Source organism: Streptomyces sp. NPDC047880, from assembly GCF_040706515.1.
Lineage (GTDB): Bacteria > Actinomycetota > Actinomycetes > Streptomycetales > Streptomycetaceae > Streptomyces.
In genome coordinates, this window is the sequence record NZ_JBEZOK010000004.1 from 278566 (window position 1) to 334427 (window position 55862).

Below are 55862 nucleotides of genomic sequence, written 5' to 3' on the forward strand. Positions count from 1 at the left end.
ACCGTGTACGACGTTGCCATCGGGAACGTCACGGCGCCTCCCCATTGCCCCGCCGTCGTACCGAACGGATATCGTCCCTGTACCACTGTGACCCGCGTGACTGAAGAGCACCGCGATCAGCGCAGCAATCAGCACAGCGGCAACCAGCGACAGACACCACAGCGGCCGTACCGGCCCAGTGGCACGGGGAGGACAAGTCGTGCGCCTGACTCTGACCGTCGTCGACCCGTACGGCGGTGGCACCGCCGACGTCGTGCTCGATGCCGATCCTGAGTCCACCGTGGGGGACATCGCGCAGGAGCTGGCCAAGCAGGTGGGGCACAGCGGGGCGCAGGTCATCCCGCTCGGGCAGCACCGGCACGCGCCGGCCAACAACGCGCCCCTCGTGTACGTGGACGGGTACGCCGTCGATCCCTCGGCCACCGTCGTGGGCTCGCCCCTGCGCGAGGGTGCCGTCGTCAGCCTTCAGGATCCGTCGGGGTGTCTGCCGGGCGAGCCCACCGGGCTCGTCGAACTGCGCGTGGTCGGCGGGCCCGCGGCCGGGTTCGTGCACCGGCTCGGCGTCGGGCGGTACGACATCGGCAGCGGCGCGGCGTCGTACGTCCGTGTCGACGATCCCGAGGTCGACGCCCGGGCCCTCACCCTCTCCGTCGCCACCGACGGCACCTGCCAGGTCGTCGTGCACATGGACAAGGAGCACGTCACCCTCGACGGCAAGTCGCTCGCCGAGGGCCCCGAGGAGGAGCCCGGCGACAAGGGCAGAAAAAGGAAGAAGAGCGACAACAAAGAGGAAGAGAAGAAGGGCGGGCCCACCGAGTGGCCCCTCGGCGCTCAGATCGCCGTCGGCAACACCCTTCTCGAACTCACCCGGTACACGCCCCCGAACGCCGCCCTCAAGTGGTCCGACGACGGTGTCGGTCTCGACTACAACCGGCCCCCGCGGCTGCGTCCACCCGAGCGGCAGACCAGCTTCCGGCTGCCCTCGCCGCCCCGTGAGTACGAGGCCAGACCGCTGCCCTGGCTGATGGCCCTGACGCCGCTGGTCGGTGCCGTCGTATCGGTGATGATCTTCCAGCGCTGGTACTACCTGATCATGGCGGGCCTCAGCCCGATCCTGCTGTTCGCCAACTACTACAACGACAAGAAGCACGGGCGTAAGTCGCACGCCAAGCAGGTCAAGGAGTACGAGGAGCAGAAGGAGCGGATCGAGAAGGACGCCCAGGACGCGCTCGTCGCCGAGCGGAACGACCGGCGGCAGGCCATACCCGACCCGGCGACCGTGCTCGCGCTCGGGACGGGGCCGCGTACCCGTCTGTGGGAGCGGCGGCGGACCGACCGTGATCACCTTCTGATCCGCTTCGGGACCGGGCAGCTGCCCTCCGAGGTGGTGCTCGACGACCCCGAGCAGGACGACCACCGCCGCCAGGTGACCTGGAAGATCGAGGACGCCCCGGTCGCGCTGCACCTGCGCACGCTCGGTGTCGTCGGCATGGCCGGTCCCGGCGACTCCGCCCGGGCACTCGGGCGCTGGGCCGTCGCGCAGACCGCGGCGCTGCACAGCCCGATGGACGTGCAGTTCTACGTGCTGAGCGACAACGCCGCGCGGGAGTCCTGGGACTGGGTGCGCTGGCTGCCGCACGCCCGGCCGTCCGGCGGGCAGGACGTCAACGCGCTCATCGGAACCGATGCCGAGACCGTCGGCGCCCGTATCGGCGAGCTGACGCAGATCCTCGACGCGCGCAAGAAGGCCGCCGAGGAGAACAAGTCGCAGGGCAATTCGAGCTTCGGCGACCCCGACATCGTCGTGGTGTGGGACGGGTCGCGGCGGCTGCGGTCGCTTCCCGGTGTGGTGCGGCTGCTGCGCGAGGGGCCGTCGGTGTCCATGTTCGCCATCTGCCTGGACGCCGAGGAGCGGTTCCTGCCCGGCGAGTGCCAGGCGTACGTCGTGGCCGAGCCGAAGGCCGAGGAGCACCAGCCCGCCGCCCAGCAGGTGCAGCAGCAGTCCCAGCAGGTCGCCGGCGGGTTCCCCTCCTTCCAGGCCTGGCACGGCAGCACGCAGCAGCCCGAACAGGCGGAGCGTACCGAGCAGTTGCGGCTGCGCGTCGAGGAGGCCGGTGCGGAACGCCTGAAGGACGTACGGCCCGACTTCGTCTCCGCCGCCTGGTGTCTGCGGCTGGCGCGGTCGCTGTCGCCGCTGCGGGACATCAGCGGTGAGACCGAGGACTCGGCGCTCCCGGGGTCGAGCCGGCTGCTGGACGTGCTGCAGCTGGAGCCGCCGACCAGTGACGCGATCGTCGCCCGCTGGCGGATGGGCGGGCAGTCGACGCTGGCCGTCATCGGTGAGTCGTACGACGGGCCGTTCGGCATCGACATCCGCAAGGACGGACCGCACGGTCTGATCGCCGGTACGACCGGTTCGGGCAAGTCGGAGCTGCTGCAGACCATCGTGGCGGCGCTGGCGGTGGCGAACACGCCCGAGAACATGACGTTCGTGCTGGTCGACTACAAGGGTGGCGCGGCGTTCAAGGACTGTGTGCATCTGCCGCACACCGTCGGCATGGTGACCGACCTCGACGCCCACCTGGTGGAGCGCGCCCTGGAGTCGCTGGGCGCGGAGCTGCACCGGCGCGAGCACATCCTGGCCGCCGCCGACGCCAAGGACATCGAGGACTACCAGGACCTGGTGCGCCGGGACCCGTCGCACCGGCCGGTGCCCCGACTGCTCATCGTCATCGACGAGTTCGCCTCGATGGTGCGCGACCTGCCCGACTTCGTGACGGGGCTGGTGAACATCGCCCAGCGTGGCCGTTCCCTCGGTATCCACCTGCTGCTGGCGACGCAGCGGCCGAGTGGTGTCGTGTCTCCCGAGATCCGCGCCAACACCAACCTCCGTATCGCGCTGCGGGTGACGGACGGGGGCGAGTCGTCGGACGTCATCGACTCGCCCGAGGCCGGGCACATCTCCAAGAACACCCCGGGGCGTGCGTATGCCCGGCTGGGGCACGCCTCGCTGGTGCCGTTCCAGTCCGGCCGGGTCGGTGGCCGCCGGCCCGGGGCGGCTGACCCCGCCGTGCTGATGCCCTGGGTGGGTGCGCTGACCTGGGAGGACCTGGGCCGGGCTGCGCTGGTCAAGCCGAAGGCGGAGTCGCGGGAGGACGAGGAGATCACCGACCTGAAGGTCCTCGTCGACACCATCCGCGACGCCAACAGCTCGCTCGGCATCCCGCCGCAGCACAGCCCGTGGCTGCCCGCCCTGGACGAGACGCTGCTGCTGGACGACGTGGAGCTGCCCGCGTTCGCCGGCGGCCCCGGCAAGCTGCCGCCGGCGCCGTACGGCATCGAGGACCTGCCCGCGAGCCAGGCCCGCCGACCGGTCGTCGTGGACTTCTCCTCCTTCGGCCACCTGATGATCGGCGGCGCCCCGCGCAGCGGCCGCTCCCAGGTGCTGCGCACCCTCGCGGGCTCCATCGCCCGGACGCATTCCGTCGCCGACGTGCACCTCTACGGCATCGACTGCGGCAACGGCGCGCTCAACGCCTTGACGCGGCTGCCGCACTGCGGTGCGGTCGTGAGCCGTAACCAGACCGAGCGGGTGGTGCGGCTGGTCAACCGGCTCAAGGGCGAGATGGGCCGGCGCCAGGACGCGCTGGCGGAGAAGGGCTTCGCGGACATCGGTGAGCAGCGGGCCTCGGTCGCCGAGGACGAGCGGCTGCCGCACATCATGGTGCTGCTGGACCGCTGGGAGGGCTGGGTGCCCACGCTCGGCGAGGTCGACCACGGGTCGCTGACCGACGAGCTGCAGACGATCATGCGCGAGGGTGCGAGTGTCGGCATCCACCTGGTCCTGACGGGTGACCGCACCCTCCTGGTGGGCCGGATCGCGACCCTCACCGAGGACAAGTACGGTCTGCGGCTCGCCGACCGCAGCGACTTCTCCGCGCTCGGCATCCCGGCCCGCAAGGTGCCGGAGGAGATTCCGCCGGGCCGGGCGTTCCGCAACGAGTTCGGTACCGAGACGCAGTTCGCGCTGCTCGCGGCGGACACCACCGGTCAGGGGCAGGCGGCGGCGCTGGCGGCGATCGGCGAGGCGGCCGCGGCCCGCGATGCCGACGTCCCCCGCTCGCGGCGGCCTTTCCGCGTCGACAGTCTGCCCAGCCGCATCTCCTTCCCGGAGGCGTGGGAGATGCGCGACCCGGAGGCGTCCCGTTCACGGCTGTGGGGTCTGGTCGGTATCGGCGGCGACGAGATCGTCGGTTTCGGCCCCGATCTGGCGGAGGGTGTACCGGCGTTCGTCGTCGCGGGCCCGGCCAAGTCGGGCCGCTCGACGGTCCTGCTGAACTTCGCCCACTCGTTCCTGTCCCAGGGCACCCGCCTGGTCATCGCGGCCCCGCGGCAGTCCCCGCTCCGCCAACTCGACGGCGCGGACGGCGTGCTGAAGGTCTTCACCGGTGACGACATCGACGAGGACGAGTTCGAGGAGCTGATCGACCAGGCGTCGCTGGAGGAGCCGATCGCGGTCCTCGTCGACGACGGCGAGATCCTGGAGGACTGCGACGCGGAGAGGCAGATGAAGAAGCTGGTCTCGCGCGGCGCCGAACGCGGGCTCGCGCTCGTCATCGCCGGTGACGAGGAGGACGTGTGCAGCGGCTTCTCGGGCTGGCAGGTCGACGCGAAGAAGGCCCGCCGCGGCATCCTCCTCTCCCCCCAGGAGTCCTCCAGCGGCGATCTCGTGGGGGTCCGCCTCAATCGCAGCATGGTCGGCGGCCAGGTCGTGCCAGGCAAGGGCATGCTGCACCTCGGCGACGGGGAGTTGCGGACGGTCGTCATCCCCGGGTGAGGCGTTGAGCGGGGGCAGCCGGTCCGGGACGAAGGACGGCTGCCCCGCTTACCCCACCTTCGACATCCGAGCGCGAGGCCGCCCCGACTCCTCGCTCTCCGACTGGTACTGCAGGTCGTCGCCCACCGGCTTGAGGTGGACCGTCGTCCTCGCGGGGTTGCAGCCGCTGTGGTTGGCCTGCGCGCCGACCGACGTCGCGACGAGCTCCTTCTTCGTCACCTGCTTCAGGGTGAGTACGTCGACGCAGACGCCGCCGATCGGGTCGGTCTGCCGGAGCTTGCCCAGCTCCTGTCCGACGGCGGCCCGTTCGACCGTGATGCGGAACGTGCCGAGGGGGAGCCTGCCGTCGAGGGCGATGCCCTGGCCCTCCCAGGTGCCGAGGTACGCGGCGGGTACCGCACCCGCGGCGGGGGCGGAGCTCGCGGTCGCCGCCGGGGGCGCGTCGGAGCCGCTGCTCGAGTCCGCGTCGTCCTGGCCGCCGCCCCGGCCCGGCAGCAGGTCGAACACGAAGACCGACCCGATCGTCACGGCCGCCATCGCCCCCGCGACCGCCAGTGCCACGGAGCAGCTCAGCCTGCGCACCCGCCCCCCGCCCTCGCCGTCCGGGGTGGACGCCGCCGCGACGGAGACGGTGACCCTGCCGGGCCGCCGGCCGGAGGCCGGGGCGGTGTCCTGCGGGTGGTCGCCGCCGTCCCGGGGTTCGGGTACGGCGGCATCGTGGGGTGCCGGTGCCCGCAGGACGCCCTGCGCCTCTGCCGTCGCGGAGGCGGTGGGCGGCGCAGGGGATACAGGCGGCACCCCCGAGGGCATCACCGGCGCCGGTCCGAACACCCCCAGCCCTTCGCCCCCGGCCGTTTCCGGCGCCGCTCCCACCGAGGGACTGCTGAACCCGACCGGCCCGGAAGGCCCCCCGATCCCTGCCCCCGGCCCGGGGCCCGTCGCCTCCAGGTTCAGCAGCTGCACCGCGCTGCGGCTCACCTGCTCCACCAGTGCCCCCGGCAGCCACCCGCCCGTCACCAGCCGGGCCGCGCCCTCGGGGGCCAGGCGGCGGGCCAGTTCAGCGGGGGCGGGGCGCGCGGCCGGGTCCTTCGCGAGGCAGGCCGCGGTCAGGTCCCGCAACTCACCGTCGAGCAAACCGAGTTCCGGTTCCTCGTGGACGACCTTGTAGAGCAGGGCGGCGGAGGAGTCACCGGGGAAGGGCGGTTCTCCGGTCGCCGCGTACGCGAGGACCGCGCCCAGCGAGAAGACGTCCGCCGCGCCCGTGACGCCCTTGCCCAGGATCTGCTCGGGCGACATGTAGCCGGGCGAGCCGATGGACACGCCGGTGGAGGTGAGGGATGCCGTGCCGTCGGTGGCCCGGGCGATCCCGAAGTCGATCAGCAGGGGGCCGTCGAGGGTCAGCAGGACGTTCGACGGCTTCACGTCCCGGTGCACCAGCCCCAGCTCGTGCACCGCCGCCAGCGCCTCGGCGAGTCCCGCCCCGAGGGCCCGCACCGTGTGGGCCGGCAGGGGGCCGCCGTCGGTGACGGCCGCGGACAGGGACGGGCCGGCCGCGTACGCCGTCGCCACCCACGGCACCCGCGCCCCCGGGTCGGCGTCGAGGACGGGCGCCGTCCAGGCACCGCCCACTCGGCGCGCGGCCTCGACCTCACGCCGGAAACGCGCCCGGAACTCCTCGTCCAGCGCGAAGTGCGGATGCACGATCTTCACGGCGACCGTGCGGCCGCCGGCGCTGCGGCCCAGGTAGACCCGGCCCATGCCGCCGGAGCCCAGCCGGCCGAGCAGCCGGTAGGGCCCCACGACGGTGGGTTCGTCGACGTCGAGCGGCCGCATGGGCGTCACCCCTCCCCCGTGGCCAGGCGGGGACGGCTCCGGTCCCGGTACGCCTGCACTCTCAGCAGAGTAGTGCGGGGGCACCGCGCGGCTCACGGCTGGAGCAGGTTCACCTTCACGTCCGCCGGGAAGCCGGTCGTCGGGCCGACCCGACGCGCGAACTCGGCGACCGCCTCGAGCTGCGGGCCGCCGAAGCGGAAGTCGAGGGTCGTGAAGTAACGGGCCAGGGTCTCCTCGTCGAAGGCCTCCCAGCGGGCGGCCTGCTCGGCGACCTTGGCCACTTCCTCCAGGGAGAGGTTGCGGGAGTCGAGGAAGGCCTCGTGCACCCGGCGGGTGATGACCGGCTCGCGCTCCAGGTAGTCGCGGCGGGCCGCCCAGACCGCGAAGACGAACGGCAGGCCCGTCCACTCCTTCCAGAGCGTGCCGAGGTCGTGCACGTCCAGGCCGAAGCGCGGCCCGTCGAGCATGTTGGCGCGCAGCGCCGCGTCCCCGATGAGGACTGCGGCGTCGGCCTCCTGCATCATCAGGCTCAGGTCGGGCGGGCAGGTGTAGTAGTCCGGCTGGACGCCGTAGCGCTCGGCGAGGAGCAGCTGGGCGAGGCGGACGGAGGTGCGGGAGGTCGAGCCGAGGGCGACGCGGGCGCCGTCCAGCTGGTCGAGGGGGACCTGCGAGACGATCACGCACGACATCACCGGACCGTCGCAGCCGACGGCGATGTCGGGGAAGGCGACCAGGTCGTCCGCGTGCTTGAGGAACTCGACGAGGGTGATCGGACCGATGTCGAGTTCGCCCTGCACCAGCTTCTCGCTGAGCTTCTCGGGGGTGTCCTTGGAGAGCTCGAAGTCGAGGAGCGTGCCCGTTCTCGCGAGCCCCCAGTACAGGGGCAGGCAGTTCAGGAACTGGATGTGGCCGACGCGCGGCCGGGTGCGAGGATTGTCCACATCGTGAGGCTAGCCCTCTTGGCGTAGGAACCGGCGCGCGCCCCCGGGATCGGCCTGCGCGCACTCTCAGGATCGGGCCGTGGCCGCCGGTGGGGGCCCACACCGCCAGTCGGCCGAGAGATGTTCAAACATTCGGGTGACGTGATCTTGACCCCTATTGCATTCCACGGCCTGCGTGCTAGGCTCGTCGCAAGTTGCAGTTTGGTTTCCCTTGCAGTACAGAGCCTGCGGAGCATGTGACCGCGGGCTCTCGTCATTCTCAGACATATGCACTTGTGCAGAATTCATCTTCACACTTGCTGGTTCTGGAGCAGGGCAACCCTTTTTGAGCCCAAGGAGGGCTTATGGCTACCGGAACCGTTAAGTGGTTCAACGCCGAAAAGGGCTTTGGTTTCATCGCCCAGGAGGGCGGCGGCCCCGACGTCTTCGTCCACTACTCCGCGATCAACGCGACCGGCTTCCGGTCCCTCGAGGAGAACCAGCAGGTGTCTTTCGACGTCACGCAGGGTCCGAAGGGCCCGCAGGCTGAGAACGTCACGCCGGTCTGATTTGCAGTACCCAAGGAGCCCCGCGCCGCAAGGCGACGGGGCTCCTGCCCTTTCGGGGCCCTTCCGCTGGATGAATTCTCGGCGAATTCCAGCCGCAGGACGCCCGTACTCGGCCTGACCGTCTTCCACAGCCTCGGCCGGCGCCGGGTGGAGCCACCCCGGAGGAAGGCGCCGCGCTAGGGTCTCCGGCCATGACCGAGACCCCCGGCTTCGTGACGGCGACCCCTGACTTCGTGACCGAGACCCGCACCTTCTACGACACCGTGGCCGAGGAGTACGCCGTCCAGTTCGGTGATCTGCGCCCGGGGACGCCCCTGGACCGGGGCGTGCTGCACGGCTTCACGGAGCTCGTGGGCGAGGGCGGCGAGGTCGCCGACCTGGGCTGCGGGCCGGGGCGGGTCACGGCGTACCTGGCGTCCCGGGGGCTGTCGGTGTTCGGCCTCGACCTGTCGGAGTCGATGCTGGCGATCGCCCGGCGCGAGCATCCGGGGCTGCGGTTCGTGCGGGGCTCGATGCTGGAGCTGGACCTGCCGGACGGCTCGCTCGACGGTGTCGTGTCCTGGTACTCGATCATCCACACGCCCGAGGAGCATCTGCCCGCGCTCTTCGCCGGTTTCCACCGCGTGCTGCGGCCCGGCGGCCATCTGCTCCTCGGTTTCCAGTGCGGTGACGAGCCCCGGCGCTACGAGGAGGCCTTCGGCCACGCCGTGCCCCTGACCTTCCTGCGGCGCCGGCCGGAGCACGTGGCCGGTCTGCTGCGCGCCGCCGGGTTCACCCTGCGCGCCACGACGGTGCGGGAGCCGGACGAGGAGCGGGGCGAGCCGGTCGCCCAGGCGAGCCTCGTTGCCCGCAAACCGGCGGAGTAAGAGGGGCGGGGTGAGCCTGCGGAGTAAAGCGGACAGGGCAGGACAAGCGGGGTACGCCTGCGGAGTCAAGCGGCGAGGTGCGCCTGCCGAGTAGGCCCGCAAGGTGAGCCTGCGCAGTAAAGCGGCGGGAACGGGTACGCCTGCGCAGAAACACGGCGAGTGCGCCTGCCGAGTAGGCCCGCAAGGTGAGCCTGCGCAGTAAAGGGGCGGGAACGGGTACGCCTGCGCAGAAACACGGCGAGTGCGCCTGCCGAGTAGGCCCGCAAGGTGAGCCTGCGCAGTAAAGCGGCGGGGTACGCCTGCGGAGTAGAGCGACCGGGGCAAGCCGCCCGGCGCCTCGCCGCAGCCCCACGCGCGATGCCCCGGGCGGCTCCGTGACCGGCCCCGGATGCCCCCAGGCGCACCGCGACCGGCTCACACCCAGCCTCAGACCACCCAGCCCCCTCCACTCCGCTCCACGACCGGCTCACACCCAGCCCTCGGACCGCCCTCCCCCTCCCTCCCCTCCCCCACCCGGCACACGAGAAGCACTGAGCACCCGGCGCCTACAGCACCCCCGCCGCATCCCTCGCCGCGATGTACCCGAACGTCATCGCCGGGCCGATCGTCGACCCCGCGCCCGCGTAGCTGTGGCCCATCACGGCCGCGCTGGCGTTCCCCGCCGCGTACAGGCCCGGGATCACCGAGCCGTCCTCGCGCAGCACCCGTGCCCGGGCGTCCGTGCGCAGGCCGCCCTTGGTGCCGAGGTCGCCGGGGACGATGCGGAAGGCGTGGTACGGGGGGAGCCAGAGGGGCGCCAGGCAGGAGTTGGGGAGGACGGACGGGTCCGTGTAGTAGTGGTCGTAGGCGCTGTCGCCCCGGTGGAAGTCGGGGTCCGCGCCTTGGCGCGCCTGGGCGTTGAAGCGGTTCACGCTGGTGCGCAGGGCCGCCCCGGGCACGCCGATCGAGGCCGCGAGCGCGTCCAGGGTCCACTCCTTGTGCGCGGCCCCGGAGTCGTACCAGGCGTCGGGGAAGGGCAGGGTCGGCAGGACGTCCTTGAAGAGGTACCGGTTGCGGTAGTTCTGGTCGACGATGAGCCAGCACGGGATGGCCGGGTCTGTGTCGTGGACGTCGTACATGGTGTGCACGACGTCGCTGTAGGGGGCGGCCTCGTTGACGAAGCGCCTGCCGGAGCCGTTCACCAGTAGCCCACCGGGCAGGGTGCGTTCGGCGAGGCAGAAGTACGGCTGTCCGGGGATGGGGATCGCCGGGCCCCACCAGGCGTCGTCCATCAGGTCGAGCGCCGCCCCCAGCCGCTCACCCGCCCGGATGCCGTCGCCGGTGTTCTCCTTCGCGCCGACGGTCCACTCCGTGCCGATGGGCTGCCGCTGGAAGCGCTGCCGCATCGCCGCGTTGTGCTCGAAGCCGCCCGAGCCGACGATCACGCCCCGGCGGGCGCGGACCAGGCCCGGGGCGCCGTCGCGGGTGACGACCGCGCCGGTCACCGTGCCGTTCTCGACGTGCAGGTCCGTCAGGGGCGTGCTCAGCCAGACCGGTACCCCCGCCGAGCGCAGGCCGGCGCGCAGGCCCGCCGCCAGCGCCTGACCCATCGTCAGGGGCTTCTGGCCGAGCGTCGCCGCCTTCACGCCGCGGGCGAGGCACTGGGCGGCGACGGCCGCGCCCCGGGCGTTCACGGCGGCCAGGGCGACCCACTTGTAGTCGGCGCTGAAGACGACCATGCCGGCGGGTACGTCCATGTACGGCGGGTTGAGGTGCGCCAGCTCGGCGCCCAGGAGGTTGCCGTCGAGCTGGTCCGGTTCGATGGAGCGGCCGCCCGGCAGGCCGCCGGGCAGCTCGGGGTAGTAGTCGCTGTAGCCCTCCATCCAGCGGAACCGCAGCGGGCTGTTGGCCATGACGAAGGAGATCATCGGCGGGCCATGGGTCAGGAAGGCCCGCTGCCGGTCGGCGGGGACGTCCGGGCCGACGACCTCGGCGAGGTAGGCGGCGGCCTTCCCGGGGGTGTCCGGGACCCCGGCGGCGAGGAGCACGGAGTTGTTGGGGATCCAGATCCCGGCGCCCGAGCGGGCGGCCGAGCCGCCGAAGGTCGGGGCCTTCTCCACGACGACGCAGCTCAGTCCCTGGCGGGCGGCCGTCAGCGCCGCGGTCATGCCGGCGGCGCCGGAGCCGATGACGACGACGTCGTACGTGCCGAGCGGGGGTAAGTCGGCCGCCCGGGCAGTCTGCCGGACTCCTGTGGCGACCGCGAGACCGGCGCCGGCGGCACCGGCCAGCAGTCGTCTTCGGGACGGGGATCCGGCGGTGCCCGGGGTGTCCGTGCGTATGGTCATGGCCGCTCCAGCCCGGCGAGAACGCGAAAGGGGTGGGGAATGTCGCGCGCGGCCCTCGCGAAGTCAAGACCCGTGCGGTCCCCACCGCGCGACGAGAACCTTCCGGCCTGTCGCGGCACCCCGTGATCCGCGACCGCGTCGGGAAGCTCGCGCAACCCGCCCCCGCCGCGCCCGCTACTCCAGGCCGATGGCCGCGCAGTCCGCCTTGTACGCGGAGGTGCAGATGTCCTTGACGGTGTACACGCCGTCGGTGATGACCGTCTCCTTGATGTTGTCCTTGGTGAGGGCGACCACCGGCACCAGCATCGCCGGGATGTTCTTCTGCGTCGGGCTGTCGACCGTCTCCCGGGTCAGCGCGGCGAACTCGATCGCCCGGCCCTGGACCTTGGCGACGGCGATCTTCGCGGCGTTGGTCGCCTCCAGCAGGAAGGACTTGTACACGGTCATGTACTGCTCGCCGGCCACGACCCGCTGCACCGCGTCGAGGTTGGCGTCCTGCCCGGTGACCGGCGGCATCTTGGAGGCCCCTGCCTCCTGCAGCGCCTCGATGACGGCGCCCGCCATACCGTCGTTGGCCGAGTAGACGGCGGCGATGTCGTTCAGTCCGACCTTCTGGATCGCCTTCTTCATGTTGGCCTTGGCGATCGCGGGCTTCCACTCCTTGGTGTCGTACTGCGCGGCGATGTCGACCTGGCCCTGGAGTTCGCTGAGCGCGCCGTCCTTGAAGCGTGCGGTGTTGGGGTCCCCGGGGTCGCCGTTCATCATGACGACCTTGCTCTTCTGGGCCTTGCCGCCGAGTTCCCCCATGATGGCGCGGCCCTGGACCTGGCCGACGAGTTCGTTGTCGTGGGAGACGTAGGCGTCGATGGGGCCCTCGGCGAGCCGGTCGTAGGCGATGACCGGGATGCCCGCGTCCTTGGCCTTCTGCACGTCCTTGGCGATGGCCTTGGAGTTCAGGGCGTCGACGAGGATGACGTCCACCTTGTCGGCGATCATCTTCTGGAACTGCTCGCTCTGTCTGGTCACGCTGGACTCGGCGTTGGCGTAGCGGACCGTGCCCTTGTTCGCCGTGAGGTCGGCGACCTCCTTCTTGATCAGCGGGTAGTCGAACTTCTCGAAGCGTGCCGTTTCCCGGTCGGGCAGCAGCAGGCCCACCGTCATGTCGTTGCCCTTCTTGGCGGCGGAGTCGTCACTCCCGCCGTCGCCGCAGGCGGCGAGGGACAGGGCCGACACGGAGACCGCCAGGGCGATGGAGATGCGCCGCACTGCGGCCTGGCGGGTGTTACGCGGTATCACTGGTGAGCCTTCCGATGGGGGAGCATCGTGACGAGATGGTCGAAAGCCAACGGGCAGACGCCGTGCGTCGTCAAGAACAACATGTGAAGACATCGCAAAGGTGAATCACCGGGCGTACAGAGCCTCTACTTCCGTGGCGAACGCGCGCAGCACGGCCTCCCGGCGGAGCTTCATCGACGGGGTCAGATGGCCGGCCTCCTCCGTGAAGTCCTCGGGAAGGACGGCGAAGCGGCGGATGGACTCCGGGCGGGAGACCATCTTGTTGGCCTCGTCGACCGCGCGTTGCAGGACGGCGCGCAGTTCCTCGTCGTCGACGAGGAGCGTGGCCGGCACGGGGTGCTTGCCGTTCATCTGGCGCCAGTGGGTGATGCCGTCCGGGTCGAGGGTGATCAGCGCCGAGACGAAGGGGCGGCCGTCACCCAGGACGAGGCACTGCGAGATCAGCGGGTGCGAGCGCAGCCAGTTCTCCAGCGGGGCCGGGGCGACGGACTTGCCGCCGGCGGTGATGAGCAGTTCCTTCTTGCGGCCGGTGATCGTCAGGTAGCCCTCGTCGTCCAGTGCGCCGAGGTCGCCGGTGGCGAGCCAGCCGTCGGGGGCTGCGGGGACGACACCGCCGGCCTGCGGGTCCCAGTAGCCGCGCAGCACGTGGTCGCCGCCGACCAGGATCTCCCCGTCGGCGGCGATGCGGACGCGGGTGCCGGGCAGCGGCCAGCCGACGGTGCCCAGCCGGGGTTTCAGGGGCGGGGTGACGGTGGTCGCGCCGGTGGTCTCCGTCAGGCCGTAGCCCTCGAAGATCTCGATGCCGGCGCCGGCGTAGAACGCGGCGAGGCGGCGGCCGAGCGGGGAGCCGCCGCAGATGGCGTAGCGGACCCGGCCGCCCATGGCGTTGCGGATGCGGCGGTAGACCAGGGGGTCGTAGAAGGCCCGGGCGGTCTTCACAGCGCGGGTGGGGCCGGGGCCGGTGCCGGTCTGCTGCGCCTCCAGGGCCTCCCCGTAGCGCTGCGCGACCGCCACCGCCCGGTCGAAGGACGAGGCCCGGCCGGCCGCCTCGGCTTTGGCGCGGGCCGAGTTGAAGATCTTCTCCAGCATGTACGGGATGGCCAGCAGGCAGGTCGGCCGGAAGCTGGCGAGGTCCGGGAGCAGGTGGTCGGCCTTGATGCTCGGGGCGTGGCCGAGCCGTACGCGGGCCCGGATGCAGGCGATGGCCACCATGCGGCCGAAGACGTGGGACATCGGCAGGAACAGCAGGACCGAGGCCTCTTCGCTGGTCCTGGCCCGGAAGACGGGGTAGAGCAGCTCGATGGCGTTGTCGACCTCGGCGAAGAAGTTGCCGTGGGTGAGGGCGCAGCCCTTGGGGCGGCCGGTGGTGCCCGAGGTGTAGACGAGGGTGGCGAGGGTGTCGGGGCCGAGCATGCCGCGCCGTACCTCGACCTCCTGGTCGGGCAGGTGCGCCCCGGCTTCCGCGAGCCGGTCCACGTGGCCCTTCTCGACGACCCACATGTGCTCGAGGTCGGGCAGGCGTTCCCGCTCGGGGCCGAGGGCGGCGGCCTGCGTGACGGTCTCGGTGACCAGGGCGACCGCGCCGGAGTCCTGGAGGATCCAGCGGGCCTGGAAGACGGAGGAGGTGGGGTAGACGGGGACGGTGACCAGTCCCGCCGCCCAGGCGGCGAAGTCCAGGACGGTCCACTCGTAGATGGTGCGGGCCATCACGGCGATCCGGTCGCCCGGCACGAGGCCCTCGGCGATCAGGCCCTTCGCCACGGCCCGCACCTGGTCGGCGAAGTGCGCCGCCGTGATGTCGCTCCAGTTGCCGTCGGCGTCCTTGCGGCTGAGTGCCACGGAATCCGGGTGCGCGCTCGCGTTGTCGAACGGCAGGTCGGCGAGCGACCCGTGGGCCCACGGCGGTGCCAGCGGCGGTACGGAGGCCTCCCGTACCGCCCCGTCCATCCGCCGTACCTCGGGTTCGACGAGCCTCGGGCCCCCGTACACGTCGCCGTAGGCGGAGGAGGGATACGCAGTGGACACGGGCGGCTCCTGGGGCGTGCAGCGAAGGACTGCTTGCTGCATGACGTACGTGCCTCGCACGCCGAGGCGCTCAACCGGCTCAATCCCCCCTGAGAGGTCCCTTAAGGGGTTACTGGCGGTAGGAACGGGATCGTACGGCGCTGACGTGGCGGGTTTGTGCGGGTTCGGGGATGGTCCGGAGCCAGGCCTGTGCAATCTCGGGGATTACGTGAGGGGCTTTCAGGTTCCCGTGCCGGTGGCCTCAGGCGCGTTCCAGGACGGCCGTCACCCCCTGTCCGCCCGCCGCGCAGACGGAGAGGCCGGTGCCGCAGGCCTGCTGGATGTCGTGGGCGGGGGTGCCCGGGTGGAGATGCGAGCCGAGGACGGTCTCGCGGGCGAGGTTGAAGTCGCGGGCGTGCTTGAGCACGGCCCCGGCGACGAACTCACCGACGGCGCCCGGCCCCTGGAGTCCGTAGCGCTCGACCAGGCCGTCGAGGGCGGCGGTGAGCATCTGCTGGTTGGAGGCGGTGGCATAGGGGCCGTCGGAACGGGCGAAGGGGATGCGCACTCCTCCGATGACCGCCACACGCCGCACCGCCGGGGACAGCTGCTGGGGACTCATCTCGACCAGCTCATCTCGACCAGCTCCTCGTCCGTGACGTAGCCTTACCACCGGTAACCTTACTCCAGAGTAAGCAGGAGTGGGGCGTCAGCGAACCGTCCTCGGGAACTGGGAGCCGTCCATGGCCGACCGCTATCTGCGCTTCACCGGCACCGCGCCGGGCCGCTTCCTCACCCGCCGGCTGGGACTGCCGCAGCCCGCGGCGCTGACCCGCTGGTCCCCCGAGCGGCCCGGCCTGGACGGCGGTCTGCTGCATCTCAGCGCCGGCCGGTCCGCCCTCGACCTCGCACCCGTCCTGGCCCGGACCGGGCTCGGCCCGGCCGGCTCCGGCCGCACGGCCGCCGTCGTCCTGGACGCGACCGGGGTACGGAACGTCGAGGCCCTGGCGGAGGTGCACGCCGCCCTGCACCCCGTCCTGCGGTCGGTCGCGGCGAGCGGACGCGTGGTCGTGCTCGGCGCGCCGCTCGACCCCGCCGACCACCACCAGGCCGCGGCCCAGCAGGCCCTGGAGGGCTTCACGCGTTCCCTCGGCAAGGAGATCGGCCGGGGCAGGACGGTGAACCTGGTCCGGCTCACGGACGCCGCCGCCGCGGAGTCCACGCTGCGCTTCCTGCTGTCGCCCAGGTCGGCCTATGTGAGCGGGCAGGTCGTCGAGGTGACAGCCGCCCCGGGCGAGACGACCGCTGCCGACCCGGAGCGCCCCCTGGCCGGCCGCACCGCCCTGGTCACCGGCGCCGCCCGGGGCATCGGCGAAGCGGTCGCCGAGACCCTGGCGCGGGACGGGGCGCACGTCGTGGTGCTCGACGTGCCGCAGGCCGGGCAGGACGCCCGGCGCGTCGCCGACCGGCTCGGCGGCACCGCGCTGCTGCTCGACATGACGGCCGCAGACGCGGGCGCCCGGATCGCCGAGGCCCTGCCCGACGGGCTGGACGTGCTGATCCACAACGCGGGCATCACGCGTGACCGGCGTTTGGTGAACATGCCCGCCGAACGCTGGGCCTGCGTCCTCGACGTGAACCTGGCGAGCGTGCTGCGCATCACCGACGCCCTGCTGAAGGACGGGACGCTGAAGCGCGGCGGCCGGATCGTCGCCACCGCGTCGATCGCGGGGATCGCCGGGAACGCCGGCCAGACCAACTACGGCGCGAGCAAGGCCGGCGTCGTCGGCCTGGTCCGCTCGCTGGCACCGCGCGCGCTCGACGAGCACGGCGTGACGGTCAACGCGGTCGCGCCCGGCTTCATCGAGACCAGGATGACGGCGGCCGTCCCGCTGTTCATCCGCGAGGCGGGCCGCCGGATGAACTCCCTCGCCCAGGGCGGTCTCCCGGCCGACGTCGCCGAGACCACCGCCTGGCTGGCCCACCCCGCCTCGGGCGCCGTCAACGGCCAGGTCGTCCGCGTCTGCGGCCAGAGCCTGCTGGGGGCGTGATGACCGGCCCCACCGCCCGCACCCTCACCCGGCCGCCCTCCCTCGCGCCGCTCCTCGCCCGCGGTGCCCTGCTGTCCCCCTTCAAACGCCCCGGGCCCGACGCGGAGTTCCCCCGCACCCGGCTCGTCCTGCCCGGCGTGCGCGTCGACCTCGCGCGGCTGGCGGCGTACGAGCGGGTCTGCGGGTTCCCCGTCGGGGAGGACGCGCTGCCGGTGACGTATCCGCACGTGCTCGGATTCCCCCTGGCCATGCGGCTGATGAGCGGCCGGGACTTCCCGCTGCCGCTGCTCGGCCTCGTCCACACGTCGTTCACCGTCACCCGGCACGAGCGGATGCCGCCCGGCGGCAGGTACGAACTCGCCGTGCATGTCGACGGGTTGGTCCCGCACCGGCGCGGCACGCAGGCCACGGTCGTCACCGAGGTGCGCCGCGGCGGTGCCGTCGTCTGGGAGTCGACGAGCACGTACCTGGCCCGGCACCGCACGGACCGGCCGGCCGCGGCGCCCCGGGGGGAGCCGGAGGCGCCCAAGCCGCTGCCCCCGGTCGACGAGTGGCGGCTCGCCGGGGACGTCGGGCGCCGCTACGGGGCCGCGTCCGGGGACCGCAACCCGATCCATCTGCACCCGCTCACGGCCCGGCTGTTCGGCTTCCCCAGGACCATCGCGCACGGCATGTGGACCGTGGCCCGCTGCCTCGCCGCGCACGGCGTCCCCCAGCACTGCCATCTGCGCGCGGAGTTCCGGGCACCGGTCCTGCTGCCGGGGACGGTGACGTACGCGGCGCAGGACGGCCGGTTCGAGCTGCGCGGCCCGCAGGACCGGATCCACGTGACGGGGGACGTCTACCCGACGTGAGGGCCCGGCTCCTCCTCCGGGGGCGCCCAGGGCCGCCCGGCCATGAGGTCGCCGAGTCCCGCCCAGGCGAAGTTCATCAGCGTGGCGGCGGCCTGGCGGGCGGTGACGCCCGGGGTGGCGTTGGCCCACGCGGCGAGCGACTCGGCGGCGCCGACCAAGGCCTCGGCGAGCCCGGCGACCTCGCGTTCGGGCAGGTCGGGGTCATGGGGGTACCTCCCTGCTCGAGCGCAGCCGAGAGCATGGGGGAGGGCCTCGCGGGCACCGGCGAGGATCAGCTGGGTCACGAACGCGACGATCTCCTCGCGCATCGCGGTGACCTCGGCGGCGAACGGTTCGCCGTGCGTACGGGCCTGGAGGTGCAGGACCGACCACGCGTCCGGGTTCTCGCCGGTGTGCGCGAAGAAGGCGCAGAGCCCCTCCCAGAGCTGCCGGTCGGCGGGCAGGTCGCGGCGGACTCCGGCGCGCACCGCGTCGACGAGGGCCTTGGCCTCGCGGCGGATGCAGGCGGTGAAGAGGTCTTCCTTGGAGTTGAGGTACAGGTAGACCAACGGCTTCGACACGCCGGCGAGTTCGGCGATCTCGTCCATCGACGCGGCCATGTAGCCCCGTTGCCCGAAGGTCCGCACGGCGGCGTCCAGCATCTGCTGCTCACGGACCGCGCGCGGCATCCGCTTGGTCTTCACGGCACCCATGGCGCTTAGCGTACGGGCCCCCTGGACGGCCCTCTCCCGGGAATCCGGGGAAGGTCCGCTCAGGGGGCCCGTGGACGCGTGCGGCCGGTGCTGCCGTCGAGCAGCCGTGCGGCCCGTGCTGCCGTCAGGCAGTCGCGGTGACCGGCTCGGTCCGGTCGCGCGGCTCGTCGAACGGCTCGTCCAGGGCGGAGCCGTCGGCCGTGGCGTACGCGTCGCGGTCGAGCAGGTTCTCCCGGGCGGAGACCAGGACCGGGATCAGCGCCTGCCCGGCCACGTTGGTCGCGGTGCGGATCATGTCCAGGATCGGGTCGATCGCGAGGAGCAGACCGACGCCCTCCATCGGCAGGCCGAGGGTGGACAGGGTGAGGGTCAGCATGACCGTCGCACCGGTGAGACCGGCGGTGGCGGCGGAGCCGACCACCGAGACGAACGCGATCAGCAGGTAGTCGCCGACGCCCAGCTGGATGTCGAAGATCTGGGCGACGAAGATCGCGGCGATGGCCGGGTAGATCGCGGCGCAGCCGTCCATCTTGGTGGTCGCGCCGAACGGCACGGCGAAGGAGGCGTACTCCTTCGGCACGCCGAGCCGCTCGGTGACCTTCTGCGTCAGCGGCATGGTGCCGACGGAGGAGCGGGAGACGAAGGCCAGCTGGATCGCGGGCCAGGCGCCCTTGAAGAACTGGACCGGGTTGACCTTGGCGACGAGTGCGAGCAGCGTCGGGTAGACGCCGAACAGCACGATGAGGCAGCCGATGTAGATGTCGGCGGTGAACGTCGCGTACTTGCCGATCAGGTCCCAGCCGTAGGTGGCGATGGCGTTGCCGATGAGGCCGATCGTGCCGATCGGGGCGAGCCGGATGACCCACCACAGCGCCTTCTGGAGCAGGCTGAGGACGGACTCGCTCAGGGTGAGGATCGGCTGGGCCTTCTCGCCGAGCTGGAGCGCGGCGATACCGGCGACGGCTGCCATGAAGACGATCTGCAGCACGTTCAGCTCGGTGAACGGCGTGATGACGTCGGTCGGGACGATGCCCGTCAGGAAGTCGATCCAGGAGCCGGTGTCCTCGGGCTTCCCGCCGTCCTTGGGCGTGAGGCCGGTACCGGAGCCGGGGTTGGTCAGCAGGCCGATGACCAGGCCGATGCTGACCGCGATCAGCGAGGTGATCATGAACCAGAGGAGGGTGCGCGAGGCCAGCCGGGCCGCGTTGTTGACCTTCCGCAGGTTGGTGATCGAGACGAGGATCGCGAAGAAGACGAGCGGGGCGACCGCGAGCTTCAGCAGCCCGATGAAGGTGTCGCCGACCTTCTCCAGTGTCGTGGTCAGCCAGGACAGGTCCTGGCTGCGGGCGAGCCAGCCGAGCAGCACGCCCAGGACGAGACCGGCGAGTATCTGGGCCCAGAAGGGCACCTTGAAGGACTTCGTGTGTGAGGACACGGACTGACTCCGTTGGGGGGGACGCGTAGGGGGACTGACGTGGGAGACGACGGGGGGTTGCGTTACGTCAGGAACGACAGAAAGCGGACGCGCACCGACAGAGATCCACGTGCAGCCGCGCCACGAGCGGAACGCTCAGGGGCAAAGGGGACGCGACTGCTGACTTCATACCACGACCTTAACACCAGAGCTTTGAGGACCCCAAAGCCTGGCTTTGACAGGTGACGACGCACACACACCCATACAACGCAAAGCGCCCCGTTTCCGAGCATGTGCGGAAACGGGGCGCTGCAAGCGCGTGCGGGCCCTGCCGGGGGCCCCGCGAGGGAGCCCTACGAGGTCTGTCCCTGGGTGCGGGCCGTGTCGTCCGCGGCGTCCTCCTGGCTGCGGTTGGCCTCCATGTTCGCCTTCATCCGGTCGACGCGCTGCGCGACCTGGACGGACGCCCGGTCCCGCTCCTTGCGCAGCACGACCAGGCTGATCGGCGCGGAGATGAGCAGGGCGAGGGCCACGATCCACAGCCCGTTGCTGTTGCCGAGCCCGCGCGGGGCGATGCCGGAGTAGACGGCGCCCCAGACGACCACGAGGCAGCCCACGAAGATTCCGAGGCGCATCAGCGTGTAGCGGAGCATCTCAATCCACTCTTCCGTTTCGAACGGCCGGAACACACCCAAAGGGGCACCGTCCAGTGAAGCACGCGGAGCGGCCGATCTCGCAGGGGGGTCAGACCAGGGACAGCAGCATGACCACGTCGTCGCGGTCCTCCCCGGGCGCCACCCGGATCGCCCCGGGGATCCGCCCGACCTCCTTGTAGCCGCAGGAGGCGTAGAACCGCTCGAGACCGAGGCCGCCCCGGCAGGTCAGCCGGATCGCCTCGATCCCGTCCATCGCCCGGGCCGCGTCCGCGGCGGCGTGCAGCAGGTCCCGCCCCCACCCCTTGCCCTGGTGCCTCGGGTGCACCATCACCGTGTACAGCCACAGCCAGTGCGTCATGAGGTGGTGCGTGTTGAAGGTCAGGAACGCGGTCGCCGCGACCCGCCCCTCCTCGTCGTGCCCGACGAGGAGCTTGACCCGCCCGTCCGCCATCGCCGCGAAGTGCTGCACGAGCGCGGGACGGATCTCCTCCCTCGTCACCGGCGGAACGTATCCGACGGCTCCCCCGGCGTTGGAGACATCGGTCCACAGATCGAGCAGCCCGTCACGCAGCTCGGGGGTGACGGCGGGTTCGAGCGTGAGGGTAAGGGGCATGCACGAATCGTAGCTATTACTACAGGGCGTCGGCCGCCACCTTGAGATCCGACACCAGCCCCCGGTACGCCGCCTCCCGGTCGTCGGACCGCAGCACCGCTGGGGGCACCTCCCTGTTTCGAGCGGAGCCGAGAACTTGGGGGAGGGTGCACGGTCGGCACCAGCCGCTCCGGCCGCCCGTGGATCTGCTCCTCCAGCACCGTCCCCCGCACCTGCGTGACCCGGAAGGAGGACCCGAGCAGCGCCTTCCCGGCGGTCGCCCCCAGGACGACGATCAGCTCCGGCTCCACGACCGCGAGCTCGGCGGCCGGCCAGGGCCCGCACGCGGTCATCTCCCGCAGACTGGGAGCCTTGTGGATCCGCCGCTTCCGGGGCTCGGCCTGCGTGAACTTGAAGTGCTTCACGGCGTTGGTGACATAGGCCTCGGAGGGATCGATGCCGGCTTCCCCGAGGACCCGGTCCAGCAGCTGCCCGGCAGGCCCCACGAACGGCTTCCCCTGCCGGTCCTCCTGATCCCCGGGCTGCTCCCCCACGAGCATGACCCGGGCATCCGCGTCGGCCAGGAACAAAGGGTTCAGCGGTACAGGCATCCTCAGGTGCCGAGGTCCTGACCATGCCCTCCGGGTACCCACCCCAGGGGCGGGGGGAACTGCGCGACCAGCCCCCACCCACCGAAAGCCGCAATCACACCCGCATGGCCTGCGGCGTCTCGCGAAGCGAGGGGTCCGGCCCCTCATACTCCCGAATGATCTCGTACCGGGTGTTCCGCTCCACCGGCCGGAACCCCGCATCGCGAATCAGATCCAGCAGATCCTCACGCGTCAGCTTGTTCGGCGTCCCGTAGTTGTCCGCGTCATGAGTGATCTTGTACTCGACGACCGACCCGTCCATGTCGTCCGCGCCGTGCTGCAGTGCCAGCTGCGCCGTCTGCACCCCGTGCATGACCCAGAAGACCTTCACGTGCGGCACGTTGTCGAACAGCAGCCGGGACACGGCGAAGGTCTTCAGCGCCTCGGCCCCCGTCGCCATCTGCGTCCGCGCCTGGAGGCGGTTGCGCACCTTGCCGTCCTGCATGTCGACGAAGTCGTGCTGGTACCGCAGCGGGATGAAGACCTGGAAGCCGCCGGTCTCGTCCTGCAGCTCACGCAGCCGCAGCACGTGGTCCACCCGGTGACGCGGCTCCTCGATGTGCCCGTACAGCATCGTGCACGGGGTCTTCAGACCCTTCTCGTGCGCGAGCCGGTGGATCCGGGACCAGTCCTCCCAGTGGGTGCGGTGGTCCACGATGTGCTGCCGGACCTCCCAGTCGAAGATCTCGGCGCCACCGCCGGTGAGGGACTCCAGACCGGCGTCGATCAGCTCGTCGAGGATCTCCGAGGCGCTCATCCCCGAGATGGTCTCGAAGTGGTGGATCTCCGTCGCCGTGAAGGCCTTCAGGGAGACGTCCGGCAGCGCCGCCTTCAGCTCGCGCAGCGACCGCGGGTAGTACCGCCACGGCAGGTTCGGGTGCAGCCCGTTGACGATGTGCAGCTCGGTGAGGTTCTCCGACTCCATCGCCTTCGCGAGCTTCACGGCCTCCTCGATCCGCATCGTGTACGCGTCCTTCTCCCCCGGCTTGCGCTGGAAGGAGCAGTACGCGCAGGAGGCCGTGCACACGTTCGTCATGTTGAGGTGACGGTTGACGTTGAAGTGCACGACGTCGCCGTTCTTGCGGGTGCGCACCTCGTGCGCAAGGCCGCCGAGCCAGGCCAGGTCGTCCGACTCGTACAGCGCGATGCCGTCCTCACGGGTCAGGCGCTCACCCGCCCTGACCTTCTCCTCCAGCTCGCGCTTGAGCCCGAGATCCATGCCCACACCTTTCTACGACGACGTCCCAACCGTACGACTACGGGTCTACTCCTCTTCGGGCAGCTCCCCGACCCGGTTCTCCCACTTCGTGGAGAGCACGATCGTCGTACGCGTCCGGGAGACGCCCTCGATCCCGCTGAGCCGCCGGATCATCTTCTCCAGACCGTCGACGTCCGCCGCCCGCACCTTGAGCATGTACGAGTCGTCGCCCGCGATGAACCAGCAGTCCTCGATCTCCGAGAGGTCCTTCAGCCGCTGCGCCACGTCCTCGTGGTCGGTGGCGTCGGAGAGTGAGATGCCGATCAGGGCGGTCACGCCCAGGCCGAGCGAGGCGGCGTCGACGGTGGCCCGGTAGCCGGTGATGACGCCGGCGGCCTCCAGCCGGTTGATGCGGTCGGTGACACTGGGTCCCGACAGTCCGACGAGGCGTCCCAGCTCCGCGTAGGAGGCCCGGCCGTTCTCCCTCAGGGCCTGGATGAGCTGCCTGTCCACCGCGTCCATTGCGATCGAAGCCTTCCGCTGAAGTTGTCGTTGAGTCCGATGAGGTTCGGGTACTGCTCAGCTGTCGCGGTGCGCACCGCCGCCGAGTTCACCTTGCCAACGGCGGTAGAGCCGGTGCGGCACGCCCGCCGCGTCGAGGACGCGGCCCGCGACGAAGTCCACCAGGTCCTGGATGTGCGTCGCGCCCGCGTAGAAGGCGGGTGAGGCGGGCACGACCGTCGCGCCCGCGTCGTCGAGGGTGACCAGGTGGCGCAGGGTCTGGCCGTTCAGCGGGGTCTCCCGCACGGCCACGATCAGCTTGCGTCCCTCCTTGAGGGTCACGCTCGCCGCCCGTTGCAGCAGGTCCTTCGACAGCCCGAGCGCGACCCCGGCCACGCTCGCCGTCGAGGCGGGCACGATGAGCATGCCCTTGGTGGGATACGACCCCGAGGAGGGCCCGGCGGCCAGGTCGCCGGCGCTCCAGTGCCGTACGGCGTCGATGTCGACGGAGAAGGTGCCCGGCTTGCCGTCGGCGCCCCGGGAGAGCCATGCGCGCAGGTCGTCCTGCCAGTGGGCGTCCCGGAAGGAGATCCCGGTCTCGTCCAGCAGGGTGAGCCGGGAGGCCCGGGACACCACGAGATCGACGCTCTCACCGGCGTCCAGCAGCGCCCGCAGCACGGCAGCGGCATACGGGGTGCCGGAGGCCCCGGACACCCCTACGATCCAAGGCGTTCGTGGTGTCTCGCCTGGCTTGACTGGGTTCACGACTCCGAGCCTATCGGGCGTCACAGGGTGGGAACCGGTCCAGGGGTGCGGGCCGTTGCACGGAGGGGACGAGCGAGCACTGGGGGTCGCCATGCCGGATCCGCGAGCGGGGTGGTCACAGGGCGATCGCGCGCTGGCCGCGGGCAAGCTGATGCTGGCGTGGGTGGCGCTGCTGTGGCTGCTGGAAGTGGTCGACGTGGCCACGGGCCACGCGCTGGACGGCTTCGGCGTCACCCCGCGCGACCCGTCCGAGCTGGTCGACGTCGTCCCCTCGTCCTTCATCCACTTCGGCTTCGCCCATCTGGCCGCGAACACCGTGCCGCTGCTGGTCCTGGGCTTCCTGGCCGCGCTGTCGGGTCTGCGGCGCTTCCTGCTGGTGGCCGCGCTGATCATCGTCGTGGACGGCCTGGGTGTCTGGCTGATAGCGCCGTCCGGCACCAACACCGCGGGCGCCTCGGGCGTGATCTTCGGCCTCTTCGGTTTCCTGCTGGTCAGCGGCGTCGTCGAGCGCCGCGCCTTCGGCGTCCTGGCGGGCGTGCTGGTCGCCGCGGTCTGGGGCGGCTCGATCCTCACGGGCCTGGCCCCGACGCAGACGGGCGTCAGCTGGCAGGGCCACCTGATAGGCCTGCTGTCGGGAGTGGCGGCGGCGTTCCTGTTCCGCCGTGGCCCGGAGGCGAGCCGCGCGCTCACCGCCCCGTGATCAGACGGTCAGGCCCCGCACCAGCAGGTCGAGCAGCGCGCACACGAACAGGGCGATGCCGATGAAGCCGTTGACGCTGAAGAAGGCGCGGTTCACCCGGGACAGGTCGTGGGGGCGGACGATCGAGTGCTCGTAGAGGAACGCGGCGGCGACGATCAGCAGGCCCAGCCAGAAGAAGGCGCCGGCGCCGGTGGCGAGGGCGTACCAGACGAACAGGGCCGTCGTGAGGGTGTGGCAGACCCGCGCGCCCCAGATCGCCGCGGGGATGCCGAAGCGGGCCGGGACGGACATGACGCCGATCTCGCGGTCGGTCTCCACGTCCTGGCAGGCGTAGATCAGGTCGAAGCCGCCGATCCAGATGCCCACGGCGAGGCCGAGGATCACCGCGTCCCAGGACCACTCCCCCGAGATCGCCAGCCAGCCGCCGACCGGGCCCATCGCCTGGGCGAGGCCGAGGATGGCCTGCGGGAAGTTCGTGAACCGCTTGCCGTACGGGTAGACCACCATCGGGATCACCGCGATGGGGGCCAGCGCCAGGCAGAGGGGGTTCAGCAGGGCGGCGGCGCCGAGGAAGACGGCCAGCGCGATCAGCGCGCCCGTCCAGGCGTGCTTCACCGACATCGCACCGGTCACCAGCTCGCGCTGCGCCGTGCGGGGGTTCCGCGCGTCGATCTCCCGGTCGATGATCCGGTTGACGGCCATCGCGAAGGTGCGCAGCCCCACCATGCAGACGGTGACGAGCAGCAGCTTGCCCCAGTGGATGTTCTTGTCCCACTGGAACATGGCGGTGAGCGCGGCGATGTAGGCGAAGGGCAGCGCGAAGACCGAGTGCTCGATCATCACCAGCCGCAGGAACGCCTTGGTGCGTCCCGGCTGGGGGATCGCGGCGGAGGCGCTGGTCACAGGCCGTACTCCTTCCAGCGGCGGTCCACCTTCGCCGCCGTCTCCGGATCGGACTCCACCATGTCCGGCCAGCCGCCGTCGCGTGTGTAGCCCTCCTCGGGCCACTTCTTCGTCGCGTCGATACCGGCCTTGCCACCCCAGAACTGCTGGTAGGAGGCGTGGTCCAGATGGTCGACGGGGCCTTCGACGATGCTCAGGTCCCGGGCGTAGTCGGTGTTGCCCAGCGCCCGCCAGGCCACCTCGTGCAGGTCGTGCACGTCGCAGTCGGAGTCGACGACCACGATCAGCTTGGTCAGCGACATCATGTGCGCGCCCCAGATCGCGTGCATGACCTTCTGCGCGTGCTTGGGGTACTTCTTGTCGATCGAGACGATCGCGCAGTTGTGGAAGCCGCCCGCCTCCGGCAGGTGGTAGTCCACGATGTCCGGCACGATGATCTTCAGCAGCGGCAGGAAGAAGCGTTCCGTCGCCCGGCCCAGCGGCCCGTCCTCCGTCGGTGGCCTGCCCACGACGATCGACTGGAGCAGCGGGCGCTTGCGCATCGTGATGCAGTCGATGGTCAGCGCCGGGAAGGGCTCCTGCGGCGTGTAGAAGCCGGTGTGGTCGCCGAACGGGCCCTCGGGCAGCATCTCGCCCGGCTCCAGCCAGCCCTCGATCACGACCTCGGCCTGCGCGGGCACCTGGAGCGGCACGGTCTTGCAGTCGACCATCTCGATCCGCTTGCCCGCGAGGAACCCGGCGAACAGGTACTCGTCGATGTCCCCGGGCAGCGGGGCGGTGGAGGCGTACGTCACGGCCGGCGGGCACCCGAAGGCGATCGCGACGGGCAGCCGCTCGCCCCGGCGCGCGGCCACCTGGTAGTGGTTGCGGCTGTCCTTGTGGATCTGCCAGTGCATGCCGATGGTGCGCTTGTCGTGGCGCTGGAGCCGGTACAGCCCGAGGTTGCGGACGCCGCTCTCCGGGTCCTTGGTGTGGGTCAGCCCCAGGTTGAAGAACGACCCGCCGTCCTTCGGCCAGGTGAACAGCGCGGGGAGCCGGTCCAGGTCGACGTCGTCCCCGGTCAGGACGACCTCCTGGACGGGGCCGTCCTTCACCTTCTTCGGCGGTACGTGCGTCATCGCGCCGAGCTTGCCGAAGGCCTCCCGGACGCCGACGAAGCCATGCGGCAGCTCGGGCTTCAGCAGCCCGCCGATCCGCTCGGTGATCTCCGCGTACGACTTCAGGCCCAGGGCTTTCAGCAGCCGACGGTCCGTGCCGAACACGTTCATCGCGAGCGGCATGCTCGAACCGCGCACGTTCTCGAAGAGCAGGGCGGGGCCGCCGGACTTCTGCACCCGGTCGACGATCTCCCCGACCTCCAGATACGGGTCCACCTCGGCCTTGATGCGCTTGAGGTCGCCCTCGCGCTCCAGCGCCCTGAGCAGGGAGCGAAGATCGTCGTAAGCCATGGGGTCCAGTATCCCCGAGCCGCTACCCTGGCCTGGAACCACCCACCCGCTTTCGCTGAGAGGCCGCATGCTCCGGGTACTGATGTTCCTCGTGCCGCTGGCGCTCAGCGTGTACGCCTTCATCGACTGCATCAGCACGAAGGACGACGAGATCCGCCACATGCCCAAGCCGCTCTGGGCGCTGCTGGTGCTGGTGTTTCCGCTCGTCGGGTCGATCTCCTGGCTGATCGCCGGCAAGAAGCGGGTGCCGGCGGCGGAGCGTCCGCGGAAGTGGGTGGCGCCGGATGACAATCCCGACTTCCTGAAGTCGCTCGACCAGGACAAGGACGAGGACCCCAAGCGGGACGAGCCGTGATCGTCAGAGAGCGGCCGTGAACGCCGACCAGGCGGACCGGGTGACGACCAGGACCGGCCCGTCAGGGTTCTTGCTGTCGCGGACGGGGACGGTTTCGGGGAAACCGGGGGCTATTTCTATGCAGTTGCCAGCGTCGTTGCCGCTGTAGCTGCTCTTGATCCAGGAGATTGCGCCGAGGTCGCGACTGTTCATGGTCCCGCCCATACCCTTCCATCGCCTCCCTGATCAAGGCGGCAGATTGTGGAGCAGACGGAGCGTCAGCCCTGAGCACATCATAGGTCTGGCTTTGCTGAGCCCAGACTCCCGGATCGTTGCTGAAGTAGCCGTGACTCAGGGATTCCGAGTAGACCCACTGTTCGCCGTTCGGCAACGTGATCAACGACATGGAGCTGCTGGGGCGCACGAGATCTGATCGGTCAGCCGGGGCTACCTGGATACGGATATTGGGACGCCGCCCGAGGCGCAACAGGTGCGCGCACTGATCACGCATCACGGCGGAATCACCCACGGGGCGCAAGCAGCTCTCGTCCAACACAGCGACGTACATCGGCCCACTCCCCGAGAGGAAGCGTTGCTGTCGACTCAGACGTGCCCGAACCCGCTCTTCGAGCAGTTCGCCGCTAGCCCTCTGTGAAAGCAACGCCCGTGCGTAGCCCGAGGTCTGCAGCAAGCCCGGCATCACCATTTCCTGGTACTCGTACAACTTGACCGCCTGCGCGTCCATCTGTGCCCTGCGCTGGAACCAATCAGGGTGTTCCACCTGTTGGTACCAGTCGATCCGGCCCCATAACCGCAGCAACACCCCACCCGTGCCCAGCAGTTCGTCGCAGGTCTTGGCGAACGTGTCCTGCGGAACCCTCGTGCCGCCCTCGACCCGCGCCACGTGCGACCGGTCGCACGGGATCTGTCGGGCCAGACCCTCCTGCGTGAGCAGCGCGGCCTCGCGGAAGTGCCGCAGGACCTCCCCGAATACCGCCGCCGTACTCGCCCCGCCGTTGCGTCGGCTCACCACTCCCCCTCCGTGACAGTGCACCGGTGTCACACGCCAAGCATTGAACCGGACTGTTCCCGTGCGCAACGCTCTACACACCCAGAGTGACGGAGGTGTGCGGAATGGAACCGGGAACGCTCGTCTACGACCCGCAGACGCGCAAGGTCGGCGAGTACCAGGACAGGACCGGCCCGTATGTGATGCTGCGCCCGGTCGGCGGCGGCCGGGAGTGGCAGGCGGATCCGGCGAGGATCCGTGCGGCGACACCGGAGGAGCGGCTCAGCGCGGGCGTGCGTGCGCTCAACGACCGTTCCAGGGAAGGCTTTTCGGCGGATCCGACCCGGCCGCCCTCCCCGGTGCCCGGGTGCGCGACCTGCGAGGACCTGGCGCTGCGGCGGGACCGCGCACGCGCCGCGTTCGACGGCAGTGCGGTGACGGACGCGAACGTGCTGCTGCGCCAGCACCGACGCGCGGAGCACGGTGGGGAGTCGCCCGGCCGCAGGATCTTCCGGTACGTGCCGTACACGATCGTGCAGGACGCGTCGGCCCTGCCCGAGTACGAGGCGTACTGCGTGTCCGGCGAGGAGGAGGACTGCGGGGCGGGCTCGGGTCCGTGCGGGGCGCCCGGCGAAGTGGAGGAGTGGCAGCGCCGGCACACCCAGGAGATGCGGCACCTGCGCTACCGCCGCAGTTTCGCCGACTACGCCGTGCTCGAACAGGTCACGGCCCGGGCAGCTCCATGATCGGGAGCCGTCGGGACATTCCTCCGCATCGCGGCCGCCCCGGCGGCCTGGCAGGTTACACACCGGCTCGGGCAGGTCATGGATGAGGCCATGGACCAGGCACAGGCCCTCGCGTGGCTCGCCACCGCCCTCGAGGAGGCCCGCACCGGCCTCGCCGAGGGCGGTATCCCCGTCGGCGCCGCGCTGTACGGCCCCGACGGCACCCTCCTCGGCCGCGGCCACAACCGCCGTGTCCAGGACGACGACCCCACGATGCACGCGGAGACGGCGGCCTTCCGCGCAGCGGGACGGCAGCGGTCGTACCGGGGTACGACGATGGTGACCACCCTGTCGCCGTGCTGGTACTGCTGCGGACTGGTCCGGCAGTTCGGCATCTCCCGGGTGGTGATCGGCGAGGCGGCCACGTTCCGGGGAGGGCACGACTGGCTGGCGCGGCACGGCGTGGAGATCGTCCTGCTGGACGACCCCGAGAGCGTTGAACTGATGCGCCGCTTCGTCATCGAGCACCCGGAGCTGTGGCGTGAGGACATCGGCGACCGGGACGGATGACCCGAACGGCTTCCGGAGTACTCGCCGCCCGGGATGCCGTCCGTTCGACTGACCTTTCGGGAAATGCGGTGTGGGGTGTTCACCCCCACGGCACACCCTGATAGGGACACGCCATCCGCGAACGGAGACACCTCGTGCGCATGACGGACATCCGGAACTGTGAGGTACGGCCGGGACGACTCGTGGAGTGGACACTCGATCCCGCGGCCGCCGCGGCGGAGCAGGGCCTCCCGGAGGACTCCAGGCCCCCGGCCTACATCCAGGAGTCGCACATCAGGATCTCCCGGTCCGTGCGTGAGGACGGGTTGTTCGTACCGACGTGGATCGGCGTGTGCTTCGACCTTCCCGGCCGGGCGGACCTGGACGTTCTCCAGAGCGCGCTGCACGCGTGGACGCTGCGGCACGAGACGCTGCGCAGCGGCTTCGACTGGTCCGGGCCGCCCGGCGACGAGATCGCCCGGTTCACACTCGGCAGCGAGGACGTGCGCCTGCACCGGGAGCAGATCGGCGACTTCACGGACGAGACAGCGCTGGCCGAGCATCTTCTCAAGCGGTTCGACACCGTGGCGGACGCACTCCGGTGGCCCAACTTCATCTACGCGGCGGTCCTCCGGGACGACAGCACCAGCGTGTACATGGCCTTCGACCACAGCAACGTCGACGCCTACTCACTCGAGAACATCCCCGCCGCCCTGCATGAGCTCTACGCGTCGGTCGCGGCCGGCCGCTCCCCGGAGCAGGACGCCGTCGCCAGCTACGTCGACTTCTGCCAGGCCGAACGGGCGGACGCGGACAAGCTCGACGAGAGCCACGACATCGTGGTCCGCTGGCGGGAGTTCATCAAGAACTGCGGAGGGGAACTGCCGAACTTCCCCGTCGATCTCGGCCTGGACACCGACGGCGTGCTGCCCCGGCAGAAGGCGCTGTGCGAGCCGCTGGTGGACGCCGACGACGCCGAAGCGTTCGAGGCGCACTGCCGGCCCTACGGCGGCAGCCTGGTCGGCGTGCTGGCGGCCACCGCGCTCGTCCTCAACGAGATCGAAGGGGAGCCCGTCTTCCGCACCGTCGTGCCGTTCCACACCCGGGTGACGTCCCGGTGGTCGGACTCCGTGGGCTGGTACGTCGGCGGGGCACCGGTCGAGATCCCGCTGGCGGAGGTCCGTGACTTCCAGACAGCCCTGGAGAAGGCACACGCCGAACTGCGCGCCAACCGGCGGCTGGCCCGCACACCCCTCGAACGGGTGCTCCGGCTGATCGGAACGGACTTCCGCCCCACGTCCCCCGACCTGTACTCCCTGGTGTCCTACCTCGACGCCCGCGACGTCCCCGGCTCCGAGCAGTGGGCCGAGCAGAAGGTCTACGGGCTGGTCAGGGTCTCGTACGGCGACCGGGTCTGCGTCTGGGTCAACAGGCTCCATGAGGGCCTGTGGTTCGCCTGCCGCTATCCGGACACCGAGATCGCGCACGAGAACCTGTCCCGGTACGCGACCCGGCTGCGGGAAGTGATCACGAGCGTCGCCCGGCAGGGCTGACCCGTGCTGCCCCGGAGGCGCGTCACACGCCCGCGTAGGAGTGCTTGCCGGAGACGAAGATGTTCACGCCGTAGTAGTTGAACAGCCAGCAGCCGAAGGCGATGAGGGCCAGGTAGGCGGCCTTGCGGCCCTTCCAGCCGGCCGTCGCCCGGGCGTGCAGGTAGCCGGCGTAGGCGACCCAGGTGATGAACGACCAGGTCTCCTTGGGGTCCCAGCCCCAGTAGCGGCCCCAGGCGTCGCCGGCCCAGATGGCGCCCGCGATGATCGTGAACGTCCACAGCGGGAAGACGGCCGCGTTGACGCGGTAGGAGAACTTGTCCAGGGACGCGGAGGAGGGCAGCCGCTCCAGGACGGAGGTCGCGAAGGTGCCGGGCGTGCCACCGCTCGCGAGCTTGCTCTCGTAGGAGTCCTTGAACAGGTACAGGATCGTGGCCATCGCGCCCACGTAGAAGACCGCGCCGCAGAAGATCGCCGTCGAGACGTGGATGTACAGCCAGTACGAGTGCAGGGCCGGGACCAGCTGGTCGCTGGCGGTGTAGAGGACCGTGACCGCCAGGCCCAGGTCGAGCAGGACCGTGGTGATCAGGAACAGGCCGAGCCAGCGCACGTTCTTCTTCAGCGCCAGCAGCCCGAGGTACACGCCGACCGCGACCGTGGAGAAGGTGATGTTGAACTCGTACATGTTGCCCCACGGGGCGCGCTCCACCGACAGCGCGCGGGTGAGGACACCGCCGAACTCGACCAGGAAGGCGAGCACCGTGAGGGAGATGGCGATCCGGCCGTACAGGTCGCCCTGCTCGTCCCCGCCGTGCGCCCCGGGGCCGTCCGGCACGTCGCGCTGACCGGCCGCGGCCCGCACGGTGACCTTCGGCCGCTCCAGCACGGCGGTGCCGCCGGCCTGGTTCACGGTGACGGCCGGGGCCGCCTTCCCGGCGTCCGGCGCGACGGTGAGCGCGGCGGCGGTGCGGGCGACCTTGCTGCGGCTGCCGAAGAGCCATTCGGCGATGTACGCGAAGAAGGCCAGGGTGTAGACGGCCATCGCGGAGTAGATCAGCACATTGCTGATCTGCGCGAGGTTTTCGTTGGTGGCGGCGGCGAGAGTCACTTCTCAGCCCCTTCGGCAGGTACGGGGGGTTCGGTACCCGGCTCCTGGTCGGTGTCGGGGGAATCTGCGGGGTCGTCGGGGGCGCCGGGTGCCTGCTCGTAGAGGTCGCCGGCGAGGTGGCCCAGCTCCTCGGGGACCTTGGCGGACTCGCTGCGGCCGAGGCCGGCCATCTCCACGACGGTGACGCCGTCGGCGCCCTCGACCGCGCGCACCCAGACGCGGCGGCGCTGGATGAACAGGGAGGCGGCGAGGCCGCCGATCGCGGCGAGGGCACCGCCGAGGGCCCAGCCACTGCCGGGCTGCTGGACGACCTGGAAGCCGGCCCACTCCTTGACGTCCTTGCCGAAGGTGACCGAACCGGCGCCGTTCGGGAGCTTCATGGTCTCGCCGGGCTTCAGCAGCTTCTTGAACAGCTTGCCGTCGGAGTCCTTGAACTCCTTCATGTTGGTGCGGTCCATCTGGTACACGCTCTGCGGGATGCCGGAGTCGGCCCCGAGGTCGCCGTGGTAGGCGGACAGCGCGAGCAGCGGATTGTCCAGCGCGGGGAACTGCGACAGCATCGTGCCGCTGGCGTGGCCGCCGAAGGTCGGCACCAAGAACGCGTTGAAGCCGAGCTGCTCCTTCTTGCCCTCGGCGTTGCGGTAGCCGTCCAGGACCTTGACGACACCGGAGGAGGTGACGTTGGCGTCCAGCGGCAGCAGCGGTACGGCGTCGTCGAAGACGACCTTGCCCTTGGCGTCGCGGACGGTGATGACCGGGGCGTAGCCGTGGCTGACGAGGTAGACCTTGGAGTCGCCGATCTCCAGCGGGTGGTTCACCTCGACGGTGTCGTTCTCGTCCTTGCCGTAGGCGCCCGAGCTGTAGGTGATGTCGGCCTTGTAGACGCGCGGGGTGCCCTTGTTGGGGCCGGTGCGCTCGTAGGTGCCGGTGAACTTCTTCAGGTTGAAGCTGAACGGCACCAGGTCGTCGGAGGTGAAGAGGTTGCCGGACTTGAAGTCGTCGTACTGGGTGAGGGTATTGGAGAAGCCGTTGCCCTCGACGACCAGCTTGTTGCCCTCGGACTTGTACAGCTGGCCCCAGGCGAAGGCGACCAGCATCACGATGAGGGCGATGTGGAAGACGAGGTTGCCGACCTCGCGCAGGTAGCCCTTCTCGGCGGCGACGGCGTCCCCGGTGAGGTGGGCGCGGAAGCGGCGCTTCTTCAGCAGGGCGAGAGCGGCCTGGTGGACCTGCTCGGGTTCGGCCGTGGTGCGCCAGGTGGTGTGGGCGGGCAGCCGGGTCAGCCGCCGGGGCGCGCCGGGCGGCCGGCCGCGCAGCTGGCCCACGAACTGCCAGGTGCGGGGCACGATGCAGCCGATGAGCGAGACGAACAGCAGGATGTAGATCGCGGAGAACCACACCGAGCTGTAGACGTGGAACATGCCGATCTTGTCGTAGACGTCCGAGAGGGCCGGGTGCGCCTTGCGGAAGTCGGCGACCTTCGTCTCGTCGCTGCCGGACTGCGGGATGAGGGACCCGGGGATCGCGCCGAGGGAGAGCAGCAGGAGCAGCAGCAGGGCGACCCGCATGGAGGTGAGCTGCCGCCAGAACCAGCGGACCCAGCCGACGACGCCCAGGGACGGCAGGCTGGGCGCCTCCTCCCTGGGGGCGGTGGACAGCTGGGAGCCGGCTTCACCCAGCTCCTGGTCCTCGGCGGACGGGGCCGGGTCGGAGGCGGTGGTCTTGCTCATCGATCAGATCCCCACAGTGAAGCCGTCGGACCAGACCTGCATCTCCTGCACGATGCGGTCCCACGCGCCGGTCAGCAGCAGCAGGCCGGTCACGATCATCATGGTGCCGCCGATCCGCATCACCCAGACATAGTGGCGCTTGATCCAGCCGAAGGCTCCGAGGGCCTTGCGGAAGGCGACCGCGGCGAGCACGAAGGGCACGCCCAGGCCCAGACAGTACGCGAAGGTGAGTATCGCCCCGCGACCGGCGGTCCCCTGCTGCCAGGCGAGTGTCTGCACGGCGGACAGCGTCGGGCCGATGCAGGGCGTCCAGCCGATACCGAAGAGGGCGCCGAGCACCGGGGCTCCCACGAGGCCGGTCGCCGGCTTCTTGTGGAAACGGAACTCGCGCTGAGTGAGCCAGGGCATCAGGCCCATGAAGAAGACGCCCATGAGGATCATGAGGACGCCCAGCACCTTGGACAGCACGCCCCGCTGTTCCTGGAGCGTCTGGCCGAAGTACCCGAAGAGGGCCCCGCCGGAGACGAACACCGCCGTGAAGCCCAGGACGAACAGCGAGGCACCGGCCACCATCCGTCCCCGCCGGGCCTCGGCCAGGTCGGTGCCGCTGACTCCGGTGACATAAGACAGGTAGCCGGGCACCAGCGGCAGGACGCACGGCGAGAAGAAGGAGACGAGGCCGCCGAGCAGCGCGATCGGCAGGGCCACCAGCAGGGCGCCGTTGAGCACCGTGCCGTTGGGGTCCGCCACCGCGGCGAGCGTGGTGACTGCGCTCACGTCGCTGCTCCGCTCACTTCTCGGCGACGACGGGCTTGAGCATCTTCAGCAGCCGTTCCTCGCTGAGCGCGGACAGCGAACGGGCCGCGATCTTGCCGTCCCGGTCGAGGATCAGCGTGGAGGGGATCGCCTGCGGGTTGAGCGTGCCCTTCTTGAAGCGCAGCAGGAGCTTGCCCGTCGGGTCGTAGAGGCTGGGGTAGGTGATGCCCCAGTCCTTCTCGAAGGCGAGGGCCGCGCCGGTGGAGGTGTCGCGGGTGTTGATGCCGACGAACTGCACGCCCTTGTCCGCGTACGCCTTGGAGACCTTCGCGAAGTACTTGGCCTCGGCGCGGCAGGGGTTGCACCAGGAACCCCACACGTTGAGGACGACGACCTTGCCCTTGTAGTCGGCGACGTCGAGGGTCTTGCCGGCGATGGTCTTGCCGGACAGGTCGGGGGCCGGGGTGCGCTTGCCCTGCGCGACCGTGGCGACGCCGTCGGTGCCGGTGACGAAGTTGGTGTTGCCACCCCCGCCGGAGGTGCCGCCGGAGCCGCACGCGGAGACGAGCAGCGCGGTCACGGCGAGACCTGCGCTCAGGGTGGCGCTACGTCGGACACGGCGGGTGCGCTCGGCGGCACGGGTCGTGCGGTTCGAACGCTGGGGGGCGCTGTCGGCACTCATGTGAAAAGTTTCGCATGCCCGTTCTGGGGGTCTCGCCCACCCCCCTTGCGGGTGGAAAACCGCATTTCAGGCGGCGTTCCCCGAGGGGTCGGCACCCGGCGTGGCGGCCTTGCCGGTGAACTCCCGCCAGCCACCGGCCGGCTGCTGTCCGACGCCGAGGGTGCGGAGCTTGTCGAGCACCTCGGGCTTCTGCACGTCCAGCCAGTCGGTGAACTGCCGGAAGGAGACGAGGCGCACATCCGCGCCCTTCTCCTTCTCGCGCGCGATGTGCTTGAAGGCCTCCTCGACGGCGTCCATGTAGATGCCGCCGTTCCACTGCTCGAAGTGGTTACCGATGAAGAGGGGTGCCCGGTTTGTCTCGTATGCCCGCTTGAATCCCTGAATGTATGCCTGTGCCGACTGCCGCCTCCAGCCCGGATAGTTGTGGGCCGGGGCCTTCGTGGAGTTGAGGGACTGGTTGGCCAGCATGTTGTAGTCCATCGACAGGACCTCGAAGCCGCGGCCGGGGAAAGGTATCTGCTGCAGGGGCAGGTCCCATATGCCCTGGCGCTTGCGGGGCCAGACCTGGAGGCCGCCGGGCGAGGAGGCGTCGTAGCGCCAGCCCAGCTCGCGGGCGGTGGGCAGCAGGTTGTCCTGGCCGAGCAGACAGGGCGTGCGGCCGCCGACGAGTTCCTTGTCGTAGTCGAACGGCAGCGACGGCAGGTCGGTCCAGCCGGTGTTGGTGCGCCACTCCTTGACGAACGACTTCGCCTGGTCGATCTCGCTGCGCCACTGCGCCGGCGTCCAGTTCTTGACCGAGCCGTGGGACTCGCCGCAGAAGTGCCCGTTGAAGTGCGTGCCGATCTCGTGGCCCTCCAGCCACGCCCGGCGGACGTTCTTCAGGGTGGCCTTGACGTGGTCGTCGGTGAGGTAGCCGATGTCGGAGGCACCGCGCGGGTTGTTCGGGGGGTTGTACAGGCGCTTCTTCGACTCGGGCAGCAGGTACAGCCCGGACAGGAAGAAGGTCATGCTCGCGCCGTGCTCCTTGGCGAGGTCCAGGAAGCGCGGGAAGAGGCCGTTGCCGACCTCGCCGGCACCGTCCCAGGAGAACACCACGAACTGGGGCGGGGCCTGACCCGGCTCCAGCGGCTGGGGCCTGTCCGGCTGGTGGGGCTGCTTGCCGGTGTGGCTGGTCGATCCGTCGCCGATGGGGCGGGCGGTGGGCTTCGGCTTCGATCCGCCCTGGACGGAGTCGCCGCCGGAACCGCCGGCGTGACCGGAGTCGTCCGAACCCGTGAGTCCGCCGCATCCGGCGAGCGAGACGGCGGCGGCTCCTGCGCCGAGTCCGAGCATTCCCCTGCGGGAGAGAGCGCGCATGGCATCCCCGATTCGTCACGTCGTGCTGGTCACCCAGTCAGAGGCCGTGACGAGCGGGGAGGTTCCGCTGAAATGCGCAGATTCCGTAACGAAAGAGTCGTAAGTGATCATAAGAGGGCGATCCACAGCAGGCTCGGTGTGTGGGGAACGCCCCCGGGGGGATCGTGGGCCCACGCTCCCAAGGCCCACGATCCGGCGCGCGATCCGAGGTCTACGCCCCGGGCGTCTACGCCCCGAAGGCCTTCGCCTGACCCTTCGCCGGCTTCGCGCCGGCGAGGAGGTGGGCCGGGACGAGGTCGCGGGCCGGCTCGGTGTAGCCGACGGAGACGATGCGGTCGCCCCGGTACGTGAAGGTCGTCAGTGAGGCGAGCGTGCACTGGCGCTTGCGCGGGTCGTGCCACAGGCGGCGGCGCTCGACGTAGGACCGGACGATCCAGATGGGCAGCTGATGGCTGACCACGACCGCCTCGTGCCCCCGGGCCTGGTCCTTCGCCGCACCCAGCGCGCTCATCATGCGGACGACCTGGTCCACGTACGGCTCGCCCCAGGACGGCCGGAACGGGTTGACCAGGTGCTTCCAGTTGTTCGGCTTGCGCAGCGCACCGTCGCCGACGCCGAACGTCTTGCCCTGGAAGATGTTGTCGGCCTCGATCAGCCGCTCGTCGGTCGCCAGGTCCAGCCCGTGCGCCTTGGCGATCGGCTCGGCCGTCTCCTGGGCCCGCTCCAGCGGCGAGGCGACGACGTGCGTCACATCGCGGCCGGACAGGTGCTCGGCGACCCGGTCGGCCATGCGGCGCCCCAGGTCGGACAGGTGGTAGCCGGGGAGGCGGCCGTAGAGGATGCCGTCCGGGTTGGCGACCTCGCCGTGCCGCATGAGGTGCACGACGGTGATGTCCTCGGCGCTGTTGCTCCGCTGGTCGCTCATGCCGTGGCCTCCGCAGCCGCCCGGGCCGCCGCCGGAAGGGCGTCGGCGATCTTCTGCACGGCCCGCTCGTCGTGCGCGGTGGACACGAACCAGGACTCGAAGGAGGACGGCGGCAGGTAGACGCCGTTCGCGAGCAGCGAGTGGAAGAACGCGGTGAAGCGGAACGACTCCTGCGTCTTGGCGTCCTCGTAGTTGCGCACGGGCCGGTCGGTGAAGAACACGGAGAACATGTTCGAGGCGGTCTGCAGCCGGTGCGCGACCCCCTCCTTGGTGAGCGCCTCGGTGACCAGGCCCTGGATCTCCTTCGACACGGCGTCGACCTTGGCGTACGCGGCGTCGTCGAGCAGCCGCAGCTGGGCGAGCCCGGCCGCGGTGGCGACGGGGTTACCGGAGAGGGTGCCGGCCTGGTAGACGGGCCCGGCCGGGGCGAGGTGGGCCATCACGTCCGCGCGCCCGCCGAAGGCCGCCGCGGGGAAGCCGCCGCCCATGACCTTGCCGAAGGTCATCAGGTCGGGGACGACGCCGTCGACCCCGAACCACCCGGCGCGGCTGGTCCGGAAGCCGGTCATGACCTCGTCGGAGACGTAGAGGGCGCCGTTGTCGGAGCAGATGTCCTTCAGCCCCTGGTTGAAGCCCTCGGCGGGCGGTACGACGCCCATGTTGCCCGGGGAGGCCTCGGTGATCACGCAGGCGATCTCGCCGGGGTGCGCCCGGAAGGCCTCGCGCACGGCGTCCAGGTCGTTGTACGGCAGGACGATGGTGTCGCCGGCCTGGGCGCCGGTGACGCCCGGGGTGTCGGGCAGCGCGAAGGTGGCGACACCGCTGCCGGCCGCGGCGAGCAGCGAGTCGACGTGCCCGTGGTAGCACCCGGCGAACTTGATCACCTTGGTGCGCTGCGTGAAGCCCCGCGCGAGCCGGATCGCGGACATGGTCGCCTCGGTCCCGCTGGAGACGAGCCGCACCTGCTCCAGCGGCGCGACGCGGGCCACCATCTCCTCGGCGAGCGCGACCTCGCCCTCACCGGGCGTGCCGAAGGACGTACCGCGGGAGACGGCGTCCTGCACGGCGGCGATCACCTCGGGGTGGGAGTGCCCGAGGATCATGGGCCCCCAGGAGCACACGAGGTCGACGTACTCCCTGCCGTCCGCGTCGGTCAGATAGGGGCCGGTGCCGGACACCATGAACCGTGGTGTGCCGCCGACGGCTCGGAAGGCCCGCACCGGTGAGTTCACGCCGCCGGGCGTGACGGTCGCCGCGCGGTCGAACAGAGCCTGCGAGGCCGGTGCTTCATACGGATATGCCAGTTCACTCATGACCTGCGACTTCTCCGACCTTCTCCGACGCTGTCGGGCTCCGGGTGCCAGTGACCTGTTCAGGGTAGGCCAGGGGCGTGGGCGGGCGGGGCGCGGGACAACCGGCCCCGGAGTCGCCGTCGTCTGCGAGACTGGACCCTGATACACACAGCTCGCACGGCCGTGGTGGCCGGAGGCTGCGGACATCCCGCGGGCAGTTGTTTCAGCGCACGTTTCGGCGGGCGGCCGTGGGGGAGGTCACTGACACGATGATCGGGTTGCGCGGCGGGGGCGGCGCGTCCTAGAAAAAGCAGTCGGGTGGAGATATGCATCGCGGTGGCGGACTGGGCGAGGGGACTGATGACCTGGGTCCTCGGCGTGCCCGGCGGGGACGGCACCGGCGCGAGGCGGAGGACGCTCAGGAACCGCGTCGGACACAGGGTGCACCGAGTGAACCGGAGCGGGCCGCCGGACGTACTGAACGTCAGGTGGACGATCTTCGGGCCGGGAGCAGCGGGAATGGTGGTCGGGTGGGGGTGACGTACAAGTACTTCGGCGCGCCCGACGGTGCGACTGCGGCCCGCGTCCCGATCTCGATGCGTCCCGAGGAACTCGGCGGCGACGAGCTCGGCATGAACGGCATGTTCACGAAGATCAAGCCGGAGACGATGGCGGCGATGGTGCTCACGGGCATCGAGGGCGTCCCCCTGCACAAGGTCCCGCCCCTGGAGCTCGTCGTCCTGCACCCCGACTACGCGGTGGTCAAGCTCCCCATGACGGTCGTCGACCCCCTGCGCGGCATCGGCGAGGAGGCGGTGGGCGCGGCGGCCTTCATCTGGTCGACGGTCCCCGACCGCGGCGGCCCCCGGGACGCGTTCAACGTCTACCAACTGCTGCACGAGTGGCAGGACTTCTCGCACCGGCTGCATGAGGCGGGGCATCAGCCGTACTGCCTGGTGTGGCCCTGAGCCGGGGTTTCCATGGTGCCGGGCGGGGTTTTCGGACCCCGACCTTGTCGTGCGCCGTCGAATGGATCACATCGGACCGGGTTTGACCCGTGCCCGATCCAGGCTTGATCCACTCTGATCTCCGGCCGATCGCACAGACTCAGAGGGAGCACCGCATGCGAAAGCTCGTGTACTACATCGCCACCACGCTGGACGGTTTCATCGCGGGCCCGGACGGTGCCGACCCCACCGGCCCGGCCGGCTTCTGGCCGATCCCGGCGGACTACATCGAGTACCTGGTGGCGGAGTACCCGGAGACCCTGCCCGTCCAGGCCCGGGCGGCGCTGTCCGTCACGGCGGAGGGCACGCACTTCGACACCGTCCTGGAAGGACGGCGCAGCTACGAGATCGGCCTCAAGGCCGGCATCGACGACGCCTACCCCCATCTGCGTCACCTGGTCTTCTCCCGGACCCTCACCGAGGCCCCGGCCCCGGCCGTCGAACTGGTCGCCGGCGACCCCGTGGAGAAGGTGCGGCAGTTGAAGCAGGAGGACGGCAAGGACATCTGGCTGCTGGGCGGCGCGGAACTGGCCGGTGCCCTGTACGGCGAGATCGACCAGCTCGTCCTCAAGGTGGCCCCGTTGACCATCGGCGCCGGGATCCCGGTCTTCTCCGACAAGGCCGCCTTCGATCCGCGCGGCTGGGAGCTCACCGGCCACACCGTGCTCGACAGCGGCGCGGCCTTCGTCACCTATGCGTGCGCCACCGGTCACTGATTCCTCCGTCGGATCCGCCCGGTCCGGCCGCACCGGCACGCTCGCCCGGTGCGGCAGGACCGGCGTCGCCGTGGTCTGCGCGGGCAAGGGATGAGCCGGCTCCCGGGTGGGCAGGACCGGTGCGGCGGCAGTAGGTGACCTGAGGGGGACCCCGTGCGTGAACTCGCGGACGCGACCGAGTCGATGGAACAGCTCGCAACGGTCTGGCGGGCCATGGTGCTCGACCGGGACCCCCGCGCCGACGTGCGGGACCTGCCGGGCATCGCCGTGCGGTGGGCCGACTCCCGGTTCGCCTTCTGGAACTGCGTCACCCTGACAGAGGTCGGGGCGGACGCCGGGGTGCTGAAGCAGCGGCTGCACGAGGCCGCCGAGGTGATGCGTTCGAAGACCCGCCCCGGCTTCCTGTGGGTCTTCGAGGCCCTGCTCGACGACGGGGCGCGTGCCGCGCTCGGAGCGGCCGCCGAGCAGGCGGGCCTGCGGTACGCCTTCCCCGGCACCGGCATGGCGGGAGATCTCCTGCCCCTTCCCGAACCCGCCCATCCCGAGCTGACCTTCGTGCGCGTCGACAGCGACGAACTGCTGCGGGCGTACGCGGACATCAACGCGCGCGCCTACGGTTTCCCGCTGGAGGACGGGCGGGACGGGCTCGCCGGGTCCGCGTGGTGGAAGAGCGGGGTGTTCGCCTACCTGGGGCTGCGCGACGGGGTCCCCGTGACCTGCGCCGCCACCGTGGAGGCGGACGGGCGGCTCTTCGTCGTGCTCGTCGCCACCGATCCGGCGTGGGAGCGGCGGGGTTACGGGGAGGCCGTGACCCGCAAGGCCCTGTACGAGGGGGGCCGCGCGACCGGGCTGACCCGGGCGACACTGCACGCGACCGCCGCCGGCGCGCCGGTGTACCCCCGGATCGGGTTCGAGCCGAACTCCCCGATCGGGTTCTACTCGCTCGCCGAGCTCCCGGATTCCGCCGGTCCCGCCGATCCTTCCGGTCCCTCCGGCCTCGGGGACTGATCCGCCGGTCGGGTCGCGGGAGCGGGCGTCCTCGCCGCCACCGGGGCCGTCGTGCCCCGGGGGATCACGTGGGTCGGCAGGACGATGTGGCGTTCATGGTCGCCGTCCGAGTCGTCGATGAGCTTCAGGGCCAGCTCCCCGGCCAGCCGGCCCATCTCCGACGGGGACTGCGCCACCGTCGACAGGTCGAACCAGTCCGCCAGCGGCTGGTCGTCGAAGCCCAGGACCGAGACGCGCTCGGGTACCGCGATCCCTGTCTTGCGGAGGTTCCAGATGAGGGCGACCGCGACCTCGTCCTGCTCGGCGAAGACGGCGGTGGGCGGCTCGCGCAGGCTGAGCAGCGCGCCGAGGGACTCGGCGGCCGCCCGCTTGCTGCCGACCCGCGTGGACACCACCAGGTCGTCGTCGAGCGGCACCCCCGCCTCGGTGAGCGCCTGCTGGTAGCCCACCAGGCGCTCGTTGGAACTGAAGGCGAAACCGCTCGCCCCCTCGGTCGGGACGAAGGCGATGCGCCGGTGGCCGAGGTTGAGCAGGTGCCGGGTGCCGTGCAGCGCTCCGGCGACGTCGTCGACGTAGACGCTCGGGCGTCCCTCGACGTGCTGGCTGACGTAGATCACCGGCATGCCGAGGTCGTCCAGCCGGGCCGTCTCCTCGTCGGTGAGGTCGAAGGAGAAGACCAGGAGCGCGTCGGCGTTGCGGCGCGCCGGGAGGTGCTCGAAGAACGCCGTGCGCTCGGCCAGGTCCGGGATCTCGTAGACGTTCAGCTGCATGCCCGCCGCCCGCAGCAGCGGGGCGAGGCTGGACAGGGCGGATCCCATGAACCACGAGTTGAGCGTCGGGACCATCACCGCGACCGTGCCGGTCCTGCCCGTGACGAGGCTCGCCGCCTGCCGTGACACCGCGAAGTTGAGTTCGCGTGCCGCCTGCTCGACGCGGGCGCGCACCTCCGGCGAGACCGTGGACAGTCCGCGCAGCGTGCGGGAGACGGTGGACGTGGAGACCCCGGCCCGCTCGGCGACGTCGGCCATCGTGGGGTGCCGTTGCTGGGCTGGAGGCATGAGCCGGACGTTAGCACAGGGATCCACTCCGTCACCCGGCTTCGTGACAGCGCTTTCACGAGCAGGCAACCCGAGCGGTCAGCCCATTACCCACAGGTAACGCATTGACTTCACCTCGGCACGCCCCTAGCTTGCAAGCGTTGTCCCGGCAGCCTCCGGATCTCTCTCCGGAAATCCGTTCTCATCTTTCTGACCTGCGGATTTACTCGCCAAGTCTCGTGACAACGCAGTCTCACCAGCATCTGTACCGGTTCCGCACGACCAGGAGAGACAGTGACGACCAGAACCACCAGCAAGGCGGCCGTGATCGCCGCCGCCGGACTCCTCCTCACCGCCTGCGGCTCCTCCGACGACGGCTCCGGACAGGCCGGGCCCCCGTCGTTCGAGGGGCGCGGCCCCATCTCGTACGTGGCGGGCAAGGACACCACCGGTACCGTCCAGCCGATGCTCGACCGCTGGAACGCGGCGCACCCGAAGGAGAAGGTCACCTTCATCCAGCTGCCGACCGACGCGGACGCCCAGCGGCAGCAGATGATCCAGAACGCGGAGACGAAGTCCGACGCCTACACGGTGCTGTCCCTCGACGTCGTGTGGACCTCGGAGTTCGCCGCCCACCAATGGATCGACCGGCTGCCCGAGAAGCGGTTCCCGCTGGGGAAGATGCTGAAGCCGGTGGTGGAGACCGCCCGGTACCGGGGCGGGCTGTACGCGGTGCCGGCGAGTTCGGACGGCGGCATGCTCTACTACCGCACCGATCTGCTGAAGAAGGCCGGCGTCACCGCTCCCCCCAGGACCTGGGAGGAGATGACCGCCGCGTGCGCCGAGGTGAGGAAGCTCCCCGAGGCGAAGGGCATGTCCTGCTACGCCGGGCAGTTCCAGAAGTACGAGGGCCTGACGGTGAACTTCGCCGAGGCGGTGAACTCGGCGGGCGGCACCGTCACCGACGCGCGCGGCAAGCCGGACGTCGACACCCCCGAGGCCCGCAAGGGCCTGGACTTCCTGGTCCGTTCCTTCAAGGACGGGACGATCCCGAAGAAGGCCGTCACCTACCAGGAGGAGGACGGCCGGCAGGCCTTCCAGTCCGGGAAGCTGGTCTTCCTGCGCAACTGGCCGTACGTGTACTCCCTGGCCCAGAAGAGCGGCATCAAGGGCAAGTTCGGGGTCGCGCCGCTGCCCGGCCTGAACGGGCCCGGCTCCTCCAGCCTCGGCGGCCACAACATGGCCGTCTCCACGACGGCGAAGAACAAGGCGACCGCCCTGGACTTCATCGAGTTCATGACGAACGAGAAGAACACCCGGACCCTCCTGGAGGACGCCTCCCTCGCCCCGCCGTACGCCGCGCTCTACGACGACCGGGCGCTCATCGGTCAGTACCCGTACCTGCCGGTGCTCAAGGAGTCCGTCGTCCGGGCCGTCCCGCGCCCCCGGGTGGTGCCGTACGGCGATGTGACCGCGGCGGTCCAGCAGGAGGCGTACGCCGCACTGAATGGGGACAAGAGCAGCGCGCAGGCGCTGCGGGACCTGCAGAAGGCGCTGCGCAAGGCCGTGGCGCAGTGAAGGCCGGGGTCATGACCGAGGCGGCGGCACGGCCCGAGGCCACGGAGGTCCGGCCGCCGGTGCGGCGGGGACGGGCGAGTGCCGGGACCGGGCGGCTGGCCGCGCTGCTCGTCTCCCCCACACTGCTGGTGCTTGCGGTCGTCGTGCTCTACCCGACCCTGATGGCGCTCAAGGAGTCGCTGTACGGGGCGAAGGGCCTGGACCCTGCGACCGGGTTCATCAGCGACACCGAGCCGTTCGTCGGACTGGGGAACTACGCCGTGATCTTCGGGGAGGCCGGGGCGCGGTTCTGGAACGCCTTCTGGAACACCACCTTCTTCACCGTGGTCACCGTCGGCCTGGAGACGGTGATCGGCGTGGCCATGGCGCTGATCATGCACAAGGCGTTCAAGGGCCGGGGCCTGGTGCGCGCCGGGATCCTGGTGCCCTGGGCCGTGCCGACGGCCATCTCCGGGCTGCTGTGGCGCTGGATCTTCAACAGCGACGGCGTCGCCAACGCGCTGCTCGGTCAGCAGATCCTGTGGACCACCGAGGGCGTGCACGCCAAGGTCGCGGTCATCGTCGCGGAGGTGTGGAAGACGGCGCCGTTCATCGGGCTGCTGGTGCTGGCCGGCCTCCAGGTGATCCCCAAGGAGGTCTACGAGGCGGCCCGGATGGACGGGGCCCGCGCGGTGCGGCGGTTCTGGCACATCACCCTGCCGCTGGTGAAGCCGGCCCTGCTGGTGGCGGTGCTGTTCCGCTGCATGGACGCGCTGCGGATGTTCGACCTGCCCTACATCCTCGTCGGCGCGCAGAAGCACTCGGTGGAGACGCTGTCGATGCTCGCGCAGAACGAGGCGTCCAACGTCCGCTTCGGACCGGCCTCCGCGTACGCGGTGATCCTCTTCCTCTACGTCTTCCTGATCGCGCTCGCGTTCGTGCGGCTGCTCGGCGCCGACCTCGTCGGCGGCGGGCGCGGCAGGAGGCGCCGTCGTACGGAGGTGACGGCATGACGACCCTCATGGCGAAGTGGCGGGGCGGGCTCGTGTACGCGGGTGTCGTCGCGGTCGTGGCCTACTGCCTGGCCCCGTTCTACTGGATGCTGGTCTCCAGCCTGCGCCGCACGAGCGACATCTTCGACACCTCGCTCGTCCCGTCCCCGCTGTCCTTCGAGAACTACCGGGCCGTGTTCGACCCGGTGCAGGGCTTCGGGCGCGCACTGCTCAACAGCCTCGTCGTCGCCGGGATCACGACCGTCCTGGCGCTGGTGCTGGCCACGTTCACGGCGTACGCGATGGCCCGGCTGGAGTTCCGCTTCAAGCGGCTGATCCTGACCCTGATCATCGCCACCTCGATGTTCCCGGTGGTGTCGATCGTGGTGCCGCTGCTGAAGCTGTTCACGGACATCGGCTGGATCAACACCTACCAGTCGATGATCGTGCCGAGCATGTCCTTCGCGCTGCCGCTGGCGGTGTGGAACCTGACCACGTTCTTCCGGCAGATGCCGGACGAGCTGGAGCACGCCGCGATGGTCGACGGCTGCACCCGCGGCCAGGCCTTCCGCAAGGTCATCGTGCCGCTGGCCGCGCCGGGCATCTTCACCACCGCGATCATCACGTTCATCGCCGCCTGGAACGAGTTCCTCATCGCCCTGTCGATGACCAACAAGCCGGGCATGCAGACCGCCACGGTCGCCATCTCCAAGTTCACCGGCGCGACGACGTACGAGACCCCGTTCGGCAGCCAGATGGCCGCGGGTGTCCTGGTCACCGTCCCGCTGGTGGTCATGGTGCTGCTCTTCCAGCGCCGGATCGTCGCCGGGCTCACCGCCGGCGCGGCCAAGTAGCCCCGCCCGTCCCAGCCCCTCATCGCCTCGCCCGCTTCAGAAGGAGCCACGTGTCCCCCACCGCACCCTGGTGGCGCAGTGCCGTCATCTACCAGGTCTACATCCGCAGCTTCGCCGACGGGAACGGCGACGGCGTCGGCGACATCGCCGGCATCCGCTCCCGCCTGCCGTATCTGAAGTCGCTGGGCGTGGACGCCATCTGGATCAATCCCTGGTACAAGTCGCCCATGGCCGACCACGGCTACGACGTCGCCGACTTCCGGGAGATCGACCCGGTCTTCGGCACCGTGGCCGACGCCGAGCGGCTCATCGAGGAGGCGCACGCGCTGGGGATCCGCGTGATCCCCGACATCGTGCCCAACCACACCTCCGACCAGCACGCCTGGTTCCGGGCGGCGCTGGCGGCCGGCCCCGGCAGCGCCGAACGCGAGCGCTACGTCTTCCGCGCCGGGCGCGGACCGGACGGCTGCGAACCACCCAACGACTGGGTGTCCTGCTTCGGCGGCCCGGCCTGGACCCGGCTGCCCGACGGGGAGTGGTACCTGCACCTGTTCGCGCCCGAGCAGCCCGACCTGAACTGGGAACACCCCGAGGTGCGGGAGGAGTTCGAGTCGATCCTGCGGTTCTGGTTCAGCCGGGGCGTCGACGGTTTCCGCATCGACGTCGCCCACGGGCTGGTCAAGCACCCGGAACTGCCCGACCTGCCGCCCCGCCGGGACCCGGACGACGGGCGGCCCCGGCAGCACGTCGACCACCCGCACTGGGACCGGGACGAGGTGCACGAGATCTACCGGTCCTGGCGCAAGGTCGCCGACGAGTTCCCCGGCGACCGCTCCTTCGTCGCCGAGGCATGGGCGGACACCCCCGAGCGGCTGGCGGCGTACGTCCGCCGGGACGGCCTGCACACGGCCTTCAACTTCGACTTCCTGATGTCGAGCTGGGACGCGAAGGACCTGCGGGCGGTCATCGACGGCTCCCTCGGCATGCTCGGGGCGGTGGGCGCCCCGGCCACCTGGGTCCTGTCCAACCACGACGTCGTGCGCCACCCCAGCCGCTACGGCCGCCGGACGGTCAGGCGCTGGGTGGCCAACGAGAGCTACCGCCCCGACGGCCCCCTGGACCTCGACCTCGGCACCCGGCGCGCCCGCGCCGCCGCTCTGCTGATGCTCGCCCTGCCCGGCGGCGCCTACGTCTACCAGGGCGAGGAACTCGGCCTTCCGGAGGTCGAGGACCTGCCGGAATCCGTTCTCCAGGACCCCACCTGGGAGCGCTCCGGTCACACCGACCGCGGCCGCGACGGCTGCCGTGTCCCGATCCCGTGGACCGAGGGCGGCACGGCGTTCGGTTTCAGTCCGGAGGGCGCCACGGGCGAGCCCTGGCTGCCGCAGCCCGCCGACTGGGGCCGGTTCGGCGTGGCGGCCCAGTCGGGGGACACGACCTCGATGCTGGAGCTCTACCGGGCGGCGCTGCGCATCCGGCGCGACCATCCGGCCCTCGGCGACGGCTCGATGGACTGGCTGGACACCCCTGACGGTGTCCTGGCCTTCCGCCGGGAGCCCGGCTTCGTCGGCGTGGTGAACCTCTCGGCCGAGCCGTACGAGCTGCCGGCGCACTCCGCGCTGCTGCTGGCCTCCGGTCCGCTGAGGAACGGGCGACTGGGTCCGGACCAGGCGGTGTGGCTGGCGGTCTGACGGCGCACACCACCGCCCGCGCGGCTCCCGCGCCGGCCGGTCGCGTGCGGCGAGGCCGGCCGCCGCGAGCCGCTTGCCCGGCCCGCGCCGCACGCCGCGCCGGGTCAATCGATCCCGCCGCCCACCGTGAACCCGGTGACGGTCCCGCCTCCTTCCCGCCGGAACGCGAACGGTGCTCCCCCGTGTGCGAGGGCCACCTCGCGGACGATGGACAGGCCGAGGCCGGAACCCGGCAGGGAACGGGCGTCGGCGGCCCGGTAGAAGCGGTCGAAGACCCGGGTGAGGTCGCGGTCGTCGATGCCGGGGCCGCGGTCGAGGACCTCGATGCGGATCCTGCCGGGCCGGGCGGGCCCCGAGACGACGATCTCGATGGGGGCCCTGCCGCCCTGGTCGAACTTGACGGCGTTCTCGACGAGGTTGGACAGCGCCCGGGTCAGCATCCCGGGCCGTCCGTCGGTCGTGGTGTCGCCGCTCGCGCGCAGCAGGATCTGCCGGCTGCTGCGGCGCCGCGCCGCCCCCGCGACCTCCTCGGCGATGTCGGCGACGTCCACGCGCTGCGGCGGCTCGGTGTCGGACTGGCCGGCCGCGAGGTCCACCAGTTCGTTGACCAGGTCGGTCAGCTCCCGGGCCTCCTGGCCGAGGTCGGCGACCAGCTCCTCGCGGGCCTGCGGCGGGAGTTCGTCGATCCGGCGCAGCAGGGAGATGTTGGTGCGCAGCGAGGTCAGCGGCGTGCGCAGCTCGTGGCCCGCGTCCTGGACCAGGCGGCGCTGGTCCTCCTCGGACTGCGCGAGCCGGCCCAGCATGCGGTCGAAGGCCCGGCCGAGGCGGCCCACCTCGTCGTGGCCGGCCACGGGCACCTGGATGCCCAGCCGGCGGGTGCGGGCGACGTCCTCGGCGGCGTCGGTCAGCACGACCAGGCGGCGTGTGATCCGCCGGGCCAGCCACCAGCCGAACAGCCCGGCGCCCACGACCACGGCGGCCATCAGCAGCAGCGTCCGCTGCTGGAGCGCCCGCAGCAGGTCCTCGACGTCGCTGAACTCCTGCGCGACCTGTACCGCGCCCCGGCCGCCGCCGAGGGAGACGGTGGCGACGCGGTAGACGTCGCTGCCCACGTCGACGTCCTTGTGCTCGGCCACCTGCCCGGAGCCGGCCGCGGCGGCGATCCGCACGTCGGTGCCGGTGACGGGCAGTCCGGGACTGCCCGCGTCGACGACGTGCCCGTCCGGGCCGAGCACCTGCACGTCCGTGCGGGCCGGCCGCACCAGGTCGTGGCCCGGCGCGGCGGACGAGAAGTCGCCGGGCGCCATGTGGTTCTGCCGCACCTCGTCGCGCAGGTCCTGCACGACCTCGTCGAACACCGTCTGCTGGTCCACCCGCACCAGCCGGGCGGCGGCGCTGTAGGACAGGATGCCGACGAGGACCGTGACGGCCGCCGTCACCGCCGCGAAGGACACCGCGAAGGTGGTGCGCAGCGACACGAGCTTCGGCCGCCGCCCGGCCGGCAGGCGCAGACGGCCCACTCAGTCCTCCCGCAGCACGTAACCCACGCCGCGCACCGTGTGGATCAGCTGGGGCGCGTCCGGCTCGTCGAGCTTGCGGCGCAGGTAGCCGACGTAGACGGCGAGGTTCTTCGAGCCGGGCCCGAAGTCGTAGCCCCAGATGCGGTCGTAGATCGTCGAGTGGTCGAGGACGATGCCCGCGTTGCGGACCAGCAGCTCCAGCAGCTCGAACTCGGTGCGGGTCAGCTCCAGCTCGCGCGAGCCCCGCCAGGCCCGGCGGGCCTGCGGGTCCATGCGCAGGCCGGCGGCCTCGAGGAACCGCTCCGGGAGCGGCCTGGGCGCCTCGGCCGCGGGGGCGCCGCCGGTGCCCACCGGGCTGGTGCGGCGCAGCAGGGCGCGCAGCCGGGCGAAGACCTCCTCCACGTCGAAGGGCTTGACCACGTAGTCGTCGGCGCCCGCGTCCAGCCCGGCGATCCGGTCGGCGGTCTCCACCAGGGCCGTCAGCATCAGCACCGGCGTCCGGTCCCCCTCGGCACGCAGCACCCGGCACACCTGGAGCCCGTCGATGCCGGGCATCATCACGTCCAGCAGGAGGACGTCCGGACGGTTGCGGTGGGCCTGCGCCAGCGCCTCGACTCCGTCGGCGACCGCCATGACCTCGTAGCCCTCCAGGGTCAGGGCACGCTCCAGGGCGTTGCGGATGGCGCGGTCGTCTTCGGCGAGCAGCACGGTGTGGGGCACGCGTCCAGTGTGCCAAGCCGCCCGGCGCCGGGGACCGTGTGCGCTGCGCCGGGGCATCCTTCTTACTCGGCTCTCACCAGGGGCCGGGCAGCCTCACGGCCGGGCCCTGCCGTCCTCTCACCCGCGGGCCCGGGCGAGCCGGGCCGTGTGCGTCGGGGCGTCCGGGACGTCCGCCGGGCGGTCCACGGCGAACTCCTTGCGCAGGACCGGCACGACTTCCTCGCCGAGCAGGTCGATCTGCTCCAGCACGGTCTTCAGCGGCAGCCCGGCGTGGTCGATCAGGAACAGCTGGCGCTGGTAGTCGCCCGCGTAGTCGCGGAAGGCCAGGGTCTTCTCGATGACCTGCTGCGGGGAGCCCACGGTCAGCGGCGTCTGCTCCGTGAAGTCCTCCAGCGACGGGCCGTGCCCGTACACCGGGGCGACGTCGAAGTAGGGGCGGAACTCGCGCACCGCGTCCTGGGCGTTCTTCCGCATGAACACGTGCCCGCCGAGTCCGACGATCGCCTGCTCGGGAGTGCCGTGCCCGTAGTGCGCGTACCGCTCGCGGTACAGCTCGACCATCCGCTTGGTGTGGTCGGCCGGCCAGAAGATGTTGTTGTGGAAGAAGCCGTCGCCGTAGAACGCGGCCTGCTCGGCGATCTCCGGGGAGCGGATCGACCCGTGCCAGACGAACGGCGGTACGCCGTCCAGCGGGCGGGGCGTGGCCGTGAAGCCCTGCAGGGGCGTGCGGAACTCGCCCTCCCAGTCGACGACGTCCTCGCGCCAGAGGCGGTGGAGGAGGGCGTAGTTCTCGATGGCCAGGTTGATGCCCTGCCGGATGTCCTGCCCGAACCAGGGGTAGACCGGGCCGGTGTTCCCGCGGCCCAGCATCAGGTCGACCCGGCCGTCGGCCAGGTGCTGGAGCATCGCGAAGTCCTCGGCGATCTTCACCGGGTCGTTGGTGGTGATCAGGGTCGTGGCCGTGGAGAGGATCAGCCGCTCGGTGCGGGCCGCGACGTAGCCGAGCATCGTGGTGGGCGACGAGGGCACGAACGGCGGGTTGTGGTGCTCACCGGTCGCGAACACGTCGAGGCCCACCTCCTCGGCCTTCAGCGCGATGGCCACCATGGCCTTGATGCGCTCGCGTTCCGTGGGCGTCCGGCCGGTGGTGGGGTCGGGCGTGACGTCGCCGACGCTGAAGATCCCGAACTGCATGGTCGCTCACCCTCCAGGTTGTTTACTGTTCAACCATACCCGGAGAACCGCGGCCCCCATGCGCCTATTCCCAGGAGGCGGCCCGGCCGGTCCGTTCCCAGGAGGGGGCCCGGCCGGTCCTGGCGAGCAGCCGCTCGAAGGCCGACGCGCCCTCGCCCTCCGGCACGGGTTCCCCGAACACGCCCGTCCTGCGCGCCATCGGCCCGAGCTCCTCCACCGCACCGGCCAGCTCCGCCACGACCGCCTCGTCGGCACCCGGGAAATCCTGGCCCGTCGCCCTCGCCAGGTCCCACACGTGCACCGTCAGGTCCAGCAGCGCCATCGAGCCGACCAGCCGCGCGGGCATGTCCATGGCGCCGGTGGTGCCCTCCTCGGCACCGGGCGCGGACCAGGCCGCCACCAGCCGGTCCGTCTCCCGCACCAGCAGCTCCCGCCAGTCGGGGCTCTCGGCGACCACGTCGGCCGCCTCCCCGAAGGCCGACGCCTCCTTCGCGGCCAGCCGCTGGAACTGCACGATCACCTGGAAGAGATGACCGACCAGGGCCCGCACGTCGTACTCGGCGCAAGGCGTCGGAGCGCCGAGCGCCGCGTCCGGGATCCCCCGCATCACCGGCACCGCCCGCTCCCTCGCCAGGGCCAGCAGCTCACCGATGCCGTACGTCCTCACCGCTTTCGTGTCCATACCCCGACCGTAGGCGGGCCCGGAGCCGCCCATCTTGAAGAAACGCGACGTACGATCCGGCCATGGAGGCACCCCGCCACGACACCCGCGGGATCGTCGACCCGGCCGGGCTGCTGGACCGCGTGCGGTTCCGCCGCCACGAGCCCGCCGGGCCGTTGCGCCGGTACGTCGAGTGGTACTGGCTCATCGACTGGGACCTGCCCGCGCCCTACGCCTCCCACGTCGTCCCGCACCCCTCCGTCAACCTCACCTTCCAGTGGGACGAGGACGAGGGCCCGCCGTACGCCGAGGTCACCGGCGTCGCCCTCGGCCTCTGCACCAGGAAGCTGACCGGGCGGGGCCGCGTCTGCGGGGTGAAGTTCCGCCCCGGCGGCTTCCGGCCGTACGCCCCCGAAGACCCCGTCTCCCGGTGGACGGGCCGCGCGCTGCCCGCCCGGGAGGTGTTCCCGCGGATCACCGGCGACACCGTCCGCTCGGTCGTCACCGCCGCCGGCGACCGGGACCGGGTGGCCGCCCTGGACGCCTTCCTGCTCTCCCTGCCCTGCGCCCCCGACCCGCAGGCCGACCTCGCGATCGACCTCGTCCGGCGCATCCGCACGGACCGCAGCGTGCGCCGCGTCGGCGACCTCGCCCGCGACCGGGGCCTGTCGGTACGGGCCCTGCAACGGCTGTTCGCCACCTGGGTGGGGGTGAGCCCCAAGTGGGTCATCCTCCGCTACCGCATCCACGAGGCCCTGGAACAGGCCGGCACCCGCGACACCATCGACTGGGCCACCCTCGCCGCCGACCTCGGCTACGCCGACCAGGCCCACCTGGTACGGGACTTCACGGCGACGGTGGGGGTGCCGCCCACGACGTACGCGGCGGAGGCCCGCGCCGGACACGCCGGGCCCTACTAGTCCCGCGGCAGGCAACGTTCGCCCCGTCGCGACGCCCGCCACGCCCTCTCGCCGCACCGGCCGAAAGCCCGAGTACGCCCCGTACGAGGGCTTCCGCCCGGCACGCCGAGAGCACGCACACCGGACGCCGCCCCTTCACGGGCACCGTCGCCTGCCGCGGCCCTGGATGTGTCCGCACCCGGCTAGGGCACCAGCACCAGCCGCCCCCGCACCCCACCCCCGTCGAGCCGGGCATGGGCCTTGGCGGCATCCTCCAGGGCGAACGTCTCGGCCACCCGGGTCGCCAGCACGCCCTCGTCCACCAGCCGCACCAGCTCCGCCAGCCGCGCCCCGTCCGCGCTCACCTCGACCGCGCTCGTCCGCACCCCGCGGACCGACGCGGGTTCCGCCTGCGGGATGACACCGACGTACCGGCCCCCGTCACGGACCGCCGCCAGGGCCGGCTCACCGAGCACGGCGGCGTCCAGCACCGCGTCGAAATCGAGGCCCGCGACGTCACCGCTGACGAAACGCCTGGCCCCCAGGGACCGCACGAACGTCTCGTCCCCCTGCCGTGCCAGCCCGGCCACCGGTATCCCCCGGTGCGCGGCGAGCTGGACGGCGTATCCACCGACCGCCCCCGCAGCACCCGTCACCAGCAACGACCGCTCCGGTGTCAGCTCCAGCAGGTCCAGGGCCTGCGCGGCGGTCAGCGCGTTCAGCGGCAGGGTCGCCCCGTGCACCATGTCCACCGAGGCGGGGGCCAGGGCCACGGCATCCGCGTCCACGACGACGTACTCGGCGTGGGTGCCCAGCGGCTTGACCATGCCGTAGTCGAGCGCCACCACCTCGTCCCCGACGCTCCACGCACCGGCCGGCCCCACCGCGTCCACCGTCCCCGCGACGTCCCAGCCCAGCCCGATCCGCTTGCCCGCACCCCCGAACACACCGGCCCGCACCCCCGCGTCCACGGGATTCAGCGAAGCGGCCGACACCTTGATCCGCACCTGACGCGCACCCGGCTCGGGCACCGCGCTCTCCACGACCTCCACGACCTCCGGCCCACCGAACGAATTCACCACTACAGCACGCACAGCGACGCTCCTTGGATTGCCGTGGTCCGGGACGTCCTCCCGGCCATGCGCGCAACCCTAGGAAGAGTTACTATCCATTGGTAAGTAGTTACCTGCGAGTGCGTATGTACCCCGGAGGTGAGCCATGCCGACCATGACGGCGGCCCAGCGGCGCGAGCAGGCCCGCGCCGAGTACGACGCGTTCCTCAAGAGCTGCCCCACCAACCAGCTCCTGGACCGCATCAGCGACAAGTGGGTCAGCCTGGTCGTGGCCGCCCTCGCCCAGGGCCCCCTGCGCTACAGCGACCTCGGCCGCAAGATCGCCGGGGTCAGCCCCAAAATGCTCACCCAGACCCTGCGCACACTGGAACGCGACGGCCTCCTCAGCCGCACCGTCACCCCGTCCGTCCCGGTCCGCGTCGACTACGAACTCACCCCCCTCGGTCACAACCTCGCCCAGCTCCTGACCGCCGTGAAGGACTGGGCGGAGAACCACTTCGACGAGGTCGCACAGGCCCGCGAACGCTACGACGCCGAGACCGCCGACGCCTGACGCCGACGTCACGGGACCAGGCCGGGCATGCGAAGCTGACCGCCATGTCCGTGCTCCGCTCCGCCGCCCTCTTCGTGCTCGCCGCGCTGCTGGAGATCGGCGGCGCCTGGCTCGTCTGGCAGGGCGTGCGCGAGCACAAGGGCTGGCTCTGGGCGGCCGGCGGTGTCCTCGCCCTCGGCGCCTACGGCTTCGTCGCCACGTTCCAGCCCGACGCCCACTTCGGCCGTGTCCTCGCCGCGTACGGCGGGATCTTCGTCGCCGGTTCGATCCTGTGGGGCGTGGCCGCCGACGGCTACCGCCCGGACCGCTGGGACGTCACGGGCGCACTGGTCTGCCTCGCGGGCATGGCCGTCATCATGTACGCCCCGCGAGGGCACTGACCCCCGGCCCCGGGCGTGCTCAGAACGGCTCGTCGGGCGGCAGCAGGCCCAGCTGCCCCAGGAAGTCCATCTCGTCGAAGTACAGCCGGTAGTCGACGATCCGCCCGTCCTTGACGGTGGCGATGTCCACCCCGCGGATCCGGATCTCCTTCTGCGTCGGCGGCAGCGTCTCCCCGTTGGGCAACTCCAGCGGTCCCGTGTTCCGGCCGTGGTAGACACCCTCGTCGATGGCCGTGTCACCGGCCTCGTAGGAGTGCAGCGGCTGGAACGTCGCCTCGGGTACCGCCTCCGTCATGGTCCGCCAGTAGTCGACGATGGCGTCGCGCCCGCGCAGCTCGCCCTCGTCGGGAGTGAAGGCGACCGCGTCCTCGGCGTACAGATCGGCGACGACCTTCAGATCGGCGTGCCCGGTGACCGCGTCGGTGAGCCGGTCCATGACCTCACGTGCCTGACCCATGATCCACCTCCCGGAGAAACAGGGGAACACCCAGCCTCATTCTCCCACCGCCGCCCCCTTCTATCCTGGCCGCAAGCCCGGCGCAGACGCCGGCCAGCCACCCACCGAGGAGCTCCCATGGCCACCGCCGCCCCGCCCGCAGCCTCCCGCATCGCCGTCGTCACGGGTGCGAGCAGCGGAATCGGCGCCGCCACGGCCCGGCAGCTCGCCGCGGCGGGCTACCGCGTCGTCCTCACCGCGCGCCGCAAGGACCGCATCGAGGCCCTGGCCGAGGAGATCACCAAGGCGGGCCACCAGGCCACGGCGTACGCCCTCGACGTCACGGACCGCGCGGCCGTCGACGAGTTCGCCACGGCCTTCAAGACCATCGGCGTGCTGGTCAACAACGCGGGCGGCGCGCTCGGCGCCGACCCGGTCGCCACCGGCGACCCGGAGGACTGGCGCCGGATGT

General features: G+C 71.1%; 53 protein-coding genes and 1 pseudogene (1 of these 54 running past the window's edge). 21 read left to right on the forward strand and 33 right to left on the reverse strand.

Annotated elements, in window-relative coordinates; translation table 11 throughout:
- The first annotated feature begins 199 nt into the window (after nucleotides 1–199).
- Entirely contained in the window at nucleotides 200–4837 is a 4638-nt protein-coding gene (locus AB0937_RS09200) for an FtsK/SpoIIIE domain-containing protein (RefSeq protein ID WP_366710555.1), read from the forward strand.
- A gap of 48 nt (nucleotides 4838–4885) precedes the next feature.
- Here the strand turns inward: AB0937_RS09200 and AB0937_RS09205 are convergent, their stop codons facing one another.
- Nucleotides 4886–6670, reverse strand: a complete 1785-nt coding sequence (locus AB0937_RS09205; RefSeq protein ID WP_366710556.1) for a protein kinase — start codon at nucleotides 6668–6670, stop codon at nucleotides 4886–4888.
- A 92-nt stretch (nucleotides 6671–6762) separates the two neighbouring features.
- Nucleotides 6763–7611, reverse strand: a complete 849-nt coding sequence (locus AB0937_RS09210) for a menaquinone biosynthesis protein (protein WP_366710557.1) — start codon at nucleotides 7609–7611, stop codon at nucleotides 6763–6765.
- A 344-nt stretch (nucleotides 7612–7955) separates the two neighbouring features.
- Here AB0937_RS09210 and AB0937_RS09215 point away from each other — a divergent pair, with 344 nt between their 5' ends.
- Together AB0937_RS09215 and AB0937_RS09220 are read left to right on the forward strand one after the other, a co-directional pair.
- Entirely contained in the window at nucleotides 7956–8159 is a 204-nt protein-coding gene (locus AB0937_RS09215) for a cold-shock protein (protein WP_004984723.1), read from the forward strand.
- Between the two features lie 191 nt (nucleotides 8160–8350).
- Complete coding sequence (locus AB0937_RS09220) at nucleotides 8351–9025, forward strand: class I SAM-dependent methyltransferase (protein WP_366710559.1); 675 nt, start codon at nucleotides 8351–8353, stop codon at nucleotides 9023–9025.
- 545 nt (nucleotides 9026–9570) lie between these two features.
- Here the strand turns inward: AB0937_RS09220 and kstD are convergent.
- The 4 genes from kstD to AB0937_RS09240 all read right to left on the reverse strand — a co-directional run bounded on the left by kstD (nucleotide 9571) and on the right by AB0937_RS09240 (nucleotide 15274).
- Nucleotides 9571–11352, reverse strand: a complete 1782-nt coding sequence (kstD, locus tag AB0937_RS09225) for a 3-oxosteroid 1-dehydrogenase (protein WP_366710561.1) — start codon at nucleotides 11350–11352, stop codon at nucleotides 9571–9573.
- A gap of 174 nt (nucleotides 11353–11526) precedes the next feature.
- Nucleotides 11527–12618 (reverse strand): substrate-binding domain-containing protein, encoded by a 1092-nt coding sequence (locus tag AB0937_RS09230; protein WP_366710666.1) that lies wholly within the window; start codon nucleotides 12616–12618, stop codon nucleotides 11527–11529.
- A gap of 135 nt (nucleotides 12619–12753) precedes the next feature.
- A complete protein-coding gene (locus tag AB0937_RS09235) occupies nucleotides 12754–14673 on the reverse strand; it encodes an AMP-binding protein (protein WP_366710563.1) in 1920 nt (639 codons plus the stop codon).
- A 241-nt stretch (nucleotides 14674–14914) separates the two neighbouring features.
- Complete coding sequence (locus AB0937_RS09240) at nucleotides 14915–15274, reverse strand: hypothetical protein (protein ID WP_366710564.1); 360 nt, start codon at nucleotides 15272–15274, stop codon at nucleotides 14915–14917.
- A 121-nt stretch (nucleotides 15275–15395) separates the two neighbouring features.
- On the opposite strand from AB0937_RS09240, the gene AB0937_RS09245 reads away from it, so the two are divergent.
- Together AB0937_RS09245 and AB0937_RS09250 are read left to right on the forward strand one after the other, a co-directional pair.
- Nucleotides 15396–16703 carry a 3-oxoacyl-ACP reductase gene (locus tag AB0937_RS09245; protein WP_366710668.1) on the forward strand — a complete coding sequence of 436 codons (1308 nt, stop codon included), beginning with the start codon at nucleotides 15396–15398 and terminating at the stop codon, nucleotides 16701–16703.
- Nucleotides 16703–17557, forward strand: coding sequence for a MaoC/PaaZ C-terminal domain-containing protein (locus tag AB0937_RS09250; protein WP_366710565.1), 855 nt, complete (start codon nucleotides 16703–16705; stop codon nucleotides 17555–17557). The genes AB0937_RS09245 and AB0937_RS09250 overlap by 1 nt, the downstream gene beginning before the upstream one ends.
- On the opposite strand, the gene AB0937_RS09255 is transcribed toward AB0937_RS09250, so the two are convergent.
- From AB0937_RS09255 to AB0937_RS09295, 9 genes and pseudogenes are all read right to left on the reverse strand, one after another.
- Nucleotides 17545–18249 (reverse strand): TetR/AcrR family transcriptional regulator, encoded by a 705-nt coding sequence (locus tag AB0937_RS09255; RefSeq protein WP_366710567.1) that lies wholly within the window; start codon nucleotides 18247–18249, stop codon nucleotides 17545–17547. The genes AB0937_RS09250 and AB0937_RS09255 overlap by 13 nt on opposite strands.
- A 124-nt stretch (nucleotides 18250–18373) precedes the next feature.
- Nucleotides 18374–19684 carry a dicarboxylate/amino acid:cation symporter gene (locus tag AB0937_RS09260; protein ID WP_366710568.1) on the reverse strand — a complete coding sequence of 437 codons (1311 nt, stop codon included), beginning with the start codon at nucleotides 19682–19684 and terminating at the stop codon, nucleotides 18374–18376.
- A 67-nt stretch (nucleotides 19685–19751) separates the two neighbouring features.
- Nucleotides 19752–19853 carry a putative leader peptide gene (locus tag AB0937_RS09265; protein WP_366710570.1) on the reverse strand — a complete coding sequence of 34 codons (102 nt, stop codon included), beginning with the start codon at nucleotides 19851–19853 and terminating at the stop codon, nucleotides 19752–19754.
- A gap of 163 nt (nucleotides 19854–20016) precedes the next feature.
- Nucleotides 20017–20316 (reverse strand): DUF4229 domain-containing protein, encoded by a 300-nt coding sequence (locus tag AB0937_RS09270; protein ID WP_361121651.1) that lies wholly within the window; start codon nucleotides 20314–20316, stop codon nucleotides 20017–20019.
- A 91-nt stretch (nucleotides 20317–20407) separates the two neighbouring features.
- Entirely contained in the window at nucleotides 20408–20932 is a 525-nt protein-coding gene (locus AB0937_RS09275) for a GNAT family N-acetyltransferase (RefSeq protein WP_366710571.1), read from the reverse strand.
- 19 nt (nucleotides 20933–20951) lie between these two features.
- Nucleotides 20952–21547 (reverse strand): annotated as a pseudogene (locus tag AB0937_RS09280) (uracil-DNA glycosylase family protein).
- A gap of 69 nt (nucleotides 21548–21616) precedes the next feature.
- Nucleotides 21617–22780: an aminofutalosine synthase MqnE gene (mqnE, locus tag AB0937_RS09285; protein ID WP_366710572.1), complete on the reverse strand. Its 1164-nt coding sequence runs from the start codon at nucleotides 22778–22780 to the stop codon at nucleotides 21617–21619.
- Between the two features lie 45 nt (nucleotides 22781–22825).
- On the reverse strand, nucleotides 22826–23281 hold the full coding sequence (locus AB0937_RS09290; protein ID WP_033314055.1) for an Lrp/AsnC family transcriptional regulator: 456 nt from the start codon (nucleotides 23279–23281) through the stop codon (nucleotides 22826–22828).
- Nucleotides 23282–23338: 57 nt separating this feature from the next.
- Nucleotides 23339–24025: a UbiX family flavin prenyltransferase gene (locus AB0937_RS09295; protein WP_366710573.1), complete on the reverse strand. Its 687-nt coding sequence runs from the start codon at nucleotides 24023–24025 to the stop codon at nucleotides 23339–23341.
- 91 nt (nucleotides 24026–24116) lie between these two features.
- On the opposite strand from AB0937_RS09295, the gene AB0937_RS09300 reads away from it, so the two are divergent.
- A complete protein-coding gene (locus AB0937_RS09300; protein ID WP_366710574.1) occupies nucleotides 24117–24725 on the forward strand; it encodes a rhomboid family intramembrane serine protease in 609 nt (202 codons plus the stop codon).
- Here AB0937_RS09300 and mqnP read toward each other — a convergent pair whose 3' ends face one another.
- Complete coding sequence (mqnP, locus tag AB0937_RS09305; RefSeq protein ID WP_366710575.1) at nucleotides 24726–25628, reverse strand: menaquinone biosynthesis prenyltransferase MqnP; 903 nt, start codon at nucleotides 25626–25628, stop codon at nucleotides 24726–24728.
- The gene (locus AB0937_RS09310; protein WP_234846840.1) at nucleotides 25625–27076 is read right to left on the reverse strand and encodes a menaquinone biosynthesis decarboxylase; all 1452 of its coding nucleotides are present in this window, start codon (nucleotides 27074–27076) and stop codon (nucleotides 25625–25627) included. The genes mqnP and AB0937_RS09310 overlap by 4 nt, the downstream gene beginning before the upstream one ends.
- A 67-nt stretch (nucleotides 27077–27143) precedes the next feature.
- Between AB0937_RS09310 and AB0937_RS09315 the strand changes: the two genes are divergently transcribed.
- Nucleotides 27144–27431 (forward strand): PLD nuclease N-terminal domain-containing protein, encoded by a 288-nt coding sequence (locus tag AB0937_RS09315; RefSeq protein WP_366710577.1) that lies wholly within the window; start codon nucleotides 27144–27146, stop codon nucleotides 27429–27431.
- 3 nt (nucleotides 27432–27434) lie between these two features.
- Here AB0937_RS09315 and AB0937_RS09320 read toward each other — a convergent pair whose 3' ends face one another.
- Together AB0937_RS09320 and AB0937_RS09325 are read right to left on the reverse strand one after the other, a co-directional pair.
- The gene (locus AB0937_RS09320) at nucleotides 27435–27545 is read right to left on the reverse strand and encodes a DUF397 domain-containing protein (protein WP_355827784.1); all 111 of its coding nucleotides are present in this window, start codon (nucleotides 27543–27545) and stop codon (nucleotides 27435–27437) included.
- The gene (locus AB0937_RS09325) at nucleotides 27493–28440 is read right to left on the reverse strand and encodes a helix-turn-helix transcriptional regulator (protein ID WP_366710579.1); all 948 of its coding nucleotides are present in this window, start codon (nucleotides 28438–28440) and stop codon (nucleotides 27493–27495) included. Before AB0937_RS09325 ends, AB0937_RS09320 begins: the two co-directional genes overlap by 53 nt.
- A gap of 104 nt (nucleotides 28441–28544) precedes the next feature.
- Between AB0937_RS09325 and AB0937_RS09330 the strand changes: the two genes are divergently transcribed.
- The 3 genes from AB0937_RS09330 (at nucleotide 28545) to AB0937_RS09340 (ending at nucleotide 31246) form a co-directional block, all read left to right on the forward strand.
- Complete coding sequence (locus AB0937_RS09330; RefSeq protein ID WP_366710580.1) at nucleotides 28545–29165, forward strand: hypothetical protein; 621 nt, start codon at nucleotides 28545–28547, stop codon at nucleotides 29163–29165.
- A 90-nt stretch (nucleotides 29166–29255) separates the two neighbouring features.
- A complete protein-coding gene (locus tag AB0937_RS09335; RefSeq protein ID WP_366710582.1) occupies nucleotides 29256–29714 on the forward strand; it encodes a nucleoside deaminase in 459 nt (152 codons plus the stop codon).
- A 134-nt stretch (nucleotides 29715–29848) separates the two neighbouring features.
- Entirely contained in the window at nucleotides 29849–31246 is a 1398-nt protein-coding gene (locus AB0937_RS09340; RefSeq protein WP_366710583.1) for a condensation domain-containing protein, read from the forward strand.
- A 22-nt stretch (nucleotides 31247–31268) separates the two neighbouring features.
- Here the strand turns inward: AB0937_RS09340 and ccsB are convergent, their stop codons facing one another.
- The 7 genes from ccsB to hemL form a co-directional block, all read right to left on the reverse strand.
- Nucleotides 31269–32351 carry a c-type cytochrome biogenesis protein CcsB gene (gene ccsB / locus AB0937_RS09345; protein ID WP_366710585.1) on the reverse strand — a complete coding sequence of 361 codons (1083 nt, stop codon included), beginning with the start codon at nucleotides 32349–32351 and terminating at the stop codon, nucleotides 31269–31271.
- The gene (locus tag AB0937_RS09350) at nucleotides 32348–34081 is read right to left on the reverse strand and encodes a cytochrome c biogenesis protein ResB (protein ID WP_366710586.1); all 1734 of its coding nucleotides are present in this window, start codon (nucleotides 34079–34081) and stop codon (nucleotides 32348–32350) included. The genes ccsB and AB0937_RS09350 overlap by 4 nt, the downstream gene beginning before the upstream one ends.
- 3 nt (nucleotides 34082–34084) lie before the next feature.
- A complete protein-coding gene (locus tag AB0937_RS09355; protein ID WP_366710588.1) occupies nucleotides 34085–34858 on the reverse strand; it encodes a cytochrome c biogenesis protein CcdA in 774 nt (257 codons plus the stop codon).
- 13 nt (nucleotides 34859–34871) lie between these two features.
- Nucleotides 34872–35519, reverse strand: a complete 648-nt coding sequence (locus AB0937_RS09360; protein WP_366710589.1) for a TlpA disulfide reductase family protein — start codon at nucleotides 35517–35519, stop codon at nucleotides 34872–34874.
- 66 nt (nucleotides 35520–35585) lie between these two features.
- Nucleotides 35586–36875, reverse strand: a complete 1290-nt coding sequence (locus AB0937_RS09365) for a polysaccharide deacetylase family protein (protein ID WP_366710591.1) — start codon at nucleotides 36873–36875, stop codon at nucleotides 35586–35588.
- A gap of 226 nt (nucleotides 36876–37101) precedes the next feature.
- Entirely contained in the window at nucleotides 37102–37800 is a 699-nt protein-coding gene (locus AB0937_RS09370) for a histidine phosphatase family protein (RefSeq protein ID WP_366710593.1), read from the reverse strand.
- Complete coding sequence (gene hemL, locus AB0937_RS09375) at nucleotides 37797–39113, reverse strand: glutamate-1-semialdehyde 2,1-aminomutase (RefSeq protein ID WP_366710594.1); 1317 nt, start codon at nucleotides 39111–39113, stop codon at nucleotides 37797–37799. The genes AB0937_RS09370 and hemL overlap by 4 nt, the downstream gene beginning before the upstream one ends.
- 305 nt (nucleotides 39114–39418) lie before the next feature.
- On the opposite strand from hemL, the gene AB0937_RS09380 reads away from it, so the two are divergent.
- From AB0937_RS09380 to AB0937_RS09390, 3 genes are all read left to right on the forward strand, one after another.
- Nucleotides 39419–40060, forward strand: coding sequence for a hypothetical protein (locus tag AB0937_RS09380; RefSeq protein ID WP_366710595.1), 642 nt, complete (start codon nucleotides 39419–39421; stop codon nucleotides 40058–40060).
- Nucleotides 40061–40215: 155 nt separating this feature from the next.
- Nucleotides 40216–40815 carry a dihydrofolate reductase family protein gene (locus tag AB0937_RS09385; RefSeq protein ID WP_366710596.1) on the forward strand — a complete coding sequence of 200 codons (600 nt, stop codon included), beginning with the start codon at nucleotides 40216–40218 and terminating at the stop codon, nucleotides 40813–40815.
- Nucleotides 40816–40968: 153 nt separating this feature from the next.
- Complete coding sequence (locus AB0937_RS09390) at nucleotides 40969–41823, forward strand: GNAT family N-acetyltransferase (RefSeq protein WP_366710598.1); 855 nt, start codon at nucleotides 40969–40971, stop codon at nucleotides 41821–41823.
- Here the strand turns inward: AB0937_RS09390 and AB0937_RS09395 are convergent.
- Nucleotides 41751–42851: a LacI family DNA-binding transcriptional regulator gene (locus tag AB0937_RS09395; RefSeq protein WP_366710669.1), complete on the reverse strand. Its 1101-nt coding sequence runs from the start codon at nucleotides 42849–42851 to the stop codon at nucleotides 41751–41753. The genes AB0937_RS09390 and AB0937_RS09395 overlap by 73 nt on opposite strands.
- A gap of 303 nt (nucleotides 42852–43154) precedes the next feature.
- Here AB0937_RS09395 and AB0937_RS09400 point away from each other — a divergent pair, with 303 nt between their 5' ends.
- From AB0937_RS09400 to AB0937_RS09415, 4 genes are read left to right on the forward strand one after another with little or no spacing between them, the layout of a single operon-like run.
- Nucleotides 43155–44438, forward strand: a complete 1284-nt coding sequence (locus tag AB0937_RS09400) for an ABC transporter substrate-binding protein (RefSeq protein WP_366710599.1) — start codon at nucleotides 43155–43157, stop codon at nucleotides 44436–44438.
- An 11-nt stretch (nucleotides 44439–44449) separates the two neighbouring features.
- Complete coding sequence (locus tag AB0937_RS09405; protein ID WP_366710601.1) at nucleotides 44450–45430, forward strand: sugar ABC transporter permease; 981 nt, start codon at nucleotides 44450–44452, stop codon at nucleotides 45428–45430.
- Nucleotides 45427–46263: a carbohydrate ABC transporter permease gene (locus AB0937_RS09410; RefSeq protein ID WP_366710602.1), complete on the forward strand. Its 837-nt coding sequence runs from the start codon at nucleotides 45427–45429 to the stop codon at nucleotides 46261–46263. Before AB0937_RS09405 ends, AB0937_RS09410 begins: the two co-directional genes overlap by 4 nt.
- 50 nt (nucleotides 46264–46313) lie before the next feature.
- Nucleotides 46314–47954: a glycoside hydrolase family 13 protein gene (locus tag AB0937_RS09415; RefSeq protein WP_366710604.1), complete on the forward strand. Its 1641-nt coding sequence runs from the start codon at nucleotides 46314–46316 to the stop codon at nucleotides 47952–47954.
- Between the two features lie 104 nt (nucleotides 47955–48058).
- Here AB0937_RS09415 and AB0937_RS09420 read toward each other — a convergent pair whose 3' ends face one another.
- The 4 genes from AB0937_RS09420 to AB0937_RS09435 all read right to left on the reverse strand — a co-directional run bounded on the left by AB0937_RS09420 (nucleotide 48059) and on the right by AB0937_RS09435 (nucleotide 52070).
- Entirely contained in the window at nucleotides 48059–49474 is a 1416-nt protein-coding gene (locus AB0937_RS09420) for a HAMP domain-containing sensor histidine kinase (protein ID WP_366710605.1), read from the reverse strand.
- Nucleotides 49475–50194, reverse strand: a complete 720-nt coding sequence (locus AB0937_RS09425) for a response regulator transcription factor (RefSeq protein ID WP_366710606.1) — start codon at nucleotides 50192–50194, stop codon at nucleotides 49475–49477.
- Between the two features lie 117 nt (nucleotides 50195–50311).
- Entirely contained in the window at nucleotides 50312–51388 is a 1077-nt protein-coding gene (locus AB0937_RS09430) for an LLM class flavin-dependent oxidoreductase (RefSeq protein ID WP_366710607.1), read from the reverse strand.
- 64 nt (nucleotides 51389–51452) lie between these two features.
- A complete protein-coding gene (locus tag AB0937_RS09435) occupies nucleotides 51453–52070 on the reverse strand; it encodes a TIGR03086 family metal-binding protein (RefSeq protein WP_366710608.1) in 618 nt (205 codons plus the stop codon).
- A 62-nt stretch (nucleotides 52071–52132) separates the two neighbouring features.
- Here AB0937_RS09435 and AB0937_RS09440 point away from each other — a divergent pair, with 62 nt between their 5' ends.
- The gene (locus tag AB0937_RS09440) at nucleotides 52133–52969 is read left to right on the forward strand and encodes an AraC family transcriptional regulator (RefSeq protein ID WP_366710609.1); all 837 of its coding nucleotides are present in this window, start codon (nucleotides 52133–52135) and stop codon (nucleotides 52967–52969) included.
- Nucleotides 52970–53151: 182 nt separating this feature from the next.
- Here the strand turns inward: AB0937_RS09440 and AB0937_RS09445 are convergent, their stop codons facing one another.
- Complete coding sequence (locus AB0937_RS09445) at nucleotides 53152–54042, reverse strand: NADP-dependent oxidoreductase (RefSeq protein ID WP_366710610.1); 891 nt, start codon at nucleotides 54040–54042, stop codon at nucleotides 53152–53154.
- A 124-nt stretch (nucleotides 54043–54166) separates the two neighbouring features.
- On the opposite strand from AB0937_RS09445, the gene AB0937_RS09450 reads away from it, so the two are divergent.
- On the forward strand, nucleotides 54167–54574 hold the full coding sequence (locus AB0937_RS09450) for a helix-turn-helix domain-containing protein (protein ID WP_366710611.1): 408 nt from the start codon (nucleotides 54167–54169) through the stop codon (nucleotides 54572–54574).
- 44 nt (nucleotides 54575–54618) lie between these two features.
- A complete protein-coding gene (locus tag AB0937_RS09455; RefSeq protein ID WP_366710612.1) occupies nucleotides 54619–54954 on the forward strand; it encodes a YnfA family protein in 336 nt (111 codons plus the stop codon).
- 19 nt (nucleotides 54955–54973) lie between these two features.
- On the opposite strand, the gene AB0937_RS09460 is transcribed toward AB0937_RS09455, so the two are convergent.
- Nucleotides 54974–55411 carry a nuclear transport factor 2 family protein gene (locus AB0937_RS09460; protein ID WP_366710614.1) on the reverse strand — a complete coding sequence of 146 codons (438 nt, stop codon included), beginning with the start codon at nucleotides 55409–55411 and terminating at the stop codon, nucleotides 54974–54976.
- A gap of 117 nt (nucleotides 55412–55528) precedes the next feature.
- On the opposite strand from AB0937_RS09460, the gene AB0937_RS09465 reads away from it, so the two are divergent.
- Nucleotides 55529–55862, forward strand: partial view of an SDR family NAD(P)-dependent oxidoreductase gene (locus AB0937_RS09465; protein WP_366710615.1) — the 5' end (the start) only. The gene runs 443 nt beyond the window's last position; the window shows 334 of its 777 coding nt (coding positions 1–334); the start codon lies at nucleotides 55529–55531; its stop codon lies off the right edge, out of view.

Bases quoted from the DNA above. Each gene is read 5' to 3' on its own strand.
- AB0937_RS09205 (WP_366710556.1), bottom strand. From the start codon at position 6,670: ATGCGGCCGCTCGACGTCGACGAACCCACCGTCGTGGGGCCCTACCGG.
- AB0937_RS09215 (WP_004984723.1), top strand. From the start codon at position 7,956: ATGGCTACCGGAACCGTTAAGTGGTTCAACGCCGAAAAGGGCTTTGGT.
- AB0937_RS09220 (WP_366710559.1), top strand. From the start codon at position 8,351: ATGACCGAGACCCCCGGCTTCGTGACGGCGACCCCTGACTTCGTGACC.
- kstD (WP_366710561.1), bottom strand. From the start codon at position 11,352: ATGACCATACGCACGGACACCCCGGGCACCGCCGGATCCCCGTCCCGA.
- AB0937_RS09240 (WP_366710564.1), bottom strand. From the start codon at position 15,274: ATGAGTCCCCAGCAGCTGTCCCCGGCGGTGCGGCGTGTGGCGGTCATC.
- AB0937_RS09245 (WP_366710668.1), top strand. From the start codon at position 15,396: ATGGCCGACCGCTATCTGCGCTTCACCGGCACCGCGCCGGGCCGCTTC.
- AB0937_RS09250 (WP_366710565.1), top strand. From the start codon at position 16,703: ATGACCGGCCCCACCGCCCGCACCCTCACCCGGCCGCCCTCCCTCGCG.
- AB0937_RS09255 (WP_366710567.1), bottom strand. From the start codon at position 18,249: ATGGGTGCCGTGAAGACCAAGCGGATGCCGCGCGCGGTCCGTGAGCAG.
- AB0937_RS09265 (WP_366710570.1), bottom strand. From the start codon at position 19,853: ATGAAGTCAGCAGTCGCGTCCCCTTTGCCCCTGAGCGTTCCGCTCGTG.
- AB0937_RS09270 (WP_361121651.1), bottom strand. From the start codon at position 20,316: ATGCTCCGCTACACGCTGATGCGCCTCGGAATCTTCGTGGGCTGCCTC.
- AB0937_RS09275 (WP_366710571.1), bottom strand. From the start codon at position 20,932: ATGCCCCTTACCCTCACGCTCGAACCCGCCGTCACCCCCGAGCTGCGT.
- mqnE (WP_366710572.1), bottom strand. From the start codon at position 22,780: ATGGATCTCGGGCTCAAGCGCGAGCTGGAGGAGAAGGTCAGGGCGGGT.
- AB0937_RS09290 (WP_033314055.1), bottom strand. From the start codon at position 23,281: ATGGACGCGGTGGACAGGCAGCTCATCCAGGCCCTGAGGGAGAACGGC.
- AB0937_RS09300 (WP_366710574.1), top strand. From the start codon at position 24,117: ATGCCGGATCCGCGAGCGGGGTGGTCACAGGGCGATCGCGCGCTGGCC.
- AB0937_RS09310 (WP_234846840.1), bottom strand. From the start codon at position 27,076: ATGGCTTACGACGATCTTCGCTCCCTGCTCAGGGCGCTGGAGCGCGAG.
- AB0937_RS09315 (WP_366710577.1), top strand. From the start codon at position 27,144: ATGCTCCGGGTACTGATGTTCCTCGTGCCGCTGGCGCTCAGCGTGTAC.
- AB0937_RS09330 (WP_366710580.1), top strand. From the start codon at position 28,545: ATGGAACCGGGAACGCTCGTCTACGACCCGCAGACGCGCAAGGTCGGC.
- AB0937_RS09335 (WP_366710582.1), top strand. From the start codon at position 29,256: ATGGACCAGGCACAGGCCCTCGCGTGGCTCGCCACCGCCCTCGAGGAG.
- AB0937_RS09350 (WP_366710586.1), bottom strand. From the start codon at position 34,081: ATGAGCAAGACCACCGCCTCCGACCCGGCCCCGTCCGCCGAGGACCAG.
- AB0937_RS09360 (WP_366710589.1), bottom strand. From the start codon at position 35,519: ATGAGTGCCGACAGCGCCCCCCAGCGTTCGAACCGCACGACCCGTGCC.
- AB0937_RS09365 (WP_366710591.1), bottom strand. From the start codon at position 36,875: ATGCGCGCTCTCTCCCGCAGGGGAATGCTCGGACTCGGCGCAGGAGCC.
- AB0937_RS09370 (WP_366710593.1), bottom strand. From the start codon at position 37,800: ATGAGCGACCAGCGGAGCAACAGCGCCGAGGACATCACCGTCGTGCAC.
- hemL (WP_366710594.1), bottom strand. From the start codon at position 39,113: ATGAGTGAACTGGCATATCCGTATGAAGCACCGGCCTCGCAGGCTCTG.
- AB0937_RS09380 (WP_366710595.1), top strand. From the start codon at position 39,419: ATGCATCGCGGTGGCGGACTGGGCGAGGGGACTGATGACCTGGGTCCT.
- AB0937_RS09385 (WP_366710596.1), top strand. From the start codon at position 40,216: ATGCGAAAGCTCGTGTACTACATCGCCACCACGCTGGACGGTTTCATC.
- AB0937_RS09395 (WP_366710669.1), bottom strand. From the start codon at position 42,851: ATGGCCGACGTCGCCGAGCGGGCCGGGGTCTCCACGTCCACCGTCTCC.
- AB0937_RS09405 (WP_366710601.1), top strand. From the start codon at position 44,450: ATGACCGAGGCGGCGGCACGGCCCGAGGCCACGGAGGTCCGGCCGCCG.
- AB0937_RS09410 (WP_366710602.1), top strand. From the start codon at position 45,427: ATGACGACCCTCATGGCGAAGTGGCGGGGCGGGCTCGTGTACGCGGGT.
- AB0937_RS09430 (WP_366710607.1), bottom strand. From the start codon at position 51,388: ATGCAGTTCGGGATCTTCAGCGTCGGCGACGTCACGCCCGACCCCACC.
- AB0937_RS09435 (WP_366710608.1), bottom strand. From the start codon at position 52,070: ATGGACACGAAAGCGGTGAGGACGTACGGCATCGGTGAGCTGCTGGCC.
- AB0937_RS09440 (WP_366710609.1), top strand. From the start codon at position 52,133: ATGGAGGCACCCCGCCACGACACCCGCGGGATCGTCGACCCGGCCGGG.
- AB0937_RS09450 (WP_366710611.1), top strand. From the start codon at position 54,167: ATGCCGACCATGACGGCGGCCCAGCGGCGCGAGCAGGCCCGCGCCGAG.
- AB0937_RS09455 (WP_366710612.1), top strand. From the start codon at position 54,619: ATGTCCGTGCTCCGCTCCGCCGCCCTCTTCGTGCTCGCCGCGCTGCTG.
- AB0937_RS09460 (WP_366710614.1), bottom strand. From the start codon at position 55,411: ATGGGTCAGGCACGTGAGGTCATGGACCGGCTCACCGACGCGGTCACC.